The organism is Actinoplanes italicus, assembly GCF_003001815.1.
In the GTDB taxonomy this organism is placed as follows: Bacteria; Actinomycetota; Actinomycetes; order Mycobacteriales; family Micromonosporaceae; genus Actinoplanes; species Actinoplanes italicus.
Genome location: NZ_PVMZ01000011.1, coordinates 1 through 57,671 on the forward strand (window position 1 = coordinate 1; position 57,671 = coordinate 57,671).

45 protein-coding genes and 1 pseudogene (1 of these 46 running past the window's edge) are annotated in these 57,671 nt (G+C 70.9%); 19 read left to right on the forward strand and 27 right to left on the reverse strand.

The window, feature by feature from the left end:
* Together CLV67_RS52035 and CLV67_RS25695 are read left to right on the forward strand one after the other, a co-directional pair.
* Positions 1 to 223, forward strand: a pseudogene (locus CLV67_RS52035) (hypothetical protein); the annotation flags it as partial.
* Between the two features lie 54 nt (positions 224 to 277).
* Entirely contained in the window at positions 278 to 1,078 is an 801-nt protein-coding gene (locus tag CLV67_RS25695) for a GNAT family N-acetyltransferase (RefSeq protein WP_106322723.1), read from the forward strand.
* A gap of 70 nt (positions 1,079 to 1,148) precedes the next feature.
* On the opposite strand, the gene CLV67_RS25700 is transcribed toward CLV67_RS25695, so the two are convergent.
* Complete coding sequence (locus CLV67_RS25700) at positions 1,149 to 1,811, reverse strand: DUF4360 domain-containing protein (protein WP_106322725.1); 663 nt, start codon at positions 1,809 to 1,811, stop codon at positions 1,149 to 1,151.
* 373 nt (positions 1,812 to 2,184) lie between these two features.
* On the opposite strand from CLV67_RS25700, the gene CLV67_RS25705 reads away from it, so the two are divergent.
* Positions 2,185 to 2,823: a DUF4360 domain-containing protein gene (locus tag CLV67_RS25705; RefSeq protein WP_239166545.1), complete on the forward strand. Its 639-nt coding sequence runs from the start codon at positions 2,185 to 2,187 to the stop codon at positions 2,821 to 2,823.
* 220 nt (positions 2,824 to 3,043) lie between these two features.
* Positions 3,044 to 3,382: a hypothetical protein gene (locus tag CLV67_RS25710; RefSeq protein ID WP_146169290.1), complete on the forward strand. Its 339-nt coding sequence runs from the start codon at positions 3,044 to 3,046 to the stop codon at positions 3,380 to 3,382.
* Between the two features lie 107 nt (positions 3,383 to 3,489).
* Here the strand turns inward: CLV67_RS25710 and CLV67_RS25715 are convergent, their stop codons facing one another.
* The 4 genes from CLV67_RS25715 to CLV67_RS25730 form a co-directional block, all read right to left on the reverse strand.
* Entirely contained in the window at positions 3,490 to 5,421 is a 1,932-nt protein-coding gene (locus CLV67_RS25715) for an AfsR/SARP family transcriptional regulator (RefSeq protein WP_106322730.1), read from the reverse strand.
* A gap of 74 nt (positions 5,422 to 5,495) precedes the next feature.
* Positions 5,496 to 6,335, reverse strand: a complete 840-nt coding sequence (locus tag CLV67_RS25720) for an alpha/beta fold hydrolase (RefSeq protein WP_106322732.1) — start codon at positions 6,333 to 6,335, stop codon at positions 5,496 to 5,498.
* A 298-nt stretch (positions 6,336 to 6,633) separates the two neighbouring features.
* Positions 6,634 to 7,047 carry a nitroreductase family deazaflavin-dependent oxidoreductase gene (locus CLV67_RS25725; protein WP_106323184.1) on the reverse strand — a complete coding sequence of 138 codons (414 nt, stop codon included), beginning with the start codon at positions 7,045 to 7,047 and terminating at the stop codon, positions 6,634 to 6,636.
* Positions 7,048 to 7,220: 173 nt separating this feature from the next.
* A complete protein-coding gene (locus CLV67_RS25730) occupies positions 7,221 to 8,066 on the reverse strand; it encodes an alpha/beta hydrolase (RefSeq protein WP_106322733.1) in 846 nt (281 codons plus the stop codon).
* 198 nt (positions 8,067 to 8,264) lie between these two features.
* On the opposite strand from CLV67_RS25730, the gene CLV67_RS25735 reads away from it, so the two are divergent.
* From CLV67_RS25735 to CLV67_RS25745, 3 genes are all read left to right on the forward strand, one after another.
* Entirely contained in the window at positions 8,265 to 9,929 is a 1,665-nt protein-coding gene (locus CLV67_RS25735) for a serine/threonine protein kinase (RefSeq protein WP_170153988.1), read from the forward strand.
* Positions 9,930 to 9,994: 65 nt separating this feature from the next.
* On the forward strand, positions 9,995 to 10,495 hold the full coding sequence (locus tag CLV67_RS25740; RefSeq protein ID WP_146169291.1) for a GNAT family N-acetyltransferase: 501 nt from the start codon (positions 9,995 to 9,997) through the stop codon (positions 10,493 to 10,495).
* Between the two features lie 88 nt (positions 10,496 to 10,583).
* Positions 10,584 to 11,090 carry a cupin domain-containing protein gene (locus CLV67_RS25745; protein ID WP_106322739.1) on the forward strand — a complete coding sequence of 169 codons (507 nt, stop codon included), beginning with the start codon at positions 10,584 to 10,586 and terminating at the stop codon, positions 11,088 to 11,090.
* A 183-nt stretch (positions 11,091 to 11,273) separates the two neighbouring features.
* Here CLV67_RS25745 and CLV67_RS25750 read toward each other — a convergent pair whose 3' ends face one another.
* Positions 11,274 to 11,573, reverse strand: a complete 300-nt coding sequence (locus CLV67_RS25750) for a YbaB/EbfC family nucleoid-associated protein (protein ID WP_106322741.1) — start codon at positions 11,571 to 11,573, stop codon at positions 11,274 to 11,276.
* Positions 11,574 to 11,587: 14 nt separating this feature from the next.
* Positions 11,588 to 12,118, reverse strand: a complete 531-nt coding sequence (locus CLV67_RS25755; RefSeq protein WP_106322743.1) for a hypothetical protein — start codon at positions 12,116 to 12,118, stop codon at positions 11,588 to 11,590.
* Positions 12,119 to 12,165: 47 nt separating this feature from the next.
* On the opposite strand from CLV67_RS25755, the gene CLV67_RS25760 reads away from it, so the two are divergent.
* A complete protein-coding gene (locus tag CLV67_RS25760) occupies positions 12,166 to 13,449 on the forward strand; it encodes a hypothetical protein (RefSeq protein ID WP_106322745.1) in 1,284 nt (427 codons plus the stop codon).
* A gap of 93 nt (positions 13,450 to 13,542) precedes the next feature.
* Here CLV67_RS25760 and CLV67_RS25765 read toward each other — a convergent pair whose 3' ends face one another.
* From CLV67_RS25765 to CLV67_RS25795, 7 genes are all read right to left on the reverse strand, one after another.
* The gene (locus CLV67_RS25765; RefSeq protein ID WP_106322747.1) at positions 13,543 to 13,998 is read right to left on the reverse strand and encodes a MarR family winged helix-turn-helix transcriptional regulator; all 456 of its coding nucleotides are present in this window, start codon (positions 13,996 to 13,998) and stop codon (positions 13,543 to 13,545) included.
* Entirely contained in the window at positions 13,995 to 14,765 is a 771-nt protein-coding gene (locus CLV67_RS25770; protein ID WP_106322749.1) for a DUF2625 family protein, read from the reverse strand. The genes CLV67_RS25765 and CLV67_RS25770 overlap by 4 nt, the downstream gene beginning before the upstream one ends.
* 135 nt (positions 14,766 to 14,900) lie before the next feature.
* Positions 14,901 to 17,810 carry an AfsR/SARP family transcriptional regulator gene (locus CLV67_RS25775; RefSeq protein WP_106322751.1) on the reverse strand — a complete coding sequence of 970 codons (2,910 nt, stop codon included), beginning with the start codon at positions 17,808 to 17,810 and terminating at the stop codon, positions 14,901 to 14,903.
* Between the two features lie 280 nt (positions 17,811 to 18,090).
* Positions 18,091 to 18,699 (reverse strand): DUF1345 domain-containing protein, encoded by a 609-nt coding sequence (locus CLV67_RS25780; RefSeq protein WP_106322753.1) that lies wholly within the window; start codon positions 18,697 to 18,699, stop codon positions 18,091 to 18,093.
* Positions 18,700 to 18,806: 107 nt separating this feature from the next.
* On the reverse strand, positions 18,807 to 19,538 hold the full coding sequence (locus tag CLV67_RS25785; RefSeq protein WP_170153989.1) for an alpha/beta fold hydrolase: 732 nt from the start codon (positions 19,536 to 19,538) through the stop codon (positions 18,807 to 18,809).
* A gap of 47 nt (positions 19,539 to 19,585) precedes the next feature.
* The gene (locus tag CLV67_RS25790) at positions 19,586 to 21,778 is read right to left on the reverse strand and encodes a hypothetical protein (protein WP_106322757.1); all 2,193 of its coding nucleotides are present in this window, start codon (positions 21,776 to 21,778) and stop codon (positions 19,586 to 19,588) included.
* Positions 21,779 to 21,859: 81 nt separating this feature from the next.
* Positions 21,860 to 23,377 (reverse strand): GMC family oxidoreductase, encoded by a 1,518-nt coding sequence (locus tag CLV67_RS25795; RefSeq protein ID WP_106323186.1) that lies wholly within the window; start codon positions 23,375 to 23,377, stop codon positions 21,860 to 21,862.
* A 105-nt stretch (positions 23,378 to 23,482) separates the two neighbouring features.
* Here CLV67_RS25795 and CLV67_RS25800 point away from each other — a divergent pair, with 105 nt between their 5' ends.
* The 4 genes from CLV67_RS25800 (at position 23,483) to CLV67_RS53560 (ending at position 28,635) form a co-directional block, all read left to right on the forward strand.
* Positions 23,483 to 24,400: a helix-turn-helix domain-containing protein gene (locus tag CLV67_RS25800; protein ID WP_170153990.1), complete on the forward strand. Its 918-nt coding sequence runs from the start codon at positions 23,483 to 23,485 to the stop codon at positions 24,398 to 24,400.
* A gap of 85 nt (positions 24,401 to 24,485) precedes the next feature.
* Positions 24,486 to 27,266: an AAA family ATPase gene (locus CLV67_RS25805; RefSeq protein WP_106322761.1), complete on the forward strand. Its 2,781-nt coding sequence runs from the start codon at positions 24,486 to 24,488 to the stop codon at positions 27,264 to 27,266.
* A 255-nt stretch (positions 27,267 to 27,521) separates the two neighbouring features.
* The gene (locus tag CLV67_RS25810) at positions 27,522 to 28,004 is read left to right on the forward strand and encodes a sigma-70 family RNA polymerase sigma factor (RefSeq protein WP_170153991.1); all 483 of its coding nucleotides are present in this window, start codon (positions 27,522 to 27,524) and stop codon (positions 28,002 to 28,004) included.
* A 211-nt stretch (positions 28,005 to 28,215) separates the two neighbouring features.
* Complete coding sequence (locus tag CLV67_RS53560; RefSeq protein ID WP_428839489.1) at positions 28,216 to 28,635, forward strand: MarR family winged helix-turn-helix transcriptional regulator; 420 nt, start codon at positions 28,216 to 28,218, stop codon at positions 28,633 to 28,635.
* Positions 28,636 to 28,686: 51 nt separating this feature from the next.
* Here the strand turns inward: CLV67_RS53560 and CLV67_RS25820 are convergent, their stop codons facing one another.
* Positions 28,687 to 29,220: a cupin domain-containing protein gene (locus CLV67_RS25820; RefSeq protein WP_106322768.1), complete on the reverse strand. Its 534-nt coding sequence runs from the start codon at positions 29,218 to 29,220 to the stop codon at positions 28,687 to 28,689.
* Between the two features lie 273 nt (positions 29,221 to 29,493).
* The gene (locus tag CLV67_RS25825; protein WP_106322770.1) at positions 29,494 to 31,110 is read right to left on the reverse strand and encodes a protein kinase domain-containing protein; all 1,617 of its coding nucleotides are present in this window, start codon (positions 31,108 to 31,110) and stop codon (positions 29,494 to 29,496) included.
* 122 nt (positions 31,111 to 31,232) lie between these two features.
* Here CLV67_RS25825 and CLV67_RS25830 point away from each other — a divergent pair, with 122 nt between their 5' ends.
* Together CLV67_RS25830 and CLV67_RS25835 are read left to right on the forward strand one after the other, a co-directional pair.
* Entirely contained in the window at positions 31,233 to 33,866 is a 2,634-nt protein-coding gene (locus CLV67_RS25830; RefSeq protein ID WP_170153992.1) for a LuxR C-terminal-related transcriptional regulator, read from the forward strand.
* 104 nt (positions 33,867 to 33,970) lie between these two features.
* Positions 33,971 to 36,706, forward strand: a complete 2,736-nt coding sequence (locus CLV67_RS25835) for an AAA family ATPase (RefSeq protein ID WP_170153993.1) — start codon at positions 33,971 to 33,973, stop codon at positions 36,704 to 36,706.
* On the opposite strand, the gene CLV67_RS25840 is transcribed toward CLV67_RS25835, so the two are convergent.
* The 3 genes from CLV67_RS25840 to CLV67_RS25850 form a co-directional block, all read right to left on the reverse strand.
* Positions 36,634 to 39,351, reverse strand: a complete 2,718-nt coding sequence (locus CLV67_RS25840; RefSeq protein ID WP_170153994.1) for an ATP-binding protein — start codon at positions 39,349 to 39,351, stop codon at positions 36,634 to 36,636. The two genes, CLV67_RS25835 and CLV67_RS25840, sit on opposite strands and share 73 nt — an antisense overlap.
* A gap of 64 nt (positions 39,352 to 39,415) precedes the next feature.
* Positions 39,416 to 40,072: a trimeric intracellular cation channel family protein gene (locus CLV67_RS25845; protein ID WP_106322779.1), complete on the reverse strand. Its 657-nt coding sequence runs from the start codon at positions 40,070 to 40,072 to the stop codon at positions 39,416 to 39,418.
* Positions 40,073 to 40,150: 78 nt separating this feature from the next.
* Positions 40,151 to 40,849: an alpha/beta fold hydrolase gene (locus CLV67_RS25850; RefSeq protein WP_106322781.1), complete on the reverse strand. Its 699-nt coding sequence runs from the start codon at positions 40,847 to 40,849 to the stop codon at positions 40,151 to 40,153.
* Between the two features lie 375 nt (positions 40,850 to 41,224).
* On the opposite strand from CLV67_RS25850, the gene CLV67_RS25855 reads away from it, so the two are divergent.
* Both CLV67_RS25855 and CLV67_RS25860 read left to right on the forward strand, forming a co-directional pair.
* Entirely contained in the window at positions 41,225 to 42,457 is a 1,233-nt protein-coding gene (locus CLV67_RS25855) for a cytochrome P450 family protein (protein ID WP_106322783.1), read from the forward strand.
* 181 nt (positions 42,458 to 42,638) lie between these two features.
* Positions 42,639 to 45,380 (forward strand): ATP-binding protein, encoded by a 2,742-nt coding sequence (locus CLV67_RS25860; RefSeq protein ID WP_203737307.1) that lies wholly within the window; start codon positions 42,639 to 42,641, stop codon positions 45,378 to 45,380.
* 13 nt (positions 45,381 to 45,393) lie between these two features.
* On the opposite strand, the gene CLV67_RS25865 is transcribed toward CLV67_RS25860, so the two are convergent.
* The gene (locus CLV67_RS25865; protein WP_249037966.1) at positions 45,394 to 46,044 is read right to left on the reverse strand and encodes a GntR family transcriptional regulator; all 651 of its coding nucleotides are present in this window, start codon (positions 46,042 to 46,044) and stop codon (positions 45,394 to 45,396) included.
* A 318-nt stretch (positions 46,045 to 46,362) separates the two neighbouring features.
* Here CLV67_RS25865 and CLV67_RS25870 point away from each other — a divergent pair, with 318 nt between their 5' ends.
* Both CLV67_RS25870 and CLV67_RS25875 read left to right on the forward strand, forming a co-directional pair.
* Entirely contained in the window at positions 46,363 to 47,706 is a 1,344-nt protein-coding gene (locus tag CLV67_RS25870; protein ID WP_146169293.1) for an FAD-dependent monooxygenase, read from the forward strand.
* Positions 47,707 to 47,841: 135 nt separating this feature from the next.
* Positions 47,842 to 48,612: an LLM class F420-dependent oxidoreductase gene (locus CLV67_RS25875; protein WP_106322791.1), complete on the forward strand. Its 771-nt coding sequence runs from the start codon at positions 47,842 to 47,844 to the stop codon at positions 48,610 to 48,612.
* 160 nt (positions 48,613 to 48,772) lie between these two features.
* On the opposite strand, the gene CLV67_RS25880 is transcribed toward CLV67_RS25875, so the two are convergent.
* From CLV67_RS25880 to CLV67_RS25910, 7 genes are read right to left on the reverse strand one after another with little or no spacing between them, the layout of a single operon-like run.
* Entirely contained in the window at positions 48,773 to 49,999 is a 1,227-nt protein-coding gene (locus CLV67_RS25880; RefSeq protein ID WP_106322793.1) for an iron-containing alcohol dehydrogenase, read from the reverse strand.
* 48 nt (positions 50,000 to 50,047) lie between these two features.
* The gene (locus CLV67_RS25885) at positions 50,048 to 51,508 is read right to left on the reverse strand and encodes an NAD-dependent succinate-semialdehyde dehydrogenase (protein WP_106322795.1); all 1,461 of its coding nucleotides are present in this window, start codon (positions 51,506 to 51,508) and stop codon (positions 50,048 to 50,050) included.
* Between the two features lie 12 nt (positions 51,509 to 51,520).
* Positions 51,521 to 52,597, reverse strand: a complete 1,077-nt coding sequence (locus CLV67_RS25890) for an ABC transporter ATP-binding protein (protein WP_106322797.1) — start codon at positions 52,595 to 52,597, stop codon at positions 51,521 to 51,523.
* Positions 52,597 to 53,664: an ABC transporter ATP-binding protein gene (locus CLV67_RS25895; RefSeq protein ID WP_106322799.1), complete on the reverse strand. Its 1,068-nt coding sequence runs from the start codon at positions 53,662 to 53,664 to the stop codon at positions 52,597 to 52,599. Before CLV67_RS25895 ends, CLV67_RS25890 begins: the two co-directional genes overlap by 1 nt.
* Positions 53,664 to 54,578, reverse strand: a complete 915-nt coding sequence (locus CLV67_RS25900) for a carbohydrate ABC transporter permease (RefSeq protein WP_106322801.1) — start codon at positions 54,576 to 54,578, stop codon at positions 53,664 to 53,666. The genes CLV67_RS25895 and CLV67_RS25900 overlap by 1 nt, the downstream gene beginning before the upstream one ends.
* Positions 54,578 to 55,477, reverse strand: a complete 900-nt coding sequence (locus tag CLV67_RS25905) for a carbohydrate ABC transporter permease (RefSeq protein WP_239166543.1) — start codon at positions 55,475 to 55,477, stop codon at positions 54,578 to 54,580. The genes CLV67_RS25900 and CLV67_RS25905 overlap by 1 nt, the downstream gene beginning before the upstream one ends.
* Positions 55,478 to 55,524: 47 nt before the next feature.
* Positions 55,525 to 56,880 carry an extracellular solute-binding protein gene (locus CLV67_RS25910; RefSeq protein ID WP_239166542.1) on the reverse strand — a complete coding sequence of 452 codons (1,356 nt, stop codon included), beginning with the start codon at positions 56,878 to 56,880 and terminating at the stop codon, positions 55,525 to 55,527.
* 309 nt (positions 56,881 to 57,189) lie between these two features.
* Here CLV67_RS25910 and CLV67_RS25915 point away from each other — a divergent pair, with 309 nt between their 5' ends.
* On the forward strand, positions 57,190 to 57,671 hold the 5' portion of the coding sequence (locus tag CLV67_RS25915) for a GntR family transcriptional regulator (protein WP_239166541.1). It continues 262 nt past the right edge of the window; 482 of the gene's 744 nt are visible here — the first part of the coding sequence; the start codon lies at positions 57,190 to 57,192; its stop codon lies beyond the right edge, outside the window.

Below are 57,671 nucleotides of genomic sequence, written 5' to 3' on the forward strand. Positions count from 1 at the left end.
GGACACCGCAGCGCGGATCACGATCCCCGTCGAGTACCTGCTGCAGTGGGACGATGAAGGCAATCCGCGGGACTCAGTCATGAAGCTGTTCGACGAAGGCATCATCGCCCAAATCCGACTCATCCAACGACGCGGCTACGGCTACCGCAACCTCGACGCCCTCACCGCAGCCATCTACCTGTGCCTCGGCGGAGTCACCCTCAACCCACCCATGGAAATCTGAGTAGTCGCACGCGTGTCCGATGAACCCGGAGGCCCGTCCCGCGTCCTTTCTGATGTGACCGCAGGATACGAACGCACCGAAGCGAGCATGCTGCTCGCCCTGACCGACGCCACCGACCCCGCCCTGGCCCGGCGCTACGACATGGATGCAGCCACGATCGGCGAGGTGGTCGTCACCAGCAGACCCGGGCCGGACATGGCCTTCTGGTGCCAGGCGGTCGGCTTCGAGGCGCCGCCCACGGCCGGACTGATCGAGGAGATCGTCGCCCACTTCCGGGCACGCGACGTCGAGGTGGCCCGCTTCGTGCTACCGGCGTACGCCGAGACGCCCGAGTGGCCCGCGATCGCGGAGAAGCACGGGCTGACCGCCGGGGAAACGGGTCTCAAGCTGGCGATGCGGGCCCCGTTGCCGTACTTCACGCCGCACACCGATTTGCGTACGGCCCGAATCGCACCGGACGAGCGCGAGCGCTGGGCGACCCTGATGTGGGGCGTCTTCGACATGGAGTTCGAGGCCAACATCGCCGTGACCGTGAGCGCGCTCGACGATCCCGCCTTCGAGGCTTACGCCTGCTGGGACGGCGACGAGATGGTGGCCACCGGTTTGGTCTGGCTCGGCCCGGACTCGGCCCACCTCTCGTCCGGCGCAACCCTCGCCTCGCACCGGCGCCGGGGCGCCCAGCAGGCACTGCTGGCCGCCCGGGTGGAAGCCGCGCGGCGGGCCGGCTGCTCATTGGTGGTCAACGAGTCCGGCGTGGCAGCCGAGGGTTACAACGACTCGGCCCGCAATCAGATCCGAGTCGGTTTCACCCCACAGTATTCACGGCGCACATGGACCTGGACCGCGGAGGCGTGACCGAGCGCACCGGGGCGGGTGGTGGCGAATGTTGCGGATCCGCCACCACCACCTCCGTACACTCAGTGGTTCACTTGACCTTGTTGTTGCACCGCATCCAGGAGAAGTGGTAGATCGTCTCGATGCTGCCGTCGGTGGAGTCCATCGTCAGGTAGCTGACGTCGGTCGACGTGCCCTTGGTGACCCGCAGCTCCGTGTTGATGTTGAGGTTGCGCTGCTCACCACACGGCCGGAAGACCTGCGACGCGATCGGGACCGAGTCCGTGGCGATCCAGTTGTCGTCCAGCGGCGCGGAGATCGGGTGGTTGGCGTAGCTGCCGGTCGTCATACCTTGGAAGTAGTAGTTCGCCCGCTGCTGGGCGACGGCTCCACGCTGGAGGTATCCGTAACCCCGGTAGTCCACCTTGGCGATCGCGAAGGTGAAACCGGCCGGCGCGTGGACCAGCACGTTGAGCTGGCAGTTCTTCCGGTTCTCGGTCACCGGGACACTCGGGCCCGCCTGCGCCAGGTAGGCGCTGTAGATGGCGGTGAAGGCCGAGTTGTCCGGCGAGATCGCCACGTCGGCGGTGCCCGGCGCACAGCCTGAACCGGCCATCGCGACCAGCTCGATGGACATCTCGCCGGCCGGCGGCGGGTCGACGATGACGATGATCGCCTGCGCCGGTGCGCCGATGAGCAGCGACGACGCCAGGAGCGCCAGCGCCACGCAGCCGCGGGTTAACAATCTTTTCATTTTCATCCCCTTCGGGATCGGGAACGGACCGGGCTCAAGCTATTGACGAACTTCAATAGAAGTCAACAGCCCTCACATGTCTCGGAGGATTTCTTGAAGCCGATCGAGAAAGAGGAATGCCGGGCATCAACCCGACATAAGCCGCATAACATACCAGGCTTTTGCCGCTATAAGCTGATTTGTTCGCAGGCTAGCATCCGCATCATGCAACTTGCACAGTTCGATGAAGATCAATAGCTAATTCATACTTGTAAATGCGTCGCAGGCTTCACTACGTTGGTCGCGGACGCGATGCCCGCCGTTCTGGAATGCTTCCAGAATCCAATCCCGTGGCACGCGATAAAGCCATGCCCCGTTCCCCCCGGAGGACTCCATGAGAAGCAGTAATCGCGTGACCGCGGCCGTCCTGGCCGCCGCCCTGGCTCTCCCGCTGGGCGCCCCCGCCCACGCCGCCGCCCCTGACAGCACCGCTGCCGCTGCGGCCGCCATCACCGTAGAGGTGATCGCCGCCAACGGGTCGGGATGCGCGCCCGGCACCGCCTCGGTCGTGAGCAACGGCGACGACACCGGATTCCGGGTCAGGTACCGGGACTTCGTCGCCGAGGCCGGCGGCAGCGCCGGTGTCGTCGAACGTCGCAAGAACTGCCAGCTCGGCGTGCTCGTCAGCATCCCCGACGGCTGGACCGTCGCCATCGCCTCCGCCAACTACCGGGGCAAGGCGGCCCTGCGATCCGGCGCGACCGCCCTGCAGCGCACCAGCTACTACTGGCAGGGCTCATCGGCCACCGAACGCAAGGACGCCACCTTCACCGGCCCCCTCAACGGCCTCTGGACCACCTGGGACGTCGCACCCGTGCTGACGTACGCCGCGTGCGGCTCGCAGAGCGTCCTCAACGTCAACACCGAGCTGCGCATCGACGCCGGCAACTCCACCGGCCTCAGCACGATGTCGATGAGCCACTCCGAGGGCGACGTCGACACCCTCTTCAACTTCAGCCTGGCCCACTGCTGACGGCGGCCACGCTCACCCGGCCGGTCGATGCCCGGCCGGGTCCGCCACCATCCGGTATCCGGCAGCGCGGGCGCGGCCCACCACAACGAATCCCGCGTCCCGGAGTTCATCCGCCGGGCCATTGTTTCGTGTCTGCGTCATCATCGCCCGGGACGGTTGCCGACCCGGCGAGGCACGGGAAACGCTGATGGCGGTGTAACCGACCGTAGGAGGCAACTGCATGGACAAGAGGATTCGTACCGTCGCGGGAATGACGGTGGCAGGCATCGTGGCGATGGCCGGTCTGCAGGCTCAGCCGGCGCAGGCCGCTGTCGTCGTTCCGGAGTCGGGCCTGACCGTCTTCGAAGGCACCTTCGCCGAGATCCTGCTGCACGTCGCCCGGCCCGACGGCTCCTGTCTGGCGTTGCCGCCGTCCGCGGGATCGCTCACCGGGGAGCGCATCGTCTCCCAGGTCAGCGCTTTCACCGGGCCGGACTGCACCGGGTTGCAGCAGAACCTCGGCACGTTCCGAACCTTCACCCCCGGCAAGTACCGGTCGTTCCGGGCGTTCTCCTTCTGATTCGGATCGCCCGGGCCGGCCCCCACCGGTCCGGGTGACCGGCCGTCCGTCCGTCGCCGCGTGACGGAACGTCTGCGGCACGCCACCCGCCGCCGGGCGGACGGCCCTCATCGATCTGCCGCCGTGTACGCCGTCTGCCGGTAGTGGTCGGCGAGCCGGCCGGAAGCCCGCGCCCTGTCCTCGTCGGTCTCGTGCAGCAGCACCAGTTCCCAGGCGTAGGCCCGGATGAGCTCGTGGATGCTGAAACGGCCCGGCGCGTGCTCGGCGAGCAGCCCGGTCTGTATCAGCTCGCTGATGAGCACCCGTGCCTCACCCCCCGGCACACCGGCGAGACCAGCCGTCGCCGCAACCGTGATGTCCGGTCCGGGATGCAGCGACAGCAACCGGAACACGCGAGCCGCGCGGACGCTGAGCAGTCGGTACGACCAGGAGAAGATCGTCCGGATGTCGTCGCCCACGTCAGCGAAGCCGTCCAGGCTGCCCTGAGCATCCCGCAGTTCCCGGGCGATGGCGGTCATCGAATGGTCCGGATGGACCAGGGCCCGGCCGGCGACCACGGCCAGCGCGAGCGGGAGCCGGCCGCAACGTTCAGCGATCTCCGCCAGCGCCGCCGGGTCGCCGGCGGCACGGGCAGCACCGATCCGCGCGACCAGGAAGGCGCGCGCCTCCTCCGGCGACAGCACGTCGAGCGTCATGAGATGGGCGCCGTGCGCCGCGGCCAGCCCGGTGAGACGTTTGCGGCTGGTGACCAGCACCAGACAGCCGGGAGCGCCAGGCAGCAGTGGCCGGACCTGCTCGACGCTGTGGGCGTTGTCCAGGACGAGGAGGAGGCGGCGGCCGGCCAGCACGCTGCGGTACAGACCGGACCGGGCGTGCGGGCTCGCGGGAATGCCCGCGTCCGGGACCCCGAGGGAGTTGAGGAAACCCTGCACGACCTCGGCGGAGTCCAGCACCGACTGCCCGGGGTCGAATCCCCGGAGGTCGACGTAGAGCTGGCCGTCGGGATAAGCGTCGGCCAGTTGATGGGCGAGGTGGATGGCCAGGGAGGTCTTCCCGATCCCGGGGATCCCGTCGATCGCGAGCACCGGCATCGACGCCTGCGTCAGCACGTGACCGTTGACCAGGCTGAGCGTGCGGCGCTGAGCCTCGTCCCGGCCGGTGAAGAACGGAAGATCGGCCGGCAACTGTGCGGGAAGCACGCCGGTGAACGACGACGGTCCGGCGACCCGATCAGGGCCGGGCGCGGCGGGTCCGGCGGTGTTCTGCCGCAGGATCAGCCGGTACGCCTCGCGCAACTCCGGGCCGGGATCCACGCCCAGCTCGTCGGCGAGACGGTGGCGCACGTTCTGATACAACGCGATCCCCTCGGCCTGCTGACCGTCCGCGGACAGCGCGAGCAGAAACCGGGCCTGCAGCGCCTCGTCCCACGGACGGTGCTCCGCCACACGCCGCAGCACGGGAAGGACGGATCGGACCCGGCCCAGGCGCAACGCCAGCGACGTGGCCTCACGGATCAGCCCTGCGCATTCATGGTCGACGACACCGAACGCCGGGTGGCCGCTCGCGCCGAGCTCCGGCGCCCCGGCGCAGGGGCCACGCCACAGGGCTAGGGCCGCCTCGTAGGCCGACAGGGCCTCGGCGAGCCGGCCGGCCCCCTCGTCCGACCGTGCCTGCTCGGCAAGCGCACGCAGGCGCAGCAGGTCGAGAGCGTCCGCGTCGATCCGGATGCGGTATCCGGAGGCTCCACCCCGCAGCCAGCGCCCGGCGGATCGCGGCGGCAGATCCGGCTCGAACAGGCGCCGGAGCGCACCCACGTACCGGTGCACGACGTTCACGGCGCTCCGTGGTGGCCCCTCGCCCCACAGCACCTCGACGATCTCGCCGAGCCCGACGGGCTGTCCGGCGCCGGCCAGCAGCAGACCGAGGATCAAGCGCTGCTGGCGGGTACCGAGGTCCACCTCCACGCCTCCGCGCCGGACCCGTACCGGCCCCAGCACCTCGAAACACAGCGCCGTTCGATCGTCATGTTCCACACGCACGAGCCCAACCCCCTACGTCAGACCGGGAACGGTTGCCGGCCGCCCGGCATGACGGGCGGCCCTCCGACGGGTGGTCAGCGCGTGGTGGCGCGTGCCGCCTCGTCGATCAGGTCGGCCACCTGCTCCGGCTCGGAGACCGTCACCGCGTGCGAGGCGTCGATCTCGACGACGCGAGACTTGGCCCGCTTCGCCATGAACCGCATGGACTCCGCCGGGATGGCCAGATCCTGCCGGGTGATCAGGAACCACGAACGGATCGACTTCCAGGCCGTCCTCGTAGCCGTCTCGTCCAGAGCGGCGCTGGTGATCGGGCGCTGCGTGGCCGCCATCAGAGCCGACTCCTGCCGTGGCACGTCCGCCGCGAACACCCGCCGGAACTGGTCCTGCTTGATGTACAGATCCGTGCCCGCGCCCGCGCCCGGCACGTTCACCGGCACCTGGTCGAGCGCCTCTCCGAGCTGCCCGCCCGGGAACCTTGCCGCCAGGGCGGACGTGCTCTCGCCCCGGTCGGGCGCGAAGCTGGCGATGTAGACGAGTGCCTTGACGTCCTTGTCACCGTCGGCGGCCTCGCTCATCACCGAGCCGCCGTACGAGTGTCCGGCCAGCACGATCGGGCCCCGCACACTGTCGAGCACGCTGCGCACGTACGCCGCGTCGGAGTGCAGCCCTCGCAACGGATTCGCGGCCGCCACCACCGGATAACCGTCCCGCAGCAGTTCCTTGACCACGCCGTTCCAGCTCGACGAGTCCGCGAACGCGCCGTGGACCAGCACCACTGTGGGCTTGGTCCACGGACGGTGCGCGGTGACCGCCTGGGCGGAGCCGGCGACGACCGCGACGGTGGTCACACCCGCGGCCATGGCGCTCCACAGGGCCACTCGCCGGGACGTACGGGAGAGGTGAATGTTGATCATGGGGTCGCTCCTTCGAGGCTCATGACGGCACGCCCGGATCCGGGCGCCGCGGTGTCCACGATCGGATGGCGGAGCGCTCGCCGAATCAGTCATTCGCCTGCGACCGGGCGACACGGCCGGATCGCTGCCCACGCCTGTATGCCCGGATCGCCCCATTAAGCGGGGCGGTGTGAGCGTTGTTCACGTGCCATGGCGACGTGACGGCCGAGGAGAGGAGCCGGCCTCGCACGGTGGGGTTAAGTCATTCGACAGATGGCGTGCCGATCACGGACCGGCGCCGAGGGGCACCGCTGCGTCCCTACCGTCCTGCCGACCGGACCGGCTCGAGCCGGAAGATCCGCAGCGAACGGCCGGAGCGCGCATCATAGTCCCGGTAGGCCGGCCACACGCGCAGCAGCAGCGGCCACACCCGGTCCCGCTCGGAGCCCTCCAGCAGCACGGCGCGGACGCCGGTGGTCTCCCCGTCGACCGTGATCGTGCCGGCCGCAACGGCCAGCAGATTGGCCGACCAGCCCGGATGCCGTGCCTGACCCCAATTCGATCCCACCACCACGTACGCGTCACCGTCCCGCGCGTACAGCAGCGGCCGTTCGCGAAGCTGCCCGCTTCGGCGTCCGCGGGTGGTCAGCAACAGCGTCGGCGGCGCGGTCCGCCATCCGGTCACCGAGAGCCTGCCGTCGGTGAGACGGATCAACCGCCGGTCGAGTGGCATGAGCCACCTTCCCGCGGCGGCGAACCACCGCAGGTGGCCCAACCGGACGATGGCCCAACTCACCAGAGCCCGCACGGATCACATCCTTCTCATCCCGGCCCGATCTCTACGTCGGAACAGACGGGCACCACGGCAGCGGGTTCAAGCGCGGGCGTGGTGGCGCCCGGTCAGGGTCACGGCCAACCCTCGTAGAGCCGGATGTACAGCTCCCGGATCTCGCCGGCGTCCGCGCGTCCGGCCAGGTTCAGTGTGTTGTGCCTCAACAGCAGCGAATCGGGCAGCACGCGCGAACGCAACGCGACACCCGCCGCCTCGGCTAGCTGACCGGGTACGGCAGTCGCCGCGACCGTGTCGACGACGTCGTCGAGCGCGCTGGTCACCACAGCGACGGATCGGAGGCCGTCGCTGTGGGCCGGACAGGGCCGGCGTCGGGCGATCGCCAGGTAGCGGCTGACGGTGGCCAGCGAGTATCCCCGGGAGTCGACACGGTCCGGGAGCAGGCCGTGGCCGTAAAGGAAGAGCAGGGGACGCACCAGCGCGCCCGGCACCCGCCCCGGAGCCGGGCCGAAGAACGGCGAGAGCAGCAGCAGCCGGCGTACGGCGTCACCACGGTGCCGGACCAGCCAGGTGGCGAGGGTCGCGCCCGCCGAGATGCCGATGACACCCGTCTCCTCCCCCAGCCCCAGAGCGATGTCCAGCGCTCCCGACGCGTACGTGGTCAGCTGCCTAGTGGTGATCCGGTGGGTGGCGTTCGATTCCGACGTGCCGTGACCGGGCGCCCGCGGGATCCAGGCGTTGTAACCACGCGCGTGGAGGTCATCGGCCACGTCGTCCCACTGCTCGGGTCCGTGCATGTAACCGTGCAGCAGAAGCACCGCACGGGCGGTGGGTGAACCGTGGCTGAGCAGACGGCTGCGTGATCGCGGCCGGATCGCGGGGTCGGCGGTCTCGGCGGCGATGACCGCCCGCGCCGCCCGGACGGCCGCCGGGAAGGGTCCTGTGTCGTCGATAGATCTCATCGGACGTCACGACGATGCACGCCGCCGACCGTTCAGGTCGGTTGCCTCACATACCGGACCGACCGGCCCGCGAGAATGTGACATTGATCCGGCGGCCCTCGATGAACAGTTGGCGATAACCGTGTGACCTGCGGAAACATGCCTCCGACGGCGCCCTTGAGGCCCGACGGCCGGAACTCGCGCGCATACGATGCCGCGATGCCCGATCGACCGCACACCATTCTGTCCGGACGCTACCGACTGGTCAGCGCCATCGGGGAAGGCGGCATGGGCCGGGTCTGGCACGCACGCGATGAACTGCTGGACCGGGACGTCGCCGTCAAGGAGATCACCCCCGAGGGCCTGTCCCGCACCGAACTCGGCGACCTGCGCGAGCGGGCGATCCGTGAGGCCCGGGCCATCGCCCAGATCAGTCACCCTTCCGTGGTCCGCATCTTCGACGTGGTGGACGAGGACACCCCCTGGATCGTCATGGAACTCATCCCGTCGCGGTCCCTGCACGAGGTGATCGAGCAGGACGGCGCCCAGACGCCCGAGGAGGTCGCCCGGATCGGCCTCGCGGTGCTGGCCGGTCTGCGTGCGGGGCATCAGGCGGGAATCCTGCACCGCGACGTCAAGCCGGCCAACGTGCTGATGGCCGAGAACGGCAGGGTGGTGCTGACCGACTTCGGTCTGGCCACTCTCGCCGGCGACTCGTCGATGACCCGCACCGGAGTCGTGATCGGCTCGCCGTCGTACCTGGCGCCCGAGCGGGCCCTCGACCAGCCCGCCGACGCCAGGGCCGACCTGTGGTCGCTCGGGGCGACGCTGTTCACGGCGATCGAGGGACGTGCGCCGTACCAGAAGTCCAGCCCGATGGCGACGCTGTCGGCGCTGATGATGGAGCCACCTCCGGTGTCCGAACGGGCGGGGGTCCTTCGCCCGGTGCTCGCCGCACTGCTGCGCAAGGACCCGGACAAGCGGGCCGACGCCAGCGAGGCCGAGCGCCTGCTGCGCGAAGCGGTCGCGGGCGGCGCGGCGGCGGAGCCCGTCGTGCCCGAGGCCGCGCCCCTGCTCTCGCCTCCGCCGCCATCGCCGGCGCGGACGGACGACACCGGTTCCGGGCGGACGACCGTCACGCTGTCACACCCGCCGCCGGCGGCTGGCGCCCGCGCCACCCGCAGTCGCTGGCTGATCCCGGTGGCGGTGGCGCTGATCGTGGCCGGTGGACTGGCCGCCGCCCGCCCCTTCACCGTGGTCAGCTCGGCCAATCCTTCCACAGCGGCCACGCAGCCCTCCCTCGCCGCTCCCGGCCCGGCCTCGAACCCCGGCACCGCCTCGGCTACGACCGGCCCGGCGCCCAGCGGAGCGGCGACCGGCCCCACGCGAGCCGCGGCCACCTCCCCGGCGTCGGCCGCGAGTTCCCCGCCTGCCACCCCGGTGCGTACCGGTGCCACCACCACCGCACCGGCCACCCGCGGCACCACCACTCCCCCGCCACAGGCACCGGCCCCGGTCCAGGCGGTCGGCAGCCAGATCTGGAACCACGGCACCGGCACGTGTCTGCATCTGCCGGGCCGGGGCGGGCAGGTGCAGCTGTGGCAGTGCAACGGGTCGGACAGCCAGCGATTCCACTTTCCGGGCGACGGGACGCTGCGTGTTCTCGGCCAGTGCGTGGAATCCCTGTCGACCGGGACCGGCTCGCGGTTGCGGGCCGCCGCCTGCTCCGGCTCGGCGCGGCAGCAGTTCGCCCTGAACACGGCTCGCGACCTGGTCCATCTGCCGGCCGACCTTTGCGTCGACGTGCCCGACTGGAACACCGCCAACGGTGTGCCGGCGCAGATCTGGTCCTGCGCGGGCACCGACAATCAGAAGTGGAACTGAGGCCGGCGCCGCAGGTTTCCACGACCGTCGTTGATCTCTGAGGTCTTCCATCCGTCAGTGTGTACGTGACCGACGACATCACGACACGTCCCTGGCGATCCGACGACCTCGACCTCTTGCGGGCCTCCGAGTCTCTCTTCGCTCCTCAGACGTACCCTCAGCGCTTCCTGGCTCGCAACCGGGGTCTGCGCCCTCTCCATCTGCGAGCCGTCGGCCGTCCCACCGGCACCGGGCGGCGGTGGACCGGGCAGGTCGCGACGGACGGGAACCGGATCCTCGCGCTGGCGGAATGCTCCTGGGATCCGGCCGACCCGGCATCACCCAGGTTGACGGTCAACGTCGCCCATGACTGGCAGGCCGGAGGACTCGGGCGCAGGACACTGCGCGCTCTGGTCAGCCGGTGCCTGCACATGGGGCTGACCACCTTCAACGTGGACTACGCGGCTTCCAACGTCGCGCTGGATTCGATGCTCCACTCGATCGGCTCCGAAACCGGTGAGCGGTACGCCCTCAGTGGCGTGACGCGCGCCGGGATCGGCCACCTGACCGTTCGCATGGCGACTTGAAAGAACGAACAATGCATTAGTTAATGGAGCCTTTTCAAAGCTGTGCGCTGCCGTCGAAGAATGACGCAGCCATCCTCAAGGGAGTCCGATGAGCATTTCCATTCCCGGCGCCGAGACAATGACGCGGAGCACCTCCGGGGGAATTCATGTGCCCGCTGGCGAGGGCGTCACCAAATGGTTCTCCGGGGACGTCTACTCCGTTCGTCTGCAGGCCGCCCAGACCGGCGGTTCGGTGGGGATCGTCGAGGCCAGCGTGCCTCCCGGCGGCGGCCCGGTGCCGCACACCCACGCCGAGCAGGACGAGACCTTCTACCTGCTCTCCGGCGAGCTGGAGTTCCTGGACGGGGAGCGGACCTTCACCGCGGTGACGGGCGACATCGTCCACATTCCCCGAATGGTGCGGCACCGTTTCAAGAACGTCGGCCTGCACACCACCAGGCTACTTTTCATCTACACGCCGGGTGGCGCGGAAGGGTTGTTCGTGGAGGGAGGGGACGAGCCCCAGCCGGGCGTGCAGGTCGACACCTGGGGACCCGAGCGTTTCGACGAACGTATTCTGGGCCTGTTCCACAAGTACGGCGTGGAAGCCGTCTGACGTCCTGGCGGTAAGGACGAGGACCCGCCCGCACGCCGCTTCGACGCGGTGCGCGGGCGGGTCGCGTGGGGCGGCGCACCGAAGCCGTCACTCAGTGAACCCTTTTTCAACGTGGCGAGAGCCGGCAACGCGGTGCAGGCAGGCGAACCGGGAGGTTCCGGCCAAATGCCAGGTCGAAAAGGTTCAGTAGAGGTTGACCTCGACCGGGCCCATCCGCTCCTCGGCAAGCCGGGTCGCGGCCGCCGCGGTCTCCCGGATGGCTTCGGCGATCGCGGTGGCCAGCCGGTGCGCATCCCGGTGATCGAAGACCGCCGGGTCCACCTCGACGCTCTGCACCTGGCCGAGGGCGGTCGCACTCACCACGACCGCGCCGTCGGCCGAGCGCCCGGTCACCCGGGTTCTGCGCAGCGACAACTCAGCGTCGCGCATGCGCTGCTCGAACGCCTGCGCATCGGCCAGGAACTCCTGTAGCTCGGGCTGCATCGTCTGCCTCTCTCTCAGCTGACCGCCGTCGGGCCGCCGGTCAGCACGACCGGACCCTGCAGATCGGCCAGCGCCAGCGTGCGGGAGGCCGCCATGCGGCTCAGCGACGTCGCCAGCGTGTGCGCGGCGAACACCGTAGGTTCCTGCAGTCCGGCGACGAGCACGGCCACACCGTCGCGCACGTCGTCGGGGACCTCGTGACCTCGGCGCTCCAGATGGCGGATCACGATCTCGCCGAGGGCGTCCGGAGCGTAGGCCGGCATGTCCCAGCGCCCGCCGAACACCTCGGCCAGGCCGGGGACAGCGCGCGCCAGCCCGGCCAGATCGGCGCTCTCCCCGGTGAGCACGATGACCGCGCCGTCGGCGCCGCGCATCCTGCTGACCAGCGCCTCCACCACCTCGGCCGTGCCCTCCCCCGCCGGCGCGTCGACCAGCAGGACACCACCCCCGGCGTCGGCCAGCGCCGCGTCGACCAGACTCTGCGCCTGGCCCGGCCACTGCGGCGCGGGACCGGCTGGACCCGGAGAACTCCCTGTCCCGCACACCGCTGGCCGGGGTCCACGGAGCGCTCGCGCGGGCCCGTGACCGCTATGTGCGGGAGTCCCGTTTCGGCGGCACCACCGAGCTGGACGAACACCTCGACCGGCTCGCCGAGGCGGCACGGAACCAGCCCGCACCGGCCGGCCGGGCGGGTCGCAGCGCTCGCGGCGCCAAACCGGGGACGCGTACCGTCACGGCGGTCGCCCCACCACGACAGCAACCGGTACTGCCCGTCACCCCGCCCTCGCCACTGAGGACGCTGCCCCCGGCGGCGCTGACCGAGGACGCGCGAACCGCGTGGCGAGACGCGCCCGGCCACGACCGGATGCCCGGACCGGACCGGTTCACCGTCGAGCAGGTGCGGGCCGGACTCGGCGTCACCCTGCACCAGGCCGTCGAACAGGCACTCGCGGCAGCCGGCACCGACGTCGACGACTCCACCCGCGCGGCGATTCGCGGCGCTCTGACCGCCACCCGGGTCCGGGCCGGCCTACCGTCGATGATCGAGGGCACCTTCCTTCTGCCGGCTGCCGGCGGTCAGGGCGGTCACATTGTCGTGGACGCCCGGCTGGTGACCGGGGCCACGCTCGTGGACGCGGACAGCACGAGCCGCGCACTCTCCTACCGGGCCGAGTTCCGGGTGATCGCCCGGTTCACGGGCACCGGCGGCGTCGGACTCGCCGGCGACGACGCGGTGACCGTGTGGATGAACGATGCCGACGCCGAGAGGATCACCGGACGCGAACTGCCGGCCTCGGTGCGGGCCTCGGCCGCTGATCGGGCCGCGGCACAGGCGGCCCGGACTGCCGCGTCCGAGACCGGCGACCACCGGCTGCGCCAGGCCGAGGACGCCTGGCGGGCGGCCCGCGACCGGCATCGCAGCGAGGTCGGGCGGTTCCGTGGCGATCCGGTGGCCGGGCGGATCGTGTGGGAGACCGAGAAGGGTGACCGGGTCGTCGGCGACGGCGGGTACGCCCCCTCCGGGACACCGCTGCTCCCCGGCGGTGCCGACACCGTCGCGCGGGTCTTCGACGCGTACGAGCCGGTCGGCGGTGGCTCCTTCGAGGAGACCCACCCGGTGCTGGCCTCTCCGGCCGAACTACAGCTGGCGATCGACCACCTGTCCGGGGGCCGGGTGCTGTTGCGTACGGCCGCCCGCGAGCGGGACGTCTATGCGCCGGACGGTCCTCCGGTGGTGCCGCTCGGCTACCGCACCGACGGCCGATGGGTGTGGTCGGAGGCCACCGCGTACTACCTCGCCACCTACGGCCTGAACCCGGACCCGTCCTTGCTCGCCCACATCCGGGCCCGCGGAAGCGTACGGGTCGGTGACTGAACTCCCACGGTCCCCCTTCGTTGAGTCAGAGGGCCGGAGTGCGTGTCCGGACGCATCCACGGGTGACCCCTGCGGTGCTCGCCGACCGGCGGGCTACACCACTTGCGTGGACCGGGCGGCGATGACGCCGGCCAGGACGCTGTGCAGGTGTTCCAGCTCTCCCGCGGGCATTCCCAGGTCGTCCAGCACGGCCGGCAGGACGGACCGGGCCCGCGTACGCAGCGCGTCCCCCTGCGCGGTGAGGACGACAATCACGCTGCGTGAATCGGCCTTGTCACGTCGGCGGCGCACCTGTCCCGCCGACTCGAGTCGCGTGAGCAGCGGTGACAGGGTTCCCGAGTCGAGTTGCAGAAGATCCCTGAGCCGGCGTACGGGCAACGGCCCGTGCTGCCACAGCGCGACCATGACCAGGTACTGCGGATGGGTCAGGTTCAGCTCAGCCAGCAGCGGCCGGTAGATCGCCACGATGTGACGCGCCGCCCGGGACAATGCGAACGACACCTGCCGTTCCAGGGTCAGAGCGTCATCGGGGGGTGCCGAAGGACTCATTCGTCTCGTCCGATCGTGTTCTCCACGGCGCTCACCAGGGCGATCGGATAGCGGCCCAGAGCGCCGTCGAGCCGCCGCCCTCTTCGTTCGGCGGCTTCGAGTTGACGGTGGAGGATCTCGGCCATCGGGACGACGGTCCGGGACATGCGGCACCCGGCATCGGCTGCCTCCTCACTCCACAGTGACGGTGAGACGGCGATCCCCTGGTCGGCGCGGAGTGCCGACACATCGGTGCGCCAGTCCGGCCAGAGCAGGCCGTCGTAGAAGTGCGGGAGATCGCCGGACACGCACCAGGTCAGCCACTCACCGTGCGACATCTCCATCCTCGTCCAGTGCAACGAGGTCGGATCGAAATAGATCATCTCGCCCGGTACGCCGGGTCGGGTCCCGCCCGGCCGCAGTCCGTTCAGCGCGAACACACCACCCAGGACGTCGTGCGCCACGACCAGCCCCCGCGTCGGCGCCCACGTGCGGTCCAGAAGGGTGGGGAAGGCGTTGATCTGCCCGATGCCGGGAAGGCCGACCTCGGGGCACGGGGAGCCGCCGAAGATGCGCAGCCAGCCGTCGTAGAGCAGAATGCCCCCGCTGTTGAGCGCGATGGCGCCGAGCGGTGACGCGACGGCGACGTCGAGCTGGAGCAGGCTGGCCCGTGCCTGGTCCCGGAGCACGGGGAGGAACCGGGGCGCTGCGAAGCTCCGGAGCAGGACATCCGTCAGGGCAGGCCACGTCGCCCCGTCGTCCTCCGTCGGAACCGGGTCGATGGTCATCGGGTCGCACCTCTGTGCGGGTGCGGTGGCGTCACGCCACGCTGCCGGTCGCCGCTGTCCCGCCGGCCGGCATGTGCCCGGCGGCCGCCGCTCGCGTGTCTCATACCCGACACGACGAAGCCTCGGGCGGCAGGTTCAGAGCGCGCCCGCTCCTCGTACGCCATCCGGTGCTCTCCACCGCGACAGGCGCTCCTGCACCTGTCTCATCAGCGGCAGGTTCTGCTGGCTCGCCAGCAGATCACGAGCCCTCTGCCAGACCGCACGCGCCCCGGCCGCGTCGCCCAGGGCCAGCGCGGTGTCGCCCTCGTGCAGGAGGGTGTCGACCAGGCCCACCCGGTAGTTGATCTGCTCGAAAGCCGCGGCCGCGATTCGCCAGTCGGTCAGGGCCGCGGACAGGTCGCCGGCGGCATGCAGGCACTCGGCCCGCGTGTAGGAGAAATGAGCCCGCAGTTCGAGGTCACCGAGGGAGTCGACGATCGGCTCGGCCCGCTCAAGCACCTCCATGCAGAGATCGGGCCGGCCGAGACCCGTGCGTGCCGAGCCGATCCAGCAGTGACACATGACCTGGCGGTTCTGCTCCCCCAGCGACTCGAAGATGGGCAGGGCACGCTCGAGATAGGCGATGGATTCGAGATAGTTCTGCCGGCCGTAGCTCGCCTGTCCCAGGAGGTGATAGACCATGGCCTCCTGCAACCGGTCGCCGAGCAGAACGAATAGGTCGAGCGACTGTTGGAGCAACGACGTCGCCGACTCATGATCGCCCAGGTTGTGCTCGACACCGGCCAGGGCACGCGTCAGGAAGGCACGGCCCGGGTCGTCCCCGGCCACGACGGCCGCCTGCAGGCAGGCACGGCACACCGCTGCCCAGTCGTGCCACCAGCCTTCACGGAGAACGTAACGTTGCAGGCTGGCCGCGAGCCGCCAGGCCGAGGTCGCATGGCCGTACTCGATCTCGCGCTGGATGACGGCCTTGATGACCTGCCGTTCCGCGGCGAACCAGGCGATGGCCCCTTTGTCGTCGTCCACCCGGGTGGTGACCACCGCCTCCCGTGGCTCCGGCGGGTCCAGCACGATCGCGGGCCGCAGATACAGATCCGCGTGGTAGGCGGTTTGCCGGTAGTGGGAGACGAGCCGGTCGAAGGCGCGGTCCCTGGTGCGGTCGTCCTCGTGCAGCCGGACCAGCTCCTGCGCGTAGGCCCGGATCAGGTCATGTGCGGTGTACCGGCCGACCGTGTGCTCGCGCAGGAGGCCGGTCTGCACCAGTTCCCCGGCGAGGAGCCGCGCCTCGGCCAGGGGGACACCGGCCAGACTGGCCATCGCCGGGACGGTGACATCCGGACCGGGATGCAGCGACAGCAACCGGAACGCACGTGCGGCGCCGGCACCGAGCTTGCGGTACGACCAGGAGAAGATCGCGCGGATGTCGCTGCTCATGTCGTCCCCGCAGAACCCGTCCAGACTGCCCTGCGCGTCCCTCAGCTCCCGGGCGATCTCGATCAGAGGATGGTCGGCGTGGATCAGGGCCCGGGCTGCGACCATGGCCAGCGCCAGCGGGAGCCGGCCACAACGCTCGACGATCTCGTCCACCGCTTCCGGGCCGGCCGACGTGCGGTCCTCCCCCAGGCGCGAACTCAGGAAGCGTCGCGCGTCACCGGGCGACAGCACGTCGAGACTCATGAGGTGAGCGCCGTGCGCGGCGGCCAGCCCGGTCAGACGTTTGCGGCTGCTGACGAGGACCAGACAGCCCGGGGCGCCCGGCAGGAGGGGCCGGACCTGCTCGACGCTGTGCGCGTTGTCGAGCACCACCAGGATCCTGCGGCCGGCCAGGACACTGCGGTACAGGCCCGACCGGGCGTGATCACTGGTGGGGATGTCGGCGTCCGGGACACCCAGCGCGTTCAGGAAACCCTGAAGGGCCACCGCGGGGTGCAACTCGGACTGCGCGGGATCGAAACCCTGAAGGTCGACGTACAGTTGCCCGTCCGGGTAGACGTCGGCCAGCTGGTGGGCCAGATGGATGGCCAGGCTGGTCTTCCCGATGCCGGCGATGCCGTCGATGGCGAGCACCGGCGTGGACACCTGAGCCATGACGTGACCGTTGATGAGGCTGAGGGCACGGCGCTGGGCCTCATCCCGGCCGGTGAAGTAGGGGAGGTCGGCCGGCAGCTGAGCCGGAAGCACCGTTGCGGCCCCCGGGCCCCGGTTGCCCGGCGCGGGGCCCCGGTCCGCGGACCCCGTCGTGCCGGGCCGCGCCGGAGCAGCGGCCGGCTGCCGCAGGACCGCCTGGTACGCGCCGCGGAGCTCCTCGCCGGGGTCTACGCCCAGCTCGTCGGCGAGCCGGCGGCGGACGCTGTGATGAAGCGTGATCGCCTCGGCCTGCTGGCCGTCGGCGGACAACGCCGTCAGGAGCTGGGCCTGCAGTGCCTCGTCCAGCGGGCGGTTCTCGGCCACCCGCCGCAGAACGGGGAGCACCGATCGGACACGGTCCAGGCGCAACGCCAGGGAGGTCGCCTCCCGGGCCAGATCGGCACACTCATGATCCACGACGTCGAACGCCAGGTGGTTTCCGGCCATCAGCTCCGCCGCCCCGCCGCAAGGACCGCGCCAAAGCTGGAGGGCCGCCTCGAAGGCCGACATCGCCTCCGGGAGCCGCCCGGCCGCCTCGTCGGAACGCCCCTGCCCGGCCAGCGCCCGCAGACGCAGCAGATCGAGGCTGCCGGAGTCGACCCGCATCCGGTACCCGGCCGCGTCGCCGATCAGCCACCGTCCGCCCGACCGGGCGGGAAGTCCGGGCTCGAGCAGACGCCGCAACGCGCCGACGTAGCGGTGCACGACATTCATCGCGCTCTTCGGAGGTCGCCCGCCCCACAGCACCTCGACGATGTCGCCGACCGAGACCGGCTGACCGGCACGTGCAAGCAACAGTGCCAGGATCAGGCGCTGCTGCCGGGCACCCAGCTCCAGTTCGGTGCCCTGCCGCCACACTCGCACCGGCCCCAGTACGTCGAAACAGAACGACGTTTCGTCGTCGCTGGTCAAAATCACGGGATCATCCCCCCACGGGCACCGGCGGACGGCGTCGATCCGAGAAAGCGGGTGAAGTATTGAGTGATGCTTCTCGCGACACCGGGATGCGCCGTGTCCGAATGGTGATTCATAGCGATCGGAAAACTACGGGAAGTGTCTGTCGTCGAATGGCGATCGAGCTTAGAACGCCCTCATTGTCGACCCTCTCGTGGGGGAAGGGCCGACCGTTGGCCGAAACGATGCCGCGACAGGGAACGGTAGCGGGCCGGGCATCCACTCGCACCCGGCCCGCCGATGTTCAGCCGGAGATCACGCTGACCGCGATACCGATGGTCACGGTGTTGTAGACGAAGGACAGGATCGAGTGCGAGAGGATCTGCAGGCGAATCTTCGAGGTCTGGCTCTCCACGTCGGACACTGAGAACGTCGTACCCAGGGTGAACGAGAAGTAGGTGAAGTCGACGAACGTCGGCTCGTCGGTGTTCGGGAAGGTCAGCACGGGCTCGGACGGGTTGGCGAAGTAGGTCTGGGAATACCGCTCGGCGTACCCGAAGTGCAGGATGCCCCACGCGAACATGACGGCCGGAATGCCGACGACCGAGGCAAGCCCCTTCTCGGCGTCCTCACTCAGGACGATGGACAGGCCGGCGATGATGCCGACAAGGCTCGTGAAGATGGTGAAGATCAGTCCGGCACGCCCGCCGAGGCCGTTGCTGATCCCCGCCGGGTGCCCGTGGCGCCCGCTGCGTCGCAGACGGGCGATCCGGATCGCCAGGTAGACGATCGCCAGCAGGTCCCAGACGAAGATGATGTTGCTGGTGTCATTGGCGACCACCACCAGCACACCGATGATGATGAGGGCCGCTTCGATGGTGCGGGACGCGATCAGCGCCGCCTTGCCTGCCATGGATGTTCCTTAAGAATCGACGGGATGGCTTCCAGCTACGACGGCTGCGAGGACGCACAGTTCATCGTCGGGCGCCGCGGATTCGAGCCCGCGAAGCACGTCGCGCCTCAGTCCATCTCCGACAGCCGCCTCGCGAGCTCGGCCGAGTGCTCCAGGTGAGGCAGGTGGCTACCGGGCAGCACCGTGACGACGGCCTCCGGCAGCAGGGTCGTCAACCAGTCCCGGTAGGCGGCCGGCGGTTCCGACGCGGTGATCCACCGGTACCCGGTGCCCCGCGCGGCGATCTTCCGGAGATCGGCCTCGCGGTCGGCGCGGATCTGCTCGTCGGTGCTGTGCAGGATCTCGGCCCAATAACCCAGGAGCAGGTCGGGCCGCGGATCGGTGGCGGTCTCGGCGATATGGCGCGCCTCCCCCCGCAGCCCGTCGATGCCCATCCCGGCCAGCATGCGTTCCCAGACCGCTCGCCAGTCCGGACCCCGCAGCTCCGGCTCGGCAGCGCGCACGATGTCACCGAACGGGCCGGGCAGAAGGATCTGATCCAGATTGACGACCGCCCGGGCCGGATAGCGGGCGGCGTAGACCGTGCCGATCACCGCGCCCACGGAGTGCCCCACCACGATGGGCGGCGCGGGCAGCGCAGCCGCCGTCATCCGGGCGTGCAGGACCTCGACGACCTCCTCGAGACGGTAGGAGGATCGAGCCGGGGCCTCACCGTGGCCGGGGAGATCCAGCGCGAGTAGGCAGCGGCCGGGATCCACGACCTCCAGCTCACGGCGCAGCGGCTCCCAATGCCGCCGATCGAAGGTGAGCCCATGAAGAAGAACCAGTGGAGACTTCATGCCCCACAGGCGTGACCGGACACGGAACAGATCGTTCGTGGCACCGGTCACACCTGCCAGCGCGCCGGGCCGCCGTCGGCCGGCTCGTAGCGGAAGTAGCCACCGGTGCGCAACGACGCCCGGAGGTGGGCCGCGGCCACGGGTGTGAGGGACTCGAGCCGGGCGAGCACCGCCCGGACGGCGCGCGTCGCGTTGACCCGTGCGCGTTCCGCTTCGGCGTTGTGCCGGCGGGTACGACCCGCGAGTCCGGCGGCTCGCCGTACCTCGGCCACGAGGGCCTGCCGTTCGACTGCCAGCTCCTTGGCTCGCTCGACGTCACCGGCGCGGTCCGCGGCGTCCATCTGCCCGGCCAGCTCCGCGAGCCGCGCGCGGTACGTGGCGCGGGCCGTGGCGTCGAGGAGGGGATCGGGCAGGGACGTCACGAGTCCGGTGCCGCCCGCCACCAGGTCAAGGGCGGCGATATCGTGACCGGGGCTGGCCAGCAGTGTGCGCAGATGATGCAGCCCCCGCACGTCGCGCAGCCGGGCGTGCTCGGAACCCGCGTCGATCAACCAGTCGTCGCCGTCACGCACCAGCCGCCACACCACGGCCTCCGGTGACGGCGCCGTGACGGCGCCACCGGTCACGCCGGGGACCGGCAGGCCGAGACCTCCGGCGATCGCCGCGGCCCGGGCCGTCTCCCCGCGGGCTGCGAGCGTGGCCGCCAGCCACGGCAGTGCACCGAGACGTTCCTCCAGCGCTGTCGCCCGGCCGAAATGGGCCTCGGCTGCGCCGGGACGACCCAGCCGTGCGGCGAGCCGGCCGAGGTAGTCGTCGACCGGGCCGGTGATGGTGTTCGCCCCGCCCCAGACGACGAGCCGGCCGGCGTAGGGAAGGAGCGCGCCGTAGAGGGCCTCGGCAGCCGCGGGCGCCGCGCCGAGCGACGCCACCAGAGCCAGGTCGGCCACCGCGCCGATCCAGCGGGGACCCGCGCCCGCCAGCACTGCCGGCAGCAAGCGGTCCACCTCGAGCAACGCCTCGGCGACCTGACCCGACTCGGCCAGTGCACGGGCCGCGGTCACCTCGAAGAAATGGCCGGGCAGCCGCCGGGCGAGCGCCCGCAGCGGTGCTACCTGAGCTGCCGCGTCACCGCGCAGCAACGAAAGTCTGCCCCGCAGTGACGCGGTCAGCCGCGCCGTGTCGGCCAGCCCGGCCAGCCGCCCGGCGTCGGCCACCTCGGCGGCGAGCGCCTCGGCGAGTTCGAGACGGCCCCGGACCAGCGCCAGCACCGCCTGCCGCGACAGCGTGACGACCGCGGCCTCCGGGTCGCCGTCGCGTTCCCCCGCCCGTCCGTACGCCACCAGGGCGGCCTCCGCGGCGTCCAGATCACCGAGCTCGGCGAGCGCGACGAACCTCCAGAACAGTCCACGCCGCTCCCGTCCCGCATCTGCGCCCCGGCGGGCCAGGTCGACGATCCTGGTCGCGGTGGACAGCCGTTGCCCGGCCGCGGCCGGGTCCCACACCGCGTGCAGCCGGCCGTCCAGCACCTCCGCCTGGAGCCGCGGATCCTCGCTGGCCCCGGCCAGCCGGACTGCCTCGTCGGCGAGTTCCCGCCGCCTCGCCGCGGCGGACGGGTCACCCAGCAGCTCGCCGGCCAGCCGCACCAGCACCCGGGCGCGGACGGTCGGCGGCAACGGCCGGGCGGCGTACTCCTCCAGCAACCGGATCAGCGCCATGTCGAGGGTGAGGAACTCGCCACGCGACGGCGAGGCGAGGGCCAGCTCCACCACCGCGTCCTCGCCTGCGCCGGGCGGCACGGCCGCCGCGAGATCGAGTGCAGGGCCGGGCCAGCCCGCAGTGAGCAACCAGATGGCGTGCACCGTTCCGGCCGGCCGGCCGGGGAGCAGATCAGCCAGTTCCCTCCCGGTGAACGGGGCGAGGTGGAGATGCCGGCCGGATCCGCCGGCCTCGGTCGCCGTGATCAGGACCGCCGCGCCTTCGAGTACGAGCCGATCGACATCCGCCGTGTCCACGGTCGGTCCGGGTTCCTCCAGAATGACCAGCCGCGGACCCGGCGCGTGGGCCGTCGCTGCCCGATCCACGCTCAGCCCACGTTCCCCGGCCAGGTCCGCCGCTACGGCGGCGAGCACCGTCCGGCCGGATCCGGGAGGGCCCACGACCGTCAAGCGGCCGCCCCTGCCGGCGATCGCCTCGTCCAGCAGCCGTTGTACGGCCGCGAGCTCACGACGGCGTCCGATCATGGACCGAGCGTAGGTGCCTCGCCCCGTCGCCACAGCCGTCCTCCTCCGTCGCCGCGGCCCGGGGAGCGCCCGCTCGCGGCGTCAGGAGTGGCTGGACCGAACCATGTCGGCGGCCTTCTCACCGATCATGATCGTCGCGGGATTGGTGTTGACGCTGACGATGCGGGGCATGACCGACGCGTCCACCACACGGAGCCCGTCGACGCCGTGGACCCGCAGGTCGGAACCGACCACCGCGTCGGCGTCGCCACCCATCGCGCAGGTGCCGACCGGGTGGTAATAGGTCCCGGTGCCCCAGCGCAGGTACTCGCGCAGCGCGGCATGCTGCCGGACGGTGTCTCCGGGCAGCACCTCCTTGCCCCGCCACCCGTCGAACGGCGCGGCGGCGGCGATCGTCCGGGCCACCTCGATGCCCGCGATCAGCCGCCGGGCGTCGCTCTCCTCGGCGAGGTAGTTGGGGTCGATCAGAGGTGGGACCGCGGGGTCGGCCGAGGCCAGGCGTACCGTTCCCCGCGAGTCGGGCACCGTGGCGACGCCGAACGTGAAGCTGTTCGGCGGGGCCTGCAACGCGGGCCGGTGGAACGGCACATGGATGAACATCAGTTGCAGGTCCGGACCCGGCAGGCCGGGGTCGCTGCGCCACAGCATCGACGTCTCGGCGTGGTTGGTCCGGCCCGCCGGGATCGGCTGCTCGGCCTCGAACACCAGACTCGCCAGCGGGTGGTCGTGCAGGTTGCGGCCGACTCCCGGCAGGTGCTGCGCCACCGGGATTCCCAGGCGGCCGAGCTCCGCCGCGTCACCGATGCCGGAGTGCATCAGCAGCCGGGGCGAGTCGATCGCACCGGCGCTGACCACGACCTCGTAGTCCGCGTAGGCCGACTCCGACCGGCCGTCACGCTCGAAGGTCACGCCGACACAGCGCCCTCGCTCGATGATCAGCCGGTGAGCGCGGGCTCCGGTCAGCACGGTGAGGTTCGGCCGGCCTGCCGCCGGGCGCAGGTAGGCCACTGCGGTGCTCTGCCGGATTCCGCCGGTGATGGACAGGTCGTGCCAGCCCACCCCCTCGGCGGTGGCGCCGTTGAAGTCGTCGGTCCGCGGATACCCGGCCGCCACGGCCGCATCCACGAACACCCGGGACAGCGGATTGGGGTCGGACGCGATCGCCGGGCGCATCGGGCCGCTGTCACCGCGCCATGCCGAGTCACCGGTGACCACGGTCTCCATCCGCCGGAAGTACGGCAGGACGGAGGCGAAGTCCCAGCCTTCGGCGCCGTGTTTCGCCCAGCCGTCGAAGTCGGCGGGATGGCCGCGCAGGTAGACCATGGCGTTGATGCTGCTGGAGCCGCCGAGGGTGTGCCCGCGGGGCCAGTCGTGCCGGGCGTCTCCGGTGCCGGCCTGCGGGACGGTGGTGTAGGCGTAGTCGACGGCGCTGCCCCACAGAGCGGGCCAGGCCGGCGGGGCCGCGATCTCGGGGAGCGTGTCGGCCGGTCCGGACTCGAGCAGCAGAACCCGTACGCGGGGATCCTCCGACAGTCGCGCAGCGACGACGGCGCCGGCCGACCCCGCACCGATCACGATGAAGTCATGGGTGTCTGGCATGCCGACCACGGTGTCTCGGTTCGGCAGCCGGTGATTGACAGTCTCCGCCCGGCCCTTTGACCTCCGGCGACTGAACTTCCGAGGAGCCGGCACGTCGTGCGTGACGTGAGCTCATCAGTTATCCGGGCACGGCGCCGGGCCGAGGTGGAGGACGGCGAAGCTCGTCTCGCGGATCACGCGGACCGGCCGGAGGGCACCACGCCCGGCGCGATTCTCGGGACCTTGACCGCCGTCCGGCTCAGCGGCGACACGCAGATCCTGCGCCGTACGCCGCGAGCGGGCCGACGCTCGCGCGACGGCCGCCTGAAGCTGTGCATGCAGTTCGGCGGCGTCGCGATCGTCAGCCAGGACGGTCACCGGGCGCGCATCGAGTCCGGCCGGATGGCGCTCTACGACCCGGGTCGGCCCTACGATCTGTACCTGGAGGGACGATGGTCGTGCATCGTGTTGACCTTCCCCCGTAGCGCCCTGTCGCTGCCTGACGGTGTCGTCCGGCAGGCGATGCTGCGTCCACATCCGTTCGGCGAAGGGCCGGGCGCCGTGCTGGCGGACTTCGTCGTCGCCACACTGGAGAATCGGACGTCGATCGGCACCTCGGCCGGGCGCCTGGGCGAGGCCGCGTTCCACCTCATCGCCGGCGCGCTCGACCGGACCGAGCCGGCCGACGCGGAGGCGGCGGCGGACACCCTCAGGCGGGGCATCCTGCGCTTCGCACGGGAGCACCTGTCGGATCCCGCCCTGACCCACGACGAGATCGCGGCCGCTCACCTGATGGCGCCCCGCAGCCTGCACCGTCTGTTCGAGCAGGAGCCCCACACGGTCACCGAGTACATCCGTCTGCGCCGCCTCGAGTCGGCGCACCGGGACCTGACCGATCCGCTCCTCGGCCATTTGAGCATCGCGCGGATAGCGGCTCGGTGGTGCTTCCCCAGCCAGGCTCATTTCACCCGGGCATTCCAGGCTCGGTACGGTACGTCGCCATCGATTGTTCGACGCGCCTCCGCGAGGTCTTCATCGACGTGACGACCGCACGTAACCGGTTGTTCTCCCAGCTCGTGCGGGGCCTTCCCGGCGCGGGCGCGGACCCGGGAGTGATCTACGCTGGGCCGTGGCCAATCTGTTCGGGCGCGAGGTGGAACTGGCGCGCATCGCCCGTTTTCTGGAGTCGGTGCGGCAGGGCGGGGACGTGCGGATCGTCCGCGGCGGCACCGGCATCGGCAAGTCGGCGCTGCTGATCGCCGCAGCCGACATGGCCGGCGCGGATGGGTTCCAGGTGTTGCGCGCTTCCGGTTCCCAGTTCGAGGCGGAGGTCGGCTACTCGCTGCTCAATCAGTTGCTGCTGCCGGTGTACCCCGAGATCCAGCACATGCCCCCGGCGATGCGCGACGCTCTCAACGTCGCCCTGGGCTTCGGGCCAGGCCCGGCTCCCGGCTCCCTGCTGGTCGGCAATGCCGCTCTCCTGCTGCTGACCACCATCGCCCAGCGAGCCCCCGTCCTGTTGATCCTCGACGACATGCAATGGATCGACCGGCCCAGCGCCGTGGTCATCGGCTTCATCGCCAGGCGGGTGCAGGGGTCGCCTGTCGGTGTCATCGCCGCGTCGCGCACCGGCACGGAGAGCTTCCTCGACCGGCGGGGCCTGACCGAGGCGGTGGTTCAGCCGCTGAGCCGGGAGGCCGCCACCGAGCTGGTGCAGGATCGCTTCCCCACCATGGAGCCGCGCACCCGGCAGCGCCTGCTCGACCTCGCCCAGGGCAATCCTCTGGCACTCGTCGAGCTTCCGGCCACACTGTCCGACTCCCCGGAGCATCCCGCGGAGCAGTCCGGAGTGGTGCCCCTCAGCGACCAGCTCCAGGCCGCCTTCGCCAGGCGAGTCGCCGGGCTGCCCGACTCCACCCGGCTGCTGCTCCTGCTGGCCACCTTCGAGGGCAGCGGCGACGTACGGGCGCTGCGCGACCTGACCGATCTCACCGACCTGGCAGCTGCCGAGCGGGCCGGGCTGGTGCGCGTGGACGACGTCACCGGGCTCATGTCCGTCCGCCATCCGCTGCTCCAGTCGGCGATCGTCGCGATGTCGACACACGAGGAGCGCCGGAACGCCCACCTCGTCATCGCCGCCGGCCTGCGAGACGACCCGGAGCGCCGGGCCTGGCATCTGGCCGCCGCTGCGGCCGGGCCGGACGAGTCCGTGGCGGCACAGCTCGAGGACGCCTCGCAGCGGGTGGTGCAACGGGGTGACGCTCTGGCAGCGGTCGCCGCGCTGGTCCGCGCGGCGGAGTTGAGCGTCACGGTGCAGGACCGCGCCCGGCGGCTGGCCAAGGCGGCGTACCTCGGCGCGGAGGCCGGGGGCGCCACCGACGCGACCGCTCTTCTGGCCGACGCAGGGGTGAACGGCCTGACCTCGGCCGGCTCCCTGCATGCGGCCGGCGCTGCGGCCCTGCTCATGATCAACGGTGACGGTGATGTGCACACCGCCCACCGGCTGCTCGCCGGGGCGATCGAAACCGGCGACCACGGCTGGCAAGCCGACGACCCCGCCCTCGACGAAGCGCTGCACACCCTGCTCCTGCTCTCCTGGTACGCCGGCGACGACCACCACTGGGACGTGTTCCGTCGCGCCCTGGCCCGGCTGGACCCGCGACCCAACCCGCTCCTCTCGGTGCTGAGCAGGACCCTCTCCGACCCGGTCCGTACCGGCGCGGCGACGCTACCGGAACTGGAGACGCTGCTGGCCACTCTGACCGACGAGCAGGACCTGACCCGGGTCATGCGGATCGGTACCGCCTCCGCCTACGTCGACAGGCTCGGTGACAATCGGGAACACTCCTGGCGGCTGGTCCGTCAGGGGCGGGAGGGCGGCGCGCCCCGGCGGCAGATGATCGCGCTCCTGCACCTGTGCCTGGACGACTACCTGACCGGCCGCTGGGACGAGAGCGAGAGACTGGCCGAGGAGGCCCTGAGCGTCGGCACCGCCAACGGGCTGCCGTTCTTGACCTGGCATTTCCTCTATGACAAGGCGATCATCGCGGCGGGCCGGGGACGGGCCGACGAGGCCTTCGGGCTGGCCGACGAGATCACCCACTGGGCGCTGCCTCGCGGCGTCGCCAGCGCGGCGGCCATGGCCCACCATCCCCGTGTCCTGGCGGCGATGGCCGACGGCGACTTCGAGGCCGCCTACCGGCACGCCACCGCCATCAGCCCCGCCGGCACCCTCCCGCCGTACGTCACGGTCAGCACCTGGGTGATGTTCGACCTCATCGAGGCGGCCCTCCGCACGGGCCGGACGACCGAGGCACGGACGCACGCCGAGGCCATGCGGACCGCCCGGGTCGCCGGGCTGTCCTCGCGCATGAGCCTGATACAGCACGGTGTCGACGCGCTCGTGCTGGACAGCGCGGACGCCGAGGCTCGTCTGGAGATGTCACTGCGCGACCCGGCCACGGACCGCTGGCTCTTCGAGGCGTCCCGGATCCGCCTCGCCTTCGCCGAGAGACTGCGGCGGCGCCGGAATTTCACGGCGGCCCGCGCCCACCTGACGGCGGCACGTGACGGATTCGCCGCCATGAGAGCCGAGCCGTGGCTGACCCGCACACTGTCGGAACTGCGCGCCACCGGGTACCGTCCGGCAGCCGCCGAGCGGTCGTCCGTCGCGCTGACCGCTCAGGAGCTCGAGATCGCGGGCCTGGCCGCCGGTGGCCTGACCAACAAGCAGATAGCCGACCGTCTGCACCTGTCCCATCGGACGGTCGGCGCCCATCTCTACCGGGTCTTCCCCAAGCTCGGCATCTCGTCGCGGGCGGGCCTGCGGGACGCGCTCGCGGCGGTCAGCCGGGCGACGCCACCCGGTTCCGGCACGGACGGAGCAAAGGATTCTCCGGTCCCCGACTAGCCCGAAATCAATTACGCACGTATTGTCGATTCGACATCGAATGCGGTTGTGTAATCACCGCGGAGCCCTATACACATCAGCGTAACTAGCACTTCAGTAAAATTAAACAGGCGCCCCTCTAGTCTTTTCCGCACCTAACGGAATTGCCACGGGGACGGATCTATGACTACCGCGACAAGTTTTTTCGACCGCCACACCGTATTGCGGCGGAACAGATTCGTCCCGGAGAGCCGGGAATGCCGGGCCGAATCCCGGATGCGGGAGATCCACCGCGCCAATGGCGGGGCCCTGTTGCAGTTCCTGCGCAACCTGGTGGCCTCCGGCGCCTCGCACACGGCCGAGGACCTGGTTCAGGAGACCATGCTGCGGGCCTGGCGGAACCTTGACGCCGTTCCGGTCGAGGCCGAGTCGCAGCGGCGCTGGCTGTTCACGGTCGCCCGCCGGCTGGCCATCGACGCGTACCGCAAACGCCAGTCGCGCCCCGTGGAGGTCAGCCTCGTCGACACCGAGCCGGCCGCGTCCGGTCTGGAGTCCGCCGAGACGGTGATCGCCGAGCTCACGTTGCAGCACGCCGTGGGCGGGCTCAGTGCCGCTCACCGGTCCGTGCTGCGGGAGCTGTACGTCGAGGGCCACACCCTAGACGAGACCGCGACCCGGCTCGGTGTTCCCGTCGGCACCGTCAAGTCCCGGGCCCACTACGCCACGCGGCAACTGCGTGACGCACTGATGGGCGCGTGAGCCATCCGCACCCCGACGTCCGCCGGGCCCGGCCCCGGCTTGCCGACGGACAGACGACTCAGCACGATGACAGAGCCGAGGACGGAACCGATGGATCAGCATTCTTCAGGCCAGGCCGGCGTCGCGGTGCTGTCGGTTCCGGAGGAACAGTTTCTTCGACACCTTTCTCGGCGCCGCTGCGGCGGTACGGCGAAAGATCAACGCCGACCTGCTGGAGGAGTACAACATCACGCTCAGCGACTATCAGACACTGAGGCATCTGGCCGAGGCGCCGCGCCGCCGCATGCGCCTGCTGGACCTCGCCGACGCACGCCTACTGTCCCGTAGCCGGATCAGCCGGATGGTTCACAGCTTCGAGAAACGCGGGTTCATCGAGCGCGAACGCGCCGAGGACGACCGTCGCGGCTGGTATGCGATCCTCACCCCGGCCGGGCAGGACTGGTGGGAGCGCTGCCAGTCGGCGTACGCGTCGAACGTGCACCGGCATGCCCTGAAGCTGCTCGGTCCGGACACCATCCGAGTCGTCACGGCGGCGGCCCGGCAACTCGTCTCGGCGGACGCCGCGGACCGGCCGGAGCCGGTCCTGAAGGGTGCCGGTCTCCACGAGCATCCCTGGAGCGGCGGGCGGTGAACCGGCGGCGGTCGGCGGACGATGATCAGTCCGCCGGCCGCCGTCGCCGGCTCAGGCCCAGTCGTCGGAACGCGGAAGGGGGATCACCTTGTGCGGATCCATCGACGCGGCCATCGACGCGATCTGCTCGGGCGTCCACGGCGCCGGCATCCTGCCCGACGGGTCGGGGTCGTCGCCGTAGTCGAGGAAGAACTGCTCGGGTCCCGCCGGAGTGTAGAAGACCATCAGTGTCGCGGTCTCGGCGGTCAAATTCTTGAAGGCGTGGCGTGTCCCGCGGGGGATGTAGACGAAGTCGCCCGGACCGGCGTCGAAAGTCTCCGAGCCGTTGATGAAACGGAACTCGCCGGACCTGATGTAGAACGCCTCGTCCTCGTCGCCGTGCGCGTGGGCGATGTTGCCGAATCCCGGAGCCACGTACATCTCGAGCAATGACAGCCGGCCACCGGTCCGGTCACCGCCGACCTTGACGCGGGCCTGCTCCGCACCGCCGTTGAGCAGCTTCAGCGGCCCCTCGCCCCGGCGCACCAGGAATCCGTTCGCCGCGGTCCAGACGGGGTCGTTCGTGTCGGGCAGCTGCAGATCCATTCGATTACCGCCTCATCGCTTTCTCCGGAAGGCCACAAACGGGCCGGTCAGCCGTTGTCGGCTGATTAAGAACAAAGCTAATCCAGGCCCCCACCGGGCTCAACGTGAGCAGGGGCACCTGAATTCAGCGGGACCACAATGAATTACCGCACCCTCCGTACGTCACACACTGGACCTTTTTCGACCTGGCATTTGACCGGAGCTCCCAGGTCGCCCGCCTGCACCGCGTTGCTGGGCCCTCGCCACGTTGAAAAGGTTCATTCTCAGCGACCTCTAAGACGACAACGTAATGGTGTCGATGTCCGAGGCCTTCGGCCCGGCGAAGGCGATGAACAGAGGACCGGAGGCGGCGCCGCCGAGGTCGGCCGTCACGGTCGCGAAAGCGGTGAAGTCCGCTGTACCGGCCAGCGTCACCCTCGCCAGCACCCGGCCCGTCCCGGAGTCGCTGCGGATCTCGACGACCGTGTCACCGCCGCCCGCGGTGTACCGCAGAGTCACCTTGCGCACGCCGGCCAGCGACCGGTTGCGGTATCCGACCCAGTCCCCGGTGTCGGTCTTGCCCACCACCCGGCCTCCGCTGGCACCCGCGGGGAAGGAGTCCTCCGTCCCTCTGTTGTCCGTGTACGACTCGGCCTCGAAGGTGAACCGGACAGCGGGCGGCCGGCTCGTGGTCGTCCGGGTCGTGGCGGCGCTCCGGCTCGGGGTGGGCCGCCCGCGGACCGGCCGGGAGGACGCCGGAGCGGGGGTGGCCGAGGGACGGGCCACCACCCCGGTTCGCGAGGGCGCGGCGCTGGGCGGCCGAGGCTCCGCCGGCAGGGACCGGCCGGACATCGACTGCGCCTCGGCGTCCGGCCGGTCCCTGCCTGCGGCGATCGCGGCGGCGGCCGCCACCACGAGGACGGTGACGCCGGCGATCAGTGCGGCGACGGTGCCGCGCCGCCACCGCGACGACCGGGCCGGCACTGCCGGCAGCGCCACCACCGGCACCGCGACGGGCGGCTCCGGCGCCTGGCCCGGCGGCTCCGGGTCCGGCTCGGAGAGCACGTAACGGAGCAACTCGGTGACCTCCTCGGTGGTGATCCGCACAGCCGGATCCCTCTCGAGCAACGCCTCCAGGACGGGCTCCAGGATTCCGGCTCTCGTCGGCGGCGCGGGCGGGTCGACCATCAGCGCGGCCAGTGTCGCCATGGGCGAGGATCGCTCGTACGGCGGGTGCCCCTCGACGGCCGTGTAGAGCGTCGCTCCCAGAGACCAGAGGTCGGCCGCTGCAGTGGCCGGCTGGTCGAGAGCCCGTTCCGGCGCCAGATAGGACGGGGACCCGAGCATCACGCCGGCACGGGTCATCATCGAGTCGCCGGTGGAGGTCGCGAGCCCGAAGTCGGTCAGCACCACCCGGCCGTCCCAGCCGAGCAGCACGTTCGCGGGTTTCACGTCCCGATGCAGCACGCCCGCACGATGAGCGGCCGCGAGCGCGTCCACCAGGTCGAGACCCAGCCGTGCGGCTCGCCGGGGATCGAGCGGCCCCCGGTCCCGGACCTCGTCGAACAGCGAGCGTGCGCGTACCAGCTCCATGACGATCCAGGGCGATCCCCCGTGCTCGACGACGTCGAAGATCTGCACGACGTGGGCGTGGTCGATGCGGGCGATGGCCCGTGCCTCCCGGATGGCCCGCTCGCGCAGGTCGCCCAGCTCGGCTGCGCTCAGTCCCACCGGAGCGATCTCCTTGGCGGCGACGGCCCGGTCGAGCAGCTCGTCGTACGCCTCCCACACCCTGCCCATGCCGCCGTCACCCAGCAGATCGACCAGCCGGTAGCGACCGGCGACAAGGCCGGCCGGTCGTTCGGGCCGGGAGGTATCGCCGCCGTCGGAAGGCGTGCTGCTGCCGCTCATCTCGTCCCTTCGAGAGCACCGTTCGAACACCTGGACGGATCAACGGGCACATAGTTCAATCGCGGCTGCGGCAAATGGGCGCCACCGGGCCGTCAGGACCGGTCGTGGGCTATTTTTCTGCGATGGGAGCGACGGGCGATGACGAGCTCATCGGCCGGGAGTGGGAACGTGCACGGCTGACCGGGCTGGTCGAGGACCTGCCCACCGGCGGTGGCTCGCTCGCGCTGCGCGGCGGGCCCGGCGTCGGCAGGTCGGCCCTGCTGTCCTGGCTGTCCGGCACGGCGCGGACCATCGGCGTACGTGTCCTGACGGTCACCGCGACCCCGAGCGACGCCGAGGTGCCGTACGCCGGTCTGCGCCGCCTTCTCCCCCGCACAGACGTGGTGACCGACGGAGGAGCGCCTCCGGCCCGCGTGGCGATGCGGGCCCTTGAACTGGTCGCCGAGCTGGCCGACCGGTCGCCGTTGCTGCTCACGGTCGACGACGCGCACCAGCTCGACCCGCCGAGCTGGACGGTTCTGACGTTCGTCGCCCGCCGGCTCACCCCTCATCCCGCGATGATCGTGTTCGCCCTGCGGGAAGGCGCCGCCACGACGGACCGGTTGTCCGGCTCGGGCCTGCCCGGCATGACCGTCGAGCCGTTCGGCCCGGCACAGGCCGCGCTCCTGCTCGACCGGCACGCCCCCGGCCTGCGGCCCGGGCTGCGGGACCGCGTGCTGTCCCTGGCCGAGGGCAATCCCCTCGGCCTCGTCGAGCTGGCAGCCGGGATCGGGACGGCGCAGCCGCCACCCGGCGACGATCTGCCGCTCACCCCTCGTCTCGAACAGGCTTTCACCGCGGATGCCGCCGGTCTCCCGGCCACCGTCCGGACCCTGCTGCAGATCGCCGCGCTCGACGACCGGTCGAGCGTGGACGAGGTCGTTGCCGCAGCCCGCCTGCTGGACCCGCGGGTGGGCCCGGAGGATCTGAGGGCGGCCGAGGACGCGCGGATGATCCGCGTGGACGAACCGTTCGCGCTGCGCTTCCGGCACCCTCTGGCGTCGGTGGCGATGCGGCACGCCATGGGCGAGACCCGTCGCCGCGCGATGCACCGGGCCCTGGCGGACGTTCTGGCCGCGCAGCCCGAACGGCAGCTCCGGCACCGGGCGTGCGCCGCTGTGGATCCGGACGAGCCGCTCGCCGCCCAGCTCGCCGAGGCCGCCGGTGAGGCCCGCAGGCGCGGTGCGATGACCTCGGCCGCGCGGGCGTACGAACGGGCGGCGCAACTGAGCCCGGACCGGAGCAGGCGCACGGACCGCATGCTGCGGGCCGCCGCCGACGCCTACGACGCGGGAGACCCCGGCACCGCGGCACGCCTCCTCGACGCCCTCCCCCACCGTCTGGCCGCCTCCGCACGGATCCGCCGGGACCATCTGAGGGCTGCGCTGCGCGACGAGCGCTGGTCCGGGACCGAGCGCCTACTCGACCATCTCGGGACGGCCATTGCCGTACGGCACCAGGGCGAAGCCGGGCCGGTCCTGCACGGTCTCGATCTCCGCGCCCTCGAGTTCTTCTTCGCCGGCCCCGGCCGTGACGCGGTGGTGGCCGCGGCCCGCGGGTTGTCGGGCGGCCTCACCGAGTCACAGGCGCTGTGCGTGCTGTCGCTGTCCGACCCGGTCGGCCGATGCGCGGAGGTGTTACCGCAGATCCGCCGGCATGCCCGCGACCTCATCGGCTCGCCCGGGGAACTGCATCTCGTCGCCCTGGCCGGCCTGGGCGTCGGCGCGATGCCCGAGACGGTCCGGCTGTCGGCCACCACCACCGGCAGGCTCCGGGGACAGGGTGCCCGCGGCCTGCTCGCCCGGAGCCTGGCCGTGCAGGCCACCGCGGCGGCACAGGCGGGCAACGTGCTGCTCGCCGGCAAGCGCGCGGCCGAGGCGGGCCGGCTCAGCGCCGAGACCTCCCAGCCGCTCTGGTTGCTCACCGCCGACATGGCGGGTGCCCGCGCGGCGGCGTTGCACGGCGATGCCGCCACGGCGCTGTCCGTGGTCGCGCGGTCGCCGAACCCACCGGCGCTGGCACGCCTGGTCCGGGGCACGGTCGCCGCCGCCGAGGATCGTCCCGAGAGCGCCTGTGACGAGCTGGCGCCACTGTTCGACCCGGCCGCGTCCTCGTTCCACCCGCAGATCCGCTTCTGGGCACTGGCCACCTTCGCCGAGGCGGCGTTCTCCTGCGGACGTACGAGGCAACTGCGGGAGGTACTGCGGCAGCTCGAACCGGCGCGGACCGCCGGACTGCCCGTGCTCGACGTCGCACTGGCCTACGCCGACGCGGTCCTCGCCGACACCGGGGACACCTACGCCGAGGCGCTGGCCCGTCCCGATCTGCCGGCGTGGCCGTTCGAGCTGGGCCGGCTGCAACTGGCGCACGGCGGCTGGTTGCGCCGGCAGCGGCAGGGCGGGGACGCCCGGCGGCAGCTCCGGGCGGCGGCCCAGACATTCACCACGCTCGGCGCCCTCCCGTGGGCGGTGCGAGCGGCCACCGAGCTACGCGCCGCCGGAGAGCGGGTCAGCCCCGATCCGGACTTCCGCCGACTGCTCACGCCGCGCGAGCAACAGATCGCCGAGCTGGCCGCCGACGGACTGAGCAACCGGGAGATCGCCGCCCGGCTGCTGCTGTCGCCGCGCTCGGTCGACAGCCACCTGTCCCGCGCGTACCGCAAGGCCGGGGTGTCGTCGCGGGCCGAACTCGCCCGGCTGATCCTCACCACCGGCTGATCGTCGCGGCGGCTCCGCCGGTGGTTTGCGGGAAATTACCGATGGCACCGACAGCCGCGCCCGGAAGCATCGTCATCGACGGCATACGGGACCGAGGTGGAGACATGACGCTGTTCGGCCGGGGGGCGGACCAGCAGGCACTACGGCTTTTCGCCGAGCGGGCCGAGCGTGCCGGCGGCGCACTGATGCTGACCGGCAAGCCCGGAAGCGGACGGACGACGCTGCTCGGCGATCTGGCCGATCACCGGGCCGCCGCCGGCGTACGGGTGATCCGCAGTGCCAGTGCACCCGGAGGTGTGCTCAGCGACCACGCCGACCTCGACCGCCTGATCGCGCCGCTGTACGAGAATCTGGCCGCCCTTCCGGCTCACCTGCGCGAGTCGCTGTCGGTCGCGGTGGGGCTCGATGCGGGCCTACAGCCCAGCGCGCTGAGCGTCGGCACCGCGGTCACCGTGCTCCTGCGGCACGCCGCCCGGATCCATCCGCTCCTGATCGTCGTGGACGACCTCCAGTACTGGGACCCGGCCAGCCGCGCCCTCCTCGGGTACGCCTGCCGCCGGCTCGGCCACAGCCGGGTGGGCCTGGTGGTCACACTGCCCGCAGCCCACCGGCACGATCCCGAACTGGCCGGGATCCCGGTCCACAATCTGGAACCGTTGGGCACCGACGCCGCCGAGGCGATGCTGCGGGCGACGGCCGGGGACCTCGCCGCCGGGGTACGCCGACGTGTGCTGGCCGCCGCCGCGGGCAATCCCCTGGCCCTGGCCGAGCTGCCCCGCGCGCTGTCGGACGGCCGGCGGACCGGACGTGAGGCGCTACCACCGGTCCTGCCCGTCACCCCCGCGCTCACCACCGCGTACGCCCCGGTCGTGGGGTCCCTTCCGCCCGGCGCCCGGCACCTGCTGCTCATCGCCGCCCTGGAGGAGACCGCGGACCTGGTGGCCCTCGGCCGGATGGCCGGTGAGGACGGCAGCCTGGCCGAGCTGACCGCTGCCGAGCGGGCGGGCCTGATCCGCGTCGACGACGCGGGGCGGTTGTCGTTCAGCAGCCCGCTGATTCCCCTGACGGTCGCCGCCGCCGCGGGCGCCGTCGAACTGCGCCGCGCCCATCACGCCCTGGCCGGGGCACTGGCCGACCGCGATCCGGCCCGCGCCCTCATACACCTGGCCCGGACCGCGGTCCACCGGGACGAGGCCCTCGCCGGCCGGCTCGCCGAGGCCGCCGGCCGGAGCCTGACCGGTGGAGACCCGGACCGGGCGGCCGACCTGTGGATGCTGGCCGCCGACCTCGTCCCCGAAGCGGAGGCCGGGCGGTCCCACCGGCACGCCGTCGCCGTGGTGCGGGCTACCGCGCTCGCCGATCCGGACGGCGCCCGGGAGCTGATCGGCGCAGCACCGGATTCCGGACGATCGGCGCCGGCCTCGGCGATCGTCGACGTCCACTGCGCCCTGCGTGACGGCGCCGGCCTGGCGGACGCCCACGAGCGGCTCCTCGCCACGATGCGGGAACACCACGAGGACGGATGGCTGCTCGCCGAAGCAGCTCGGACCGCGTCGCTGTCCGCGTGGCGTCTCGGCCGGAGTCCGGGTGACGTGGGCGCCCGGCCCGGCCCGCCGGAGCTGTTGTCCGGTGCGTTCGCCCCGGCGACCCCCGGCGGGAACAACCGCCGTCAGGAGCTCGATCGGGTGCTGCGGCGGATACACGAGGGCCACGATTTCGGGGTCGCCGCGCAGGCGTCGCTCGGCCTGGCGTACCTCGACCGGCTCGGCGAGAACCGCGACGTGCTGAAGCGCGTGACCGACGCCGGGAGTTCCGGCCGGGCCGTCGGCTCGGCGCTTCCGGTCATCGCGAGCTGGTGCCTCGCCGCCTGGCCGACCGGACGGTGGGACCGGATCGGTGAGCTGGCCGCCGAGTACAGCCGCCTCGCGGCACGGCACGATGCCACCGATTTCCTGTCGCCGCTACCGCGGCTCGCCACCGGGTTGCTGGCCGCCGCTCGGGGCGACCGGCTCGCCGCCGTCACGGCCGCCGACTGGCTGGCCCGGCACGGCGACCAGGCGAGGGAGGACGTCGGCCGGTCGCTCTCCCATCACGTGTCCGGGCTTCTGGCTCTCGCGGAGGGCGACTTCGAGCGGGCGTACGACCATCTGGCGCACCTCGGCTCCGGAGCTCCCACGGCACACCTGGCATGGGCCGCCCTCGATGTGATCGAGGCGGCCCGGCACAGCGGGAACCTCGACCGGGCCCGCGCCTGTGCCGACGCACTGAGCCGGCTGCCCGCGGCACAGCTCTCGGAACGGATGGCCTGGCTCGTCCGGGCGGGCCACGCCGTCATCGCCGAACCGCACACCGCCGGTCCCCTGTTCGCGGCGGTGGTCGAGGCTCCCGCCGCCAAGCGGTGGCCCTTCGATCTGGCCCGGATGCACCTCGCCTACAGCGATCACCTGAATTCCCGGCGGGAGGCCCACGAGGCCCGTTTCCACCTGCGCCAGGCCGCACGGATCTTCCAGTGTCTCGGTGTGCCGGCCTGGCACGGCCGTGTCCAGCCGGCTCCGGAAACCCTCGGTCGCACCGCAGCGGTGAACCGCCCGGCCGGACCCGTTCCCACCGGGCAGCGGACGGCGCGGATCGCCCGCTCCGGCTCGCCCCACCTGAATCGGGGTCTTCAGCCTCTCGCCGTCATCCCGGGATCGCCGTATGCCGCGCCGCGGCCCGGCTCCACGGCGGGCCCGAGGGCCGACGACGCCCCGGACCCGTCCCGAGCACATCACCGGCCGCCGAGCAGGACCTTCGTCAGCTCGGCCCGCGATGACACCCCGATCTTGCGGAAGGCTCGGTAGAGGTGACTGTCGACGGTCCGCGTCGACAGGAACAGGCGGCCGGCGATCTCCCTGTTGCTCAGCCCGTCGGTGACGAGCATGGTGATCTGCAGCTCCTGCGGGGTGAGCGACTGCCGTACGTCCGGCTGCCTCTCGACGCGCTCGCCGGTGGCCCGCAGCTCCGCGTCGGCGCGCTGGGCCCACGGGACGGCCCCGAGCACGGTGAACCCCTCGCCGGCGGCCCGCAACTGCGTCCGGGCGTCACTCACCCGCCGTTGCCGGCGCAGCCATACGCCGTACGCGAACCGCAGGCGGGCCTGCTCGAACGGCCACTGTGACAGGTCGTCGAACGCCAGCGCGCAGAGGAAGCCCTCGTCCGTCTCGGCCAGCACCGCCCGCGCGTGGTTGACCCCCACCGCCAGCACCGGGATGCCGTGATCGGCGTACACGTCCAGATCGCTGAGCAGGTCGCGCAAAGCCTCCTGCCGACCGCCGTACACCGCGGCCTCGACGATGGAGGGAACCGCCCAGAATCGCAGTGCCACGTGATACGGGACCGCCGTCGGATCGAAGATCGCCGCGAGCTCGTCATAGGCGAGTTCCGGCTTCCCCGCTGCCAGCGCCGCCGTACCCCGCAACAGCTGAACGTGGGCGAGCATCGGATGGGCTCCGATCGGCAACAGCACCCGCTCGACCGCGGCCGCGATCTCCAGGGCCCTCTCCACCTCACCCTGCAGGGCCAGGGCCCGGCCCAGCATGAGGTCGGCGGTGAGCACCCATCGGCTCCGGCCCAGCTCCACGTTGAGGCGCCGCCCCTCGGTGGCATGTGTCAGCGCGGCGAGCGCGTTACCCATCTGCGCCGTTGTGGTCGCGTAGTGCACGAGCGCCTCGGCGACGGCCCCGACCATGCCCTGGCGGCGCATCACCTCGAGAACCCGGGCGTTGAGCGTCAGGCTCTCCGGCAACGCCCCGACAGCAGTGGCCGCCTGCGGGACCTCGATCGTCGTGTTGGAGTCCAGGAAGCCGGGATCGGCGAGATAGCGCCGCACGACCGGCAGCACGGCGGCACACTGCTCGACCGGCGCGACGCTGGCCCGGATGGCGATGATCTCCTTCTCGTTCTCCGGTCGTGCCAGCCGGCCGGTCAGCTCCATGACACGGTCGATCAGGTCGGGGCCGGGGTTGGAGAAGTACAGTCGCAGGCTGAAGGCGACGAGGAACTCGACGGCGAAGGTGGACTCACCCAGGCGGGCCAGAGAATCGAGAGCGTCCAGCAGACGGACCAGATGATCGTCGCCGACCCAGGCCTGACCGTCGACGGCCACCCGCATGTTGGCCACGATCGTCTGCTCCTCCGGGGGCAGCGATCGTTGGCTGAGAGCTTCGAGCACGCGAACGTTGGTGGCCGGATCGCCCTCCTCGATGCCGATCCGCGCGGCCGTCATCATCGCCTGCACCTGGGTCCGCGGGTCGGAGGAGAGCCTGGCCACCCGCTCGAACGCCTGCACCGCGAAGGTGAGCGCACCCCGCTGCTGCGCGTCCCGGCCGACCGCCGCCAGCTCGGCGGCCAGCTGATCATCAGGTCCGGACGCGGCCTCGGCGCGATGCCAGAGACCGCGCCGGTCCGTGGGGACGATGACCTGCCCGAGGGCTGCGTGCACCTCTCGCCGGCGAAGCGCACCGGCCGCCTGCCGGACGGCCGACCGCACCAGCGGATGCCGGAACACGACCCTGCCCTCGTGGATCCGGACGATGTCCTCGGCCACCGCCACCTGCACGTCGCTGTCGTCCAGGCCGGGATGGAGCAGCCGCGCCGCCCGCCGGATCTCCTCCTCGTCGGGGCCGTCGTCCACCGCTGCCACCCGGACGAAGGTCCGCGCTCCGGCCGGCAGCTCCTCGACCGTACGAGCGAACGCCCGCTCCAGTCGCTCGGTGAGCGGGAGGCGGCCCGCGACCGGGCGTGACCGCTGGACGCCGGTGGCCAGCTCGATGAGGCCGAGGGGATTCCCGGCCGCTTCGGCCAGCACCAGCCGGCGCAGGTCGGGTCGCAGATCGGGCGCCCGGCGGTCGAGCAGCTCCGCGGCGGCGCCTGCCGGCAACGGCTCCAGAACGGTCTGCGGCAGGTCCGTCTCCGCCAGGCGGGCGGTCGTACGTGTCCCGTCGCGCATCGACAGCAGGATCAGCACCGGGTCGTCGGAGACCCGGCGGCTCGCCAGCATCAGGGCGTTCCAGCTGGCGAGGTCCAGCCACTGGGCGTCGTCGACGACGATCAGCAGCGGTCCGTCCGCGGTCAGCGCGGCGACGAGGTCGAGAAGGGCCTGTGCGACGAGGGCCGTCGGCTCCTCGGCAGCCACGGCCTGCCGCAGGCGCCCGGTCTCCGGCCGGGACTCACCGCGCCGCAGTTGCCCGGCGAGCAGGTGCAGGCCGGCGTACGGAAGGCCGAACTCGTCCTCGACCGCCGTGGTCGACAGGACGGCCACCCCGTGCTCCACCGCCCGCCCGGTGACCCACCTGAGCAGGGCCGACTTCCCCACGCCGGGCGTGCCGCGCAGAACCAGGCAACGGCCGCCGTCCGGCAGCGACCGCAGCACCTCGTCGAGCTCCCCCCGTTCCCGGTCGCGTCCGACGATCTCCGCGGATGAGGCATCTCCTGCTGTGGCGCCCATGGTGTGAAGGTAGACGAGCACCCGGAGCCTGGCCTGGCGCCTCCTCCATGGCGTCATGGCGAGCCTACGTTTCGATCCGGCGCCGGCCACCCACCGCACGCTGCTCGGGGAACCTCCAGCCGAAGCGGACCGCGGCCAGTCGCAGGAACGTGGTCACCGCCACGCAGACCAGCCCCGCAATCGGGATCGGCACGCCGAACCGGGCGAGCAGCACGAGCGCCCCCGCGCCGGCGCCGGCGGCGACGGCATAGAGGCTGCCGACACGCAGGAACGAGATCGGCAGGTTCAGGATGACGTCGCGGAGCATCCCACCGCCGATCGCACCGATGACGCCGACGACCAGTGCCCCGGCCGGACCGACGCCGAGGGACAGCGCTTTCGAGGCGCCGATCGCGCCGAACAGGCCCATCACGAGCGCGTCGAGCACGCTGATCAGCCATGTCACCCGGGCGAACACCGGCTGCAGCATCATGCCCAGGACAGCCGACGCGCCGGCCACCAGCAGGTACCAGTTCATCCAGATCACGACGGGACGCTGGTCGAGCACGATGTCGCGCAGCAGGCTGCCCCCGAGCGCGGTGGCGAGGCCGATCACGGTGACACCGAGCACGTCGATGCGCCGATGCTTCTCCCCTGCCGCGAACAGTGCCCCCTGCAGGCCGCCCAGCCCCGCGGCGAGCAACTGGATCCACAACGGCGCCTGAAACGGCACGACGGACATGCGCTCACCCCTCCGGCAGGGTCTCCGGCCGGCTCGCGAGGCGTGCGAGCCGGCCAGGACGAACGGTTGGCGGGCGGCTCAGCCGGCGTTCCGCGCGGCGGTCATGATGACGTCGGAGACGACTCCGGGCTGCGTGAGGAACAGCGCGTGGCTGGCCGCGACGTTGGTGATCTCGGCGCCGCTGCGCTTGGCCATGTGCTGCAGCATCGCCTGGTCGAACGCCTTGTCGTCGGTCGCGATGACGGCCCAGGTGGGCTTGTCGCGCCAAGCGGCGTTCTTCACCGCCACCGCGAACGCGGACATGTTGATGGGCACCTGCGAGTCGCGCATGAAGGCGGCATCGGCGTCACTGGTGTCGGCGGCGAAGCCGGCCTTGAACTTCTCGCCGTTGATGTAGCCGAAGCCGTCGTCGCCGACGTCGATGACGAAGTCAGGCGTGGGCGCGAATCCCTCGTACTGCTGCGCGGTGGTTTCTCCCGCGTCGGGGGCGAGCGCCGAGACGTAGACCAGACCGGCCACCTTGGGGTGGATCCCGGCCTCGGTGATGACGGTGCCGCCCCAGGAATGGCCGACCAGGATCGCCGGGCCGTCCTGAAGGTCGAGGACCCGGGTGGTCGCGGCGACGTCGTCCTCCAGCGAGGTGAGCGGGTTCTGCACGATCGTGACCCGGTAGCCGCGGGAGGTGAGGACGTCGTAGACGCCGCGCCAGCCGGAACCGTCGGCGAACGCGCCGTGGACCAGCACGACGTTCTTGATCTCTTGACCGGTGATGCCCATGGGGCTCGTCCCTTCGTCGCCGCGCCGGTGGTGCCCGGCACGAACTCGGTGAGTGGGGTGGTCGGTGACACCGGCTCGAACCGTCTTCGGCCGGCCGGCGTCCGGGCCGACTCCAGACTGGCGTCCCGGGACGCGGCGAGAATCAGTCATTCGTCTGCGGGCCCGGCCGGATGCGTGTCCCGGTGAGCAGGTCGCGATAGCCGGTGGAGATCAGCCACCCGACGCGCGGCGGGTACGGCGCCTAGGTCATTTGACGGATGGAGCCGTACCCCGCCGGTGCGTGGTGACGAGGCACTCCTCGCTGAACTCGCCGGCGATCTCCACGTTCGACGTGGTGGAAACGTGCACGCCCACCGATCGAGGAGAGACGTCACCATGGAGAGCACAGAGGTGGAGACCGCGTCGCGCCGGCCGGTCGCCGCCATCACGCCCGAGTTCAAGGCGGACGCACCCGCCACCCTCGCGCGGTTGCGGGCGGGTGGGCCGGTCCGGCGCATACTCCTGGGCAGTGGGCTCGAAGCCTGGGCGGTGCTGTCCTACGCCGAGGGCCGGGCTGCGCTCACCCACCCTCATCTGTTGAAGAACCCCGAGCCCGCCTTGCAGGCGCTGGAGGCCGCCGGCTTCACCTCGCACCTGGTCGGTGAAGGCTTCGGAGGCTCCATGCTGTTCACCGACCCGCCGGACCACACCCGGCTGCGCAGGCTCGTGGCGCCGGTGTTCAGTGGCCGCCGTACCAGCCTGCTCGCCGACCGCATTCAGGCGATCGCCGACGAACTCCTGGAGGCTATGGCGTCACGGGACGAGGTGGACCTGATGGAGGCGTACTGCGCGCCCCTGCCGATGACGGTCATCTGCGAGCTGCTGGGTGTCGCCGCCGAGGATCGTGCCGACTTCCGCGACTGGTCGCAGTCCCTCATCAGTCTCCCGTCGCCGGAGCAGCGGGAGAAGGGCCTGCGCTTCCACCGCTACCTGGCCGAGCTCGTCGAACGTAAGCGGGCCGCGCCGTCGGACGATCTGCTGTCCGACCTGATCAGCCAGCACACCCGGGAGGACGGGCGGCTCTCGCACGCCGAGTTGATCGCCATGGCCGTACTCCTCGTCGTCGCCGGTCACGACACCACGGTAAACCTGCTGGGAACCGCCATGACGGCGCTGTTCAAGCAGCCGGCGCAGGCGGATCTACTGCGTTCCCGGCCGGACCTGATCGCCGGCGCCGTCGAGGAGTTCCTCCGATTCGACTCCTCGGTAGAACAGTCCACCTTCCGCTTCGCGGCAGAGGATCTCGAGCTCGGCGGCGTACGGATCCAACGCGGCGATCTGGTCGTCGTCTACCTGGGCGAGGCGAGCCGGGACGCGCCGCAGGACGACGACGGTGACCCCGCGAAGCTCGATGTCACCCGGCCCCAAGCGAGGCATCTCGCGTTCGGCCATGGCATCCACCACTGCGTCGGGGCGCCGCTGGCCCGGATGGAGGCGAAGATCGCCATCGGCTCGCTGCTACGACGGTTCCCGGCACTGCGCCCGGCGGTTCCCCTCGCCGAGGTGCCGTGGATCCCGAGCGGAATGATGCGCGGTCCGGTACGCCTGCCGGTCCGCCTGCACGACTGAGACGGTGACGGACGTCGGGAAGGACCCGTCTCGCCGAGGCGGGCCTTCTTGACAAGTTCTCCGGCCACCGAGCAATATATTGCATGATGTACGTCGAACCGGCTCCCGCGCCTCCGGACACCCCCACTCGCGGACCGGTTCGGTGAGCGACTCACCCGGCCGAAAGGCGCCGGTGAGCGCCGTGGACGATCTCTTCGGTCGCGAGGCCGAGCTGTCGATCATCAGCCGATTCCTGCGATCGGTCCGCGAGCACGGTGGTGCGCTGCTCGTCCGCGGCGAGTCGGGCATCGGCAAATCGGCGCTGCTGTCCGCCACGGCAGCCTTCGCCGCACTCGACGGCCTCCGAGTGCTCCGGGCCGCCGGTTCCGAGTTCGAAGCGGACGTCAGCTACTCGTTCCTCAATCAGTTGCTGCTGTCGTTGCGGGCCGAGGTTCGGCAACTGCCCTCATCCTCGCGTGACGCGCTCACCATCGCGCTCGGCTTCGGTCCGGGTCCCACCCCCGCTCCGCCGCTGATCGGCGACGCAGTCCTCACGCTGCTCACCCGCGTCGCCGAGCACGCCCCCGTACTGCTGATCGTCGACGACGTGCAGTGGGTGGACCGGGCCAGCGCGGCGGTGCTGGGCCTCGTCGCGCAGCGCGCCGCGGACCGGCCGGTGGGCGTCGTGGCCGCCGCCACCACCGGCACGCAGAATCCCCTGGACCGCTGTGGCCTGACCGAGGTCACGGTCCGGCCTCTCACCCCGGACTCCTCGGCCCGGCTGGTGGACGCGCGCCTGCCCACCCTGCCCGCACAGGCCCGGCAGCGCCTGCTCGACCTCGCCCAGGGCAATCCGCTGGCCCTGATCGAGTTGCCGGTCACGCTGTCCGGCGACGACCACGAGCCCGACGGCCGCCCCGACGTGGTCCCCCTGAGCGAACGGTTGCAGGCGGTCTTCGCTCAGCGCATCGCGAGCCTGCCCGACGCGACGCGCAGGCTGTTGCTCCTGCTCACGTTCGAGGGCAGCGGCGACGCGCGGGTCCTGGGAGGCATGGCCGACCTCACCGCACTGGCGCCCGCCGAGCGGGCCGAGCTGGTCCGGGTGCACGAGGACTCCGGCCGTGTCGTCTTCCGCCACCCGCTGATCCGGTCGGCCATCGTCGCGATGTCCACCCACGAGGAACGCCGCACCGCACACCTCACCGCCGCGGGCGGCCTGTCCACAGATCCGGAGCGCCGGTCACGGCACCTCGCGGTGGCGGCATCGGGCCCGGACGAGGTGGTCTCCGGCCACCTCGACGAGGCCGCACACCGCGTCCTGCGACAGGGTGACTCCCAAGCCGCCATCGCCACGCTGATCCGCGCGGCAGAGCTGAGCGCCACTCCCGGTGACCGGGCGCGACGGCTGGCCGAGGCCGCGTACATCGGAGCGGAGGCCGGAGGTAGTGCCGATGCGACCACGTTGCTGACCGATGCGGCGGCGACGAGTCCCGGCACCGCCGGATCTCTGCACGCAGCGGCCGCGGCCGCGCTGCTGATGATCAACGGTGACGGAGACGTGCACACAGCCCACCGGCTGCTCGCGGGGGCGATCGAGGCGGGGGACCACGGCTGGCGCGCTGACGATCCGGCCCTCGAAGAGGCCATGCACACGATGGTTCTGCTGTCCTGGTACGCGGGCACAGCCGAGCACTGGGCGGTGTTCCGCCGGGCCATGGAAAGACTGACCCCCCACCCGCCCGACGTCCTCTCCGTTCTGAGCCGGACCTTTCCCGATCCGGTGCGCACCGGTGCCGACGCCCGCGCCGATCTGGAGGCGCTGATCTCCCGCCTGTCCGAGGAGACGGACCTGACACGGATCATGCGGATCGGCACCGCGTCGGTCTACCTGGACCGTCTCGGCGACAACCGGGAGTACTCCTGGCTGCTGATCGGCCAGGGCCGGGAGGGAGGGGCGCCGCGCCTGCAACTGTCGGCGCTGATGCACCTGTGCCTGGACGACTTCCTCACCGGCCGGTGGGAGGAGTCCGAAGAGCTGGCGCACGAGGCTCAGAAGCTGTGCTCCACCAGCGGCCTGACCTTCCTGAACTGGTATTTCCTCTACAACCGGGCCATCGTCGCGGCCGGTCGCGGCCGTCCCGGCGAGGCCTTCGAGCTGGCTGACGAGATCACCCACTGGGCCCTGCCCCGTGGCGTCGCCGGCGCGGTGGCCATTGCCCACCATCCCCGGGCGCTCGCCGCCGCCGCTGAGGGTGACTTCGAGGCCGCATTTCTCCACGCCTCCGCGGTGAGCCCACCCGGTGTCCTCGCGCCGTACGTGCCGATCAGCACCTGGGTGATGTTCGATCTGGTGGAGGCAGCCCTGCGCACCGGGCGTACGGCCGAGGCCCGTGCCCACGGCGACGCCATGCGGTCGGTGGGCGTCGCCGAGCTGTCCTGGCGCATGAGGCTGATCCAGCACGGCGTCGACGCTCTGGTGCTGGACACCGACGAGGCTGACGCGCAACTGGAGGAGACGCTGGCGGACGAGCAGTCCGCACGCTGGGTCTTCGAGGCTTCCCGGATAAGGCTGGCTTTCGCCGAGAAGGTACGGCGGCGCAAGGACTTCGCCCGTGCCCGGACCCATCTGCTCGCCGCTCACGCCGGTTTCGACGCCATGGGCGCCGAACCATGGCTGGCCCGGACGGTCGTCGAGCTGCGGGCCACCGGCTATCGCCCGGTGATCGCGGAGCAGCAGCCGGGCGACCTGACCGCTCAGGAACTCGAGATCGCCCGGCTCGCCGCCGGGGGCCTCACCAACAAGCAGATCGCCGAACGCCTCTACCTCTCGCACCGCACGGTGGGCGCCCACCTGTACCGGATCTTCCCCAAGCTCGGTGTGTCGTCACGAGCAGGGCTCCGCGACGCTCTGTCGGCGCACGGTCCGGAGGACCCGGGCGCCTGAGGACCACCCGCTGTCACGCGGTGGGATCGGCGGCCGTCTCCAGCTCGAAGACCTCGTCCAGGCTCATCCAGTTGGCCCGCGCCGCCGCTGCGGCCCCCTCCACGTCACGGGCCTCACACAGCGCGACGATGCGTTCGTGCATGTCCACCGAGGAGCGGCCGTTCAGCGAGGAGAAACGCACTCGCTCGAGTCGCCGCAGCACCGGCGTGAACTCCTCCAGCACCGTACGCAGCGCCGGATTTGCCGAGGCGAGCACCGCCACACCGTGAAAGTCGTCGTCCGCGGCGATGGCCGCATCGACGTCGTCGGCCCGCAACGCCGCCGCGAAACGGTCGTTGGCCTCACGCATGGCCGCGAGATCGTCGGCGGAGAGCCGCTGAACGGCCTCCCGTACGGCGAGCTCGTGCATCGCGGCGGTGACTGTCTGCGCCGCCCGCGCCGCGCCGGCGTCAAGTGGGCTCACCATCGTGTAGCGGCCGGGTTTCGTCTGAACCAGGCCCGACTTCTCCAGGCGGGTCAGCGCCTCGCGCACCGGGGTCCGGCTGACTCCCAGCCATTCCGCCAGCTCAGCATCGTTGAGCCGCTCCCCCGGCGCGAACGTGCCGTCGACGATCGCGTCCCGGATCCACTGATAGGCGTTCTCCCGCAGCAGGGAACGCGACATGACACCCGCATGGGGAGGGACCGGCATGCAAAATATTTCACACCGCGGCGCTACGGAAAGTCAACAACGCCCATCCGCTGTCACAACCCTCTCTGAAGCCGCCCACCAGCACGTACGCCGGACCGGCCATCCGTGCCACGGCCGCTGTCCCCCATGTCGGCCGCGGGCCGGAGAGCAACACCGCCCGATCTGAACTGTGCGGGTGCCGGGACGTCGTGAGAGCTGAGGACCGTTTCCGGTGACCGCGAACCCGCGGGTCAGGACCGGAGACGCCACCGACCGGCGGCAACGCGACACAGCGAGAGACAGGGTTACTCGGTGAACGAATCTGGGACTCCTACCGGCGGCCATGCGGTCGTCATCGGCGGCAGTGTGGCCGGGCTCCTCGCGGCACGCGCGTTGAACGCGTCGTTCGAGCAGGTGACGGTCCTCGACCGGGACACCCTGCCCGCCGACCCGGTCGCCCGCCGCGGGGTTCCGCAGGGCCGGCACGTGCACGGTCTCACCGCCCGTGGCGCCGCCGGGCTGAACAGCCTGTTTCCGGGCTTCCTCGACGCGCTGACAGCTGCCGGGGCGCCACGAGCCGACGCCCTGGCCGACTACAACTACTATCTGGACGGCCACAAACTCGCCCGCGCGATCGCGGACACCCCGAACTACCTCGCCACGCGGCCGCTGATCGAGAGCCTGATCCGGGAACGTACGAGCGCCCTCGGCAACGTCACCGTCGCCGACTCGACCGAGGTGGTCGACCTGATCGCCGCGGAGGGGCGGGTCACCGGCGTACGAGTACGCCCGGTGAACGACGAGCAGGCCGGGCACATCCTGGATGCGGACCTGGTGGTGGACGCGGCCGGACGCGGCTCACGCGTCATGACGTGGCTGGCGGCGCTGGGTTACCCGGCCCCGGAGGAGACGGTCGTCCGGACGAACGTGGTCTACGTGACCCGGCACTTCCGCCAGGAGCCGGGTCAGCCGGGCGGACGGCAGGCCGTGGTCTCGGGCGCCTACCCGGCGAATCCCCGGAGCGGCGCAGCCGTACGACAGGAGAACGGCCGGATCGCCGTGTTCCTCGCCGGCATGCTCGGCGATGAGCCGCCCACCGACGACGAGGGCATGCGCGCGTTCGCGGCGACGCTGGCCGCCCCCGAGATCGCCGAGTTGCTCGGTACCGCGGAGCCGCTCGGCGAAGCCGCGAAGATGCGGAATCCGGCGAGCTCGCTCAGGCACTTCGAGAAGCTGGACCGCTACCTCGACGGGTATCTCGTCGTCGGCGATGCGATGTGCAACTTCAACCCGCTGTACGGCCAGGGCATCACCGTCGCCGTGCTCGAGGCGGAGCTCCTCGAATCGTTGCTGCGCGACGGCACCGACCGGCTGGCCCGGCGCTACTTCGCCGGGTCCGCCCGGCTGCTGGCCGAACCGTGGGCCCTGGCCACCGGCAGCGACCTGCGCTTCCCCGGAGTGGAGGGTGTACGCAACCCGGAGGACGAGCAGGCCGGCCAGTACCTGAGCATGCTGCGTACCGCCGCCGCGACCGACGTGGGCGTCGCCGCGGCCTTCCTCCGGGTGGCGAACATGCTGGCGCCGATCTCGTCACTCTTCGACCCCGCCCTCGCCGCCCGAGTGCAGAAGTCGGCTCCGCAGCACGCGCCGGGCTGAGCCGGGCCGAAGACACCCGGGTGTCCGGGGACTTCCCTCCCGGACACCCGGCGATCCCACCCGGAGGTATTCGTCGCGGGAGAGTTCACCACATCACCCGGAAGCCGGACGACGCCTGCCCGTAGGCTCGGAAGCATGATCGATAGGCCGGTTCGCATCGGGCTGCAGCTGCAGCCGCAACACATGGACTACGCCACCATCCGCCGCACCGCCTCCGAAGCCGAGGACCTCGGCCTGGACGTGCTCTTCAACTGGGACCACTTCTTCCCGCTTTCGGGCGAACCTGACGGACTGCACTTCGAGTGCTGGACGATGCTGGCCGCCTGGGCCGAGTCCACTTCCCGGGTCGAGATCGGCGCCCTGGTCTCCTGCAACAGCTACCGCAATCCCGACCTGCTCGCCGACATGGCCCGCACCGTCGACCACATCTCCGGAGGCCGCCTGATCCTCGGCATCGGCTCGGGCTGGTTCGAACGCGACTACACCGAGTACGGCTACGAGTTCGGAACCGCCGGTGGCCGCCTCGACGACCTCGCCACCGCACTCCCCCGCATCGAATCCCGCTGGTCTCGTTTGAATCCGCCGCCCACCCGCGACATCCCCGTCCTCATCGGCGGCGGAGGCGAGAAGAAGACTCTGCGCCTGACGGCCAAGCACGCCGACATCTGGCACAGCTTCTCCGACCCGGAAACCCTCGACCGCAAGCTTGGCATCCTGCGCGACCACTGCAAGGACGTCGGCCGCGACCCGGACGAGATCGAGATCTCCGTGATGGGTCACACCGAGAACCGCGACAGGATGTACGAGCTCGGCGCCCGCCTCTTCACCATCAACACCGGCGGCCCGAAACCCGACCTCACCGAACTCCGCGAGTTCCTCGCCTGGCGCGACAAACTCAACGCATAACGCCTTCAGCAGGGGGTTGGTCACCGCCTCCGCTGCGAACCTCCGCGCTGCTTCCGGAGAGGTCGCGCGCTAGGCGGGCACTCGTTCGGCCCAGCGCGCTGCCCCGGAGTGATGTCGATGGTCTCCGCCCGATAGACCGTCACGTCGGGCCGACGATTGTTCAACGGCACAGGGCGTTACGCCTCCGGTCGCCGGTCCAGGCGGCTTCGAGGATCGCGGTCAGGCTGGCGGTGTCGGTCGGGCCCGGATGGTTCTGGATCAGGCGCGTGACACCGCCGGCCATCTCCGCGAAGCGGGGCAGGTCGGCGCGGGCCACGCCGATGTCGGCCAGGGTGGCGGGGATGCCGATGTCGGCCAGGAGCCCGTCGAGCCAGACGAGGAAGGCGTCCGCGGCATCGGTGTCCGGCGCGTCGGACACGTCGAGCCCGCACACCCGGGCCAGGGTGGCCAGCCGGTCGCCGATGGCGTCCCGGGCCGCGTCGAGCGCGTACGGCAGGAGCAGCCCGACCCCCAGGCCGTGCGGTGTGTGCGTCGCCGCGCCGATCGGGTACTGGAGGGCGTGCGGGGCCGCGTTGCCGGCGTGGGAGAAGGCGATCCCGGCGAGCATGGACCCGTAGGACATGTCGGCGCGCGCGTCGGTGTCGCCTCCGTCCCGGACGGCTCGGCGCAAGCTGCGGGCGATCCGCTCGGCGGCCTGGAGCGCATAGTGGTCGGTGATCCGGTTGCGGCCGAGGAAGACCTGCTCCACCGGGTCCCGCGGCCCGTGAGGCCGGGGCCGCGCGGTGTAGCTCTCCACCGCGTGGCAGAACGCGTCGATGCCGGAGTGGGCGGTGACCACCGGGGGGCAGGTGTAGGTGAGTTCGGGGTCGACGACGGCGAAGTCAGGCACGATGTGGACGCTGGAGACCCCCACCTTCAGCGCCCGGCCGGGGTCGGTCAGCACCGAGACGGGGGTGAGTTCGGAACCGGTGCCCGATGTCGTCGGGACCGCGACGAGCGGAATCGTCGGGCCGGGCACCTTCGACTCACCGTAATAGTCGCGTGGCGTCCCGCCGTGGCGCCGGATGACGCCGACGATCTTGGCGAGGTCGATCACCGTGCCGCCGCCGATGGCCAGGATCACGTCGGCGTTCACGGCGGTGGCCGCCGAGACGGCCAGGGCCACGTCGCTCAGCGGCACGTCGGGAGTCGCGTCGGGGAAGACCTCGACAGCCTCCACCCGGTCCCGGACGGCGGCCACGATCTCCGCCACGGCCGGCTGCCCCAGAAGAGTCCGGTCGGTCACGACGAGGACCCGCGAGCCGCTCTCGGCCACCAGACGAGGGATGTTCTGCGCGACGCCTTCGCCCACTATCAGCTGGCGTGGTCCGCGGACGGTCTCAAGCATGTCGGCACCTCTCTGGAACGTCGGCGGTCGCCCGGGACAGCGGGCCGGTCACGGTAGGTCGATCGCCACGTAGGTGAGGTCGAGGTACTCGAGAAGGCCTTCGTGCGAACCCTCCTTGCCGGTCCCGGACTGTTTCACGCCGCCGAACGGAGCGGACGGATCCGATATCAGGCCACGGTTGACGCCGAGCATCCCCGTTTCCAGCCCTTCGGCGAACCGCAGCGCCCGCTGCAGGTCCCGGGTGAAGACGTAGCCCGCCAGGCCGTGCTCGGTGTCGTTGGCCTTGGCCATCACCTCGTCGTCGGACGTGAACGAGACGATCGGCGCCACCGGTCCGAAGATCTCCTCCGCCAGCATCCGCGCGTCCTCGGGCACGTCGGCGAGGACCGTGGGCGGGTAGAAGTGGCCCGGCCCGTCCGGGCGCCGGCCGCCCACCAGGATCCGGGCGCCGCGATCGACCGCGTCGGCGACGAGTTCGTCGACCTTGGCGACCGAGGTCTCGTCGATCAACGCCCCGACGTCCACGCCGTCGTCGAGTCCGTGACCCACCGAGAGCGCGGCCATCCGCTCGGCGAAGCGCGCCGTGAACTCCTCGCGTACCGGCTCCTCGACGTAGATCCGGTTGGCCGCGATGCAGGACTCCCCGATGTTGCGCATCTTGGCCACCATGGCCCCGTCGACCGCGACGTCCAGGTCAGCGTCGGCACACACGATCAGGGCCGCGTTCCCCCCGAGTTCCATCGAGGTACGCAACACGTTGTCGGCGGCCTGCCGGAGCAGCCCGCGCCCGACCTCGGTCGACCCGGTGAACGAGAGTTTGCGGGTCCGGCCGTCGGAGAGCAGGGCCGAGACCACCTCGCCGGCCCGCTTGGTGGTCACCACGTTGACGACGCCCGGCGGGACGCCGGCCTCCTCCATGATGCGCGCCAGAAACAGCATGGTGAGAGGCGTCAGCGCGGCCGGTTTGGTGATCGTGGTGCAGCCCGCCGCCAGCGCGGGGGCGATCTTGCGGGCGCCCATGGCCAGCGGAAAGTTCCACGGCGTCACGAACACGCACGGTCCTACCGGCTTCGGCACGGTGAGGATGCGATAGCCGCCCCCGGGAGCGGTGCTGTAACGCCCCTCGACGCGGACCGCCTCCTCGGCGAACCAGCGGAAGAACTCGGCGCCGTACGCCACCTCGCTCCGAGCCTCGGCGAGCGGCTTGCCCATCTCGAGCGTGATCAGGCGGGCGACCTCCTCGGACCGCTCGATCAGAGCCCGGTGCGTCGCGGCCAGCAACTCCGACCGTTTCCGCGGCGGGGTCGCCGCCCAGTCCGCCATCGCCTTGCTCGCCGCGTCCAGAGCGTCGAGCCCGTCGGCCACACCGGCGTCCGCCACCTCGGCGATGACCTTGCCGTTGGCCGGGTCCTCGACCGTGAAGGTGGCTCCGTTCGCGGCGCCGCGCCAGGTGCCGCCGATCCGGAGCAGCCGGTGCTCGGGGGCCAGGACGTTCATCGGGTCACTCATCGCGTGGACTCCTTACCGGGTGGCCGCGGACAGCGACTGCCCGGTGCTCGCGTCGAAAAGATGCGCACGATCCAGGTCGACCGTGACGAGCAGCCGTTCGCCCGGTGTGCCGCTGATCGTGGGTCGTGCCTTCACCTTGAGGATCTCCGTCCCCACCCGGACGTCGACCACCGTCCGGTCACCGAGCGGCTCGATACCGTAGAGCTCCCCGGGCAACGAGGCATTGCCCCGCTGCTCGACGGACAGGTCCTCCGAGCGCAGCCCCAGCAGCAGCGGACGACCGTCCTCGGCCGTGGTCCAACCGGGCCGCGGGAGCGACCAGCCGTCCGCACCGATCAGACGGTCTCCTTCGGCACGGCAGGCGAGCAGGCTGATCGGCGGGCTCCCGACGAAGCCGGCGACCCACTGGTTGGCCGGCCGCTCGTACACCTCGGCCGGTGTCCCGACCTGCTGCACCTTTCCCTCTTTGAGGACCGCGACCTGGTCGGCCATGGACAGCGCCTCGACCTGGTCGTTGGTCACGTAGACGAAGGTGGCTCCGAGGCTGCGATGGATACGGGTGAGTTCGGTACGCATCTCGACGCGCAGCTTGAGGTCGAGGTTGGTCAGCGGCTCGTCCATGAGGAACGCGCGCGGGCTGCGGACCAGCGCCCGCGCCAGGGCGACCCGCTGCATCTCACCGCCCGACAACTGCGCGGGACGGCGCTGCAGGAGGCGCTCGATGTGCAGCAGGCCCGATATCCGGTCGACGGCCTCGGCGATCTCGCTCGGGGGACGGCGACGTGCCCGCAACGGCGAAGCGATGTTCTCGTACGCCGTGTGCCGCGGATAGAGGGCGTAGTTCTGGAAGACCATGGCCAGGTCGCGGTCGGCCGGGGCGTCACCGGTCGCGTCCCGGCCGTCCAGATGCACCGAGCCGGCGTCCAGCTTCTCCAGGCCGGCGATCGCTCGCAGGGTGGTCGTCTTGCCCGCCCCGGACGGCCCGAGCACGACGAAGAACGAGCCGTCCGGCACGTCCAGCGTCACCCCGTCCAGGGCCTGAACCTTGCCGAAGGATTTGCTCAGCCCCTGTGCCGCCACGGTTCCCATCAGGCCACCAGTTCTTCCGTGCGCACGTCGTAGACCGCGGGGGCGGCGCCGGTGTGCCGCAGACCGACCCGGCTGTCGGTGGCGAAACGGACCGTGGGAGCCATCCGGACCCGGACGTCGCGCTGACCGCCGTGGTCGACGACGTAGATGATCTCGTCGCCCAGCCATTCCGCCGAGACCACGCGGGCCGGGATCGAACGGTCCGCCCCGGGTGCCGTGACCTCCAGCGCCTCCGGCCGGACACCGGCGACCAGGCCCCGGTCGCGCGGCAGGCCCGGCGGGGGCGTGAGATCCAGCCCGCCCTTGCTGCGCAGCTTCCCGCCGGCCACCTCCACGTCCAGGAGGTTCATCGGCGGGGAGCCGATGAAGGCGGCGCAGAAGAGACTCGCCGGACGGTCGTAGACTTCCAGCGGCGTACCGATCTGCTCGACGCGGCCCTTGTTGAGGATGGCGATCCGGTGACCGAGTGACATCGCCTCGACCTGATCGTGGGTGACGTAGACCATCGTCGTTCCCAGTTCGTGCTGCAGGTGCTTGATCTCCGTGCGCATGTCCGCCCTCAGCTCCGCGTCCAGGTTGGTGAGGGGCTCGTCCATGAGGAAGGCGCGCGGTCGCCGCACCAGGGCGCGAGCAAGCGCGACGCGCTGCTGCTCGCCGCCGGACAGCCGGCGCGGCCGCCGATCCAGCAGCGGACCCAGCCGCATCAGCCGGGCCGCCTCGTCGACGCGTTCGCGTACCTCGGCCTTGGGAAGTCCCTCGGCACGCAGGGGAAACGCCAGGTTGTCGCGGGTTCGCAGATGGGGGTAGAGCGCGTAGAACTGGAACACCATGGCGATGTCACGCTCGGCCGGCGGCAGGTCGTTGACCAGCGTGGTGCCGATGCGGATGTCGCCCGTGGTCTGCCTCTCCAGGCCGGCTATGGCCCGCAGCGTGGTCGTCTTGCCGCAACCCGACGGGCCGAGCATCACGAACAGCTCGCCGTCGCCGATGGACAGGTCCACGTGCTCCACCGCGACCGTCCCGTCCGGGTAGCGCTTGTGCAGCGCGGTCACCTCGATGCCGGCCATCAGCGTCGCACCGCCCCGAGCGTCACACCGGCGACGAGATGCCTGCGCACCAGGTAGGCGAATATGAGCACCGGCAGGGCGAACACCACGGAGGAGGCGGCCACCAGGCCCCAGTCCACCGTGGTGCCGCCGATGAGGCCGGCGATGGCCGGTGGGGCGGTCCGGACGCTGTCGCTGGAGGTGAGGAAGATGGCGAACACGAACTCGTTCCACGAGAAGATGAGGGCGAACACCGCCGTCGCGGCGATGCCGGGCACGAGCAGGGGCAGGGTGAACTTCCGGAACGCCTGCAGGCGGGTGTAGCCGTCGAGCATGGCCGCGTCCTCATATTCCGCGGGCACCTCGTCGACGAATCCCTTCACCATCCAGATCGTGAACGGCAGGTTGAAGGCGGTGTAGATGAGGATCAGGCCGAGCGGGGTGTCGATGAGCCCGACCACGCGATACATCAGGAAGATCGGGATCACGACCACCACGGGCGGCATGAAGCGGGTGGACAGGATGAAGAACAGCTGGTCCTTCTTGGCCTTCAGGGTGAAGCGTGAGTAGGCCCAGGCCGCCGGGACGCCCAGCAGCGTGGCCAGCACGGTGGAGACGCCGGCGACCAGGAGGGAGTTGAGGAAGGCGACGGACAGGTCCGAGAGGCCGCCACCGGGGGCGACGAAGACGTCGCGGTAATGGGCCAGGGTGACCTCGAAATCGAAGAACTTGGCCGGTACGGCGTAGACGTCGCGGTTCTCCTTGATGGACGTCTCGATCATCCACAGCACCGGGAAGAGCATCACGACGGCCAGCACGGTCAGCAGCGCGATCTCGAGCACCGAGCGGCCCCGTCCGCCGCCGATGCGGCGCGCGGGCGGCGTGCGATCCCGGACAGGACTTGCCGGCACGGCCTCGTTCACGGAGACGGCCATCAGTCCTCCTTGAGCTTGTTCAGGTAGCGCAGGTAGAGCTGCGTGAGGACGATGACGATGACGACCATGAGAATTCCGTACGCCGAGGCGGTTCCGGTGTTGAAGCCCAGGAACGCGACCTTGTAGACGTGGAACGACAACGTCTCGGTGGAGACCCCCGGACCTCCGCTGGTCAGGATGTAGACGAGGTCGAACAGCCGGAAGGCCTCGATGGCCCGGAACAGCACGGCGATGAGCAGCAGCGGCCACACCAGCGGAAGGGTGATGGTGCGGAACCGGAACCACTCGGACGCCCGGTCGATCGAGGCGGCCTCGTACAGGTACTTGGGCACCGCGGTCAGGCCCGCCAGGGCGATCAGCATGATGAACGGTGTCCATTGCCAGGTGTCGACCACGATCAGGGAGAACAGCGCGGTGCGCTGCCGGGTCAGCCACTCAACCTGATCCAGGCCGAGCGAGCCGAGCATGCTGTTGACCACGCCGAACTGCGCGTCGAGCATGAATCGCCAGAACAGGCCGACCACGACCGGTGACAGCATCATCGGGATCAGGAACAGCGTGGTCAGCAGGCCCCGTCCGTGCGTACGCCGTGAGATCAGGTAGGCGATGGTGAAACCGAGCACGGTCTGCAGGACGACCGCACCGACCACGTAGATCAACGTCGTCACGGCCCTGAGGTGGACCTGCGCCGAGGTCAGGACCGCGGTGTAGTTCTCGAACCAGACGAAGGTGCCGGTCCCCCCGCGAGTGGCCGAGTAGTCGGTGAAGGACAGGAACAGCGCCCACACCAGCGGGAACACCGACATGGCGAGCAACAGCAGCAGCGCCGGGGTGATGAAGGCCACGGCGAGCTTGCGGTCGCTCAACCGGCGGGACCGGCCCCGGGCCGGCGGCGTCACGGACGCCACCTTCCCGGGGCGGTCGGTCGTCAGAGGAACGGCGTCACTCACAGTCCGCCGCCGCCCTTTTTGCCGCTGGAGTCGAGTACGGCCTGCTGCTCCCTGGCGATGTCGTTGAGCGCGTCGCCCGGCTTCTTCGCGCCGTTGAGAGCCGCGTTGACGTTGGTGTTCTCGATGTCGACCAGCCGCGCGTACTGGGGCACGTTCCACATGTCCCGCATCCGCGGAACCGAGTCGGCGTACACCTTGTTGAAGGGGCCGGCGTCGAGGAACTCGGGTGACTGAATGGCGTCCGTCCGCGATGGCACGCCGCCCGCCGCGGCCCACTTCTTCTGGATGTCAGCCTGCTCGAACCACTTCATGAAGTTCAGGGCCTCGGCCTGGTTCGCCGCGGAGGAGTAGGCCGACACGTGCATCCCCATGCCGCCGAGAGGCACCAGGTCCGTCTTCTGCTTGGGCAGGGTGGCGAAGCCCAGCTTGCCGAGGATCTCCTCCCGCGTCTTGCCGAGCGTCGACTGCTTCGGGTCGAGCAGGCCGCCGCTCGCGGCGATCCAGTTGAACGCGATGCAGGCCTTGCCCTGCGCGACGGCGGCGTTCACCTCGTCGATGAACCAGTTGCCGGAGCCCTTGGCGGTCAGTGGCTTCATCTTGTTGACCAGGACGTCCATCGCCTCCTGGCCGGCCGCGTCGTTGAGGACGCCCTCGATCTTCTTCGCCTTGGCGTCCCACAGGTTGCCGCCGTAGACGCCGTTGACCGTGTTGTAGGTGACGGCCGCGGCGTCGGAGCCGTTGGCCTGGTGGAAGGCCAGCCCGCTGACGCCCGGGTTGTCCGTCTGGCACTTCTCGGCCACTGAGATCATCTCGTCCCAGGTCTGCGGTGCCTGGTCGCCGATCAGATCCTTGCGATAGATCATCGTCCAGGTGTCGCCGAGCAGCGGCAGCCCGTACAGGCTGGCGTTCTCGTCGCGCTTGCCGGTCTCCGCCTGGGGGAACTGGCCGTAGGCGGCCAGCAGGTACGGGTCGTAGGCGTTGACGTCGATGTTGTTCTTGACGAAGTCGGTGAGGTCGAGGATGTTGCCGTTCGTCACCGCCTCACCGATGTGCTGCGAGTCAAGGATCGCGATGTCGAAATCGGTCTTCCGCGCGGCGAACTGGGTGAACATGGCGTCGTGCCAGTTCGCGTTCGGGACGGTGTTGACCTTGATGGTCGCGTTCGGGCGTACCTTCTTGTATTCCTCGTTCGCGAACTTCTCCAGCGCCTGGGCGGGGGGCCACTCGAACCAGACGAAACTGAGAGTCAGCGGGTCCCCGGTGAGTTCCGGGATGGTCGCCGGAGCCTTGGGCGCGCTCACCTGTGCGGCGTCGTCCTCGCTGCCGCTGCAAGCCGTCAAGGTGGTGCCCATCAGCAGCATGGCTGCCGCTACCAGAAGTACCTTTCTAGCAGGTCGTCCTCTTCGTCGTAGAGATCGCATTTATTGCCTGCTTTCCGGGAGTTGATGACTTTTAGAACCTCGCCGGGTGCCTCGTTGGATTCCGCAGCTGCTGGGGGGTCGCCCCGGGGTCGGCGTCACGAGAGCGCCTCGATGTACTGGATGCGGGATGACGAGCATCCGCCACTTTTCCTATACGATCCAGCCGTGGGCGTCAGAATGCCGCAGCGTTGTGACTGATGTCAACGGGGTCGAAGACGCCAGGAAGGACCTCATGTCGCGATGGACGACGAAGCGATGACCTTGATGGACCGAAACGGCACGGCCGGTGCTGTGCCACCGGGCCGATCTCGCGGCCGGCTGGCCGACGAGGTGTACGACACGCTGCTCGGCCAGCTGATGTCGCTACGGATCGAGCCCGGCTCCCGCGTCACGATCGACGTCCTGGCACGTGAGCTGGGGGTCTCGCAGACGCCGATCCGGGATGCCCTCAACCGCATGGAGGCCGAGGGACTGGTCGTGCGGGTGCCGCACGCCGGCTACCGCATTCCCCCGCAGATCACCCGGCACCGCTTCGAGGACATGCTCGAGGTCCGCCTGCTTCTCGAGCCCGCCGCAGCGCGCCGATCAGCCGAGCGGGCATCACTTGAGCAGGTGAGCGGCCTGCGGCTGATGCTGGCCGAGATGGCGGAGCTGGAGGGAAGCGCCGGACCCATGGCCTATGGCGCCTTCGGTCTCCGCGATGCCGCTTTCCACGATCTCGT

Coding starts and splice junctions, on each gene's coding strand:
- CLV67_RS25700 (WP_106322725.1), bottom strand. CDS start 1,811: ATGAAAAGATTGTTAACCCGCGGCTGCGTGGCGCTGGCGCTCCTGGCG.
- CLV67_RS25705 (WP_239166545.1), top strand. CDS start 2,185: ATGAGAAGCAGTAATCGCGTGACCGCGGCCGTCCTGGCCGCCGCCCTG.
- CLV67_RS25710 (WP_146169290.1), top strand. CDS start 3,044: ATGGACAAGAGGATTCGTACCGTCGCGGGAATGACGGTGGCAGGCATC.
- CLV67_RS25720 (WP_106322732.1), bottom strand. CDS start 6,335: ATGATCAACATTCACCTCTCCCGTACGTCCCGGCGAGTGGCCCTGTGG.
- CLV67_RS25725 (WP_106323184.1), bottom strand. CDS start 7,047: ATGCCACTCGACCGGCGGTTGATCCGTCTCACCGACGGCAGGCTCTCG.
- CLV67_RS25730 (WP_106322733.1), bottom strand. CDS start 8,066: ATGAGATCTATCGACGACACAGGACCCTTCCCGGCGGCCGTCCGGGCG.
- CLV67_RS25735 (WP_170153988.1), top strand. CDS start 8,265: ATGCCCGATCGACCGCACACCATTCTGTCCGGACGCTACCGACTGGTC.
- CLV67_RS25745 (WP_106322739.1), top strand. CDS start 10,584: ATGAGCATTTCCATTCCCGGCGCCGAGACAATGACGCGGAGCACCTCC.
- CLV67_RS25750 (WP_106322741.1), bottom strand. CDS start 11,573: ATGCAGCCCGAGCTACAGGAGTTCCTGGCCGATGCGCAGGCGTTCGAG.
- CLV67_RS25765 (WP_106322747.1), bottom strand. CDS start 13,998: ATGAGTCCTTCGGCACCCCCCGATGACGCTCTGACCCTGGAACGGCAG.
- CLV67_RS25770 (WP_106322749.1), bottom strand. CDS start 14,765: ATGACCATCGACCCGGTTCCGACGGAGGACGACGGGGCGACGTGGCCT.
- CLV67_RS25780 (WP_106322753.1), bottom strand. CDS start 18,699: ATGGCAGGCAAGGCGGCGCTGATCGCGTCCCGCACCATCGAAGCGGCC.
- CLV67_RS25785 (WP_170153989.1), bottom strand. CDS start 19,538: ATGAAGTCTCCACTGGTTCTTCTTCATGGGCTCACCTTCGATCGGCGG.
- CLV67_RS25790 (WP_106322757.1), bottom strand. CDS start 21,778: ATGATCGGACGCCGTCGTGAGCTCGCGGCCGTACAACGGCTGCTGGAC.
- CLV67_RS25795 (WP_106323186.1), bottom strand. CDS start 23,377: ATGCCAGACACCCATGACTTCATCGTGATCGGTGCGGGGTCGGCCGGC.
- CLV67_RS25810 (WP_170153991.1), top strand. CDS start 27,522: ATGCGGGAGATCCACCGCGCCAATGGCGGGGCCCTGTTGCAGTTCCTG.
- CLV67_RS25820 (WP_106322768.1), bottom strand. CDS start 29,220: ATGGATCTGCAGCTGCCCGACACGAACGACCCCGTCTGGACCGCGGCG.
- CLV67_RS25825 (WP_106322770.1), bottom strand. CDS start 31,110: ATGAGCGGCAGCAGCACGCCTTCCGACGGCGGCGATACCTCCCGGCCC.
- CLV67_RS25830 (WP_170153992.1), top strand. CDS start 31,233: ATGGGAGCGACGGGCGATGACGAGCTCATCGGCCGGGAGTGGGAACGT.
- CLV67_RS25835 (WP_170153993.1), top strand. CDS start 33,971: ATGACGCTGTTCGGCCGGGGGGCGGACCAGCAGGCACTACGGCTTTTC.
- CLV67_RS25840 (WP_170153994.1), bottom strand. CDS start 39,351: ATGGGCGCCACAGCAGGAGATGCCTCATCCGCGGAGATCGTCGGACGC.
- CLV67_RS25845 (WP_106322779.1), bottom strand. CDS start 40,072: ATGTCCGTCGTGCCGTTTCAGGCGCCGTTGTGGATCCAGTTGCTCGCC.
- CLV67_RS25850 (WP_106322781.1), bottom strand. CDS start 40,849: ATGGGCATCACCGGTCAAGAGATCAAGAACGTCGTGCTGGTCCACGGC.
- CLV67_RS25855 (WP_106322783.1), top strand. CDS start 41,225: ATGGAGAGCACAGAGGTGGAGACCGCGTCGCGCCGGCCGGTCGCCGCC.
- CLV67_RS25865 (WP_249037966.1), bottom strand. CDS start 46,044: ATGTCGCGTTCCCTGCTGCGGGAGAACGCCTATCAGTGGATCCGGGAC.
- CLV67_RS25875 (WP_106322791.1), top strand. CDS start 47,842: ATGATCGATAGGCCGGTTCGCATCGGGCTGCAGCTGCAGCCGCAACAC.
- CLV67_RS25880 (WP_106322793.1), bottom strand. CDS start 49,999: ATGCTTGAGACCGTCCGCGGACCACGCCAGCTGATAGTGGGCGAAGGC.
- CLV67_RS25885 (WP_106322795.1), bottom strand. CDS start 51,508: ATGAGTGACCCGATGAACGTCCTGGCCCCCGAGCACCGGCTGCTCCGG.
- CLV67_RS25890 (WP_106322797.1), bottom strand. CDS start 52,597: ATGGGAACCGTGGCGGCACAGGGGCTGAGCAAATCCTTCGGCAAGGTT.
- CLV67_RS25895 (WP_106322799.1), bottom strand. CDS start 53,664: ATGGCCGGCATCGAGGTGACCGCGCTGCACAAGCGCTACCCGGACGGG.
- CLV67_RS25900 (WP_106322801.1), bottom strand. CDS start 54,578: ATGGCCGTCTCCGTGAACGAGGCCGTGCCGGCAAGTCCTGTCCGGGAT.
- CLV67_RS25910 (WP_239166542.1), bottom strand. CDS start 56,880: ATGGGCACCACCTTGACGGCTTGCAGCGGCAGCGAGGACGACGCCGCA.